The 57,671-nt window shown below is 36.5% G+C and carries 59 protein-coding genes and 5 tRNA genes (1 of these 64 only partly in view); 31 read left to right on the top strand and 33 right to left on the bottom strand.

Going from position 1 to position 57,671, the window contains the following annotated elements:
* Positions 1–117 precede the first annotated feature (117 nt).
* From NMAR_RS08290 to NMAR_RS08265, 6 genes are all read left to right on the top strand, one after another.
* Entirely contained in the window at positions 118–5,322 is a 5,205-nt protein-coding gene (locus tag NMAR_RS08290; RefSeq protein WP_012215930.1) for a hypothetical protein, read from the top strand.
* A gap of 111 nt (positions 5,323–5,433) precedes the next feature.
* Positions 5,434–6,438, top strand: coding sequence for a polyhedron envelope protein domain-containing protein (locus tag NMAR_RS08285; protein WP_012215929.1), 1,005 nt, complete (start codon positions 5,434–5,436; stop codon positions 6,436–6,438).
* A gap of 31 nt (positions 6,439–6,469) precedes the next feature.
* Positions 6,470–10,279 carry a S8 family serine peptidase gene (locus tag NMAR_RS08280; RefSeq protein ID WP_012215928.1) on the top strand — a complete coding sequence of 1,270 codons (3,810 nt, stop codon included), beginning with the start codon at positions 6,470–6,472 and terminating at the stop codon, positions 10,277–10,279.
* A gap of 43 nt (positions 10,280–10,322) precedes the next feature.
* Positions 10,323–10,928, top strand: coding sequence for a Rieske (2Fe-2S) protein (locus tag NMAR_RS08275; protein WP_012215927.1), 606 nt, complete (start codon positions 10,323–10,325; stop codon positions 10,926–10,928).
* Positions 10,912–12,507, top strand: a complete 1,596-nt coding sequence (locus tag NMAR_RS08270) for a cytochrome b (protein ID WP_012215926.1) — start codon at positions 10,912–10,914, stop codon at positions 12,505–12,507. Before NMAR_RS08275 ends, NMAR_RS08270 begins: the two co-directional genes overlap by 17 nt.
* 52 nt (positions 12,508–12,559) lie before the next feature.
* Positions 12,560–13,024 (top strand): cupredoxin domain-containing protein, encoded by a 465-nt coding sequence (locus tag NMAR_RS08265; protein WP_012215925.1) that lies wholly within the window; start codon positions 12,560–12,562, stop codon positions 13,022–13,024.
* Here the strand turns inward: NMAR_RS08265 and NMAR_RS08260 are convergent.
* The 4 genes from NMAR_RS08260 to NMAR_RS08245 form a co-directional block, all read right to left on the bottom strand.
* Positions 13,021–13,371 carry a hypothetical protein gene (locus NMAR_RS08260; protein ID WP_012215924.1) on the bottom strand — a complete coding sequence of 117 codons (351 nt, stop codon included), beginning with the start codon at positions 13,369–13,371 and terminating at the stop codon, positions 13,021–13,023. The genes NMAR_RS08265 and NMAR_RS08260 overlap by 4 nt on opposite strands.
* Positions 13,372–13,411: 40 nt before the next feature.
* A tRNA-Arg gene (locus NMAR_RS08255) sits at positions 13,412–13,486 on the bottom strand.
* A gap of 33 nt (positions 13,487–13,519) precedes the next feature.
* Entirely contained in the window at positions 13,520–14,362 is an 843-nt protein-coding gene (locus tag NMAR_RS08250) for a DNA-3-methyladenine glycosylase family protein (RefSeq protein WP_238523172.1), read from the bottom strand.
* Position 14,363: 1 nt separating this feature from the next.
* Positions 14,364–15,629: an MBL fold metallo-hydrolase gene (locus NMAR_RS08245; RefSeq protein WP_012215922.1), complete on the bottom strand. Its 1,266-nt coding sequence runs from the start codon at positions 15,627–15,629 to the stop codon at positions 14,364–14,366.
* A gap of 113 nt (positions 15,630–15,742) precedes the next feature.
* Between NMAR_RS08245 and NMAR_RS08240 the strand changes: the two genes are divergently transcribed.
* Positions 15,743–15,955, top strand: coding sequence for a hypothetical protein (locus tag NMAR_RS08240; protein WP_012215921.1), 213 nt, complete (start codon positions 15,743–15,745; stop codon positions 15,953–15,955).
* A gap of 140 nt (positions 15,956–16,095) precedes the next feature.
* Entirely contained in the window at positions 16,096–16,398 is a 303-nt protein-coding gene (locus NMAR_RS08235; RefSeq protein ID WP_012215920.1) for an ATP-binding protein, read from the top strand.
* A gap of 40 nt (positions 16,399–16,438) precedes the next feature.
* Here the strand turns inward: NMAR_RS08235 and tgtA are convergent, their stop codons facing one another.
* Positions 16,439–17,950, bottom strand: a complete 1,512-nt coding sequence (gene tgtA, locus NMAR_RS08230) for a tRNA guanosine(15) transglycosylase TgtA (RefSeq protein WP_148680226.1) — start codon at positions 17,948–17,950, stop codon at positions 16,439–16,441.
* 31 nt (positions 17,951–17,981) lie between these two features.
* Positions 17,982–18,530: an adenylate kinase family protein gene (locus NMAR_RS08225; protein ID WP_012215918.1), complete on the bottom strand. Its 549-nt coding sequence runs from the start codon at positions 18,528–18,530 to the stop codon at positions 17,982–17,984.
* 72 nt (positions 18,531–18,602) lie between these two features.
* Between NMAR_RS08225 and NMAR_RS08220 the strand changes: the two genes are divergently transcribed.
* Together NMAR_RS08220 and kae1 are read left to right on the top strand one after the other, a co-directional pair.
* Positions 18,603–19,790 (top strand): redox-regulated ATPase YchF, encoded by a 1,188-nt coding sequence (locus NMAR_RS08220; protein WP_148680225.1) that lies wholly within the window; start codon positions 18,603–18,605, stop codon positions 19,788–19,790.
* Between the two features lies 1 nt (position 19,791).
* Positions 19,792–20,775: a KEOPS complex N(6)-L-threonylcarbamoyladenine synthase Kae1 gene (gene kae1 / locus NMAR_RS08215; RefSeq protein WP_012215916.1), complete on the top strand. Its 984-nt coding sequence runs from the start codon at positions 19,792–19,794 to the stop codon at positions 20,773–20,775.
* On the opposite strand, the gene NMAR_RS08210 is transcribed toward kae1, so the two are convergent.
* Positions 20,772–21,095 (bottom strand): hypothetical protein, encoded by a 324-nt coding sequence (locus tag NMAR_RS08210; RefSeq protein ID WP_012215915.1) that lies wholly within the window; start codon positions 21,093–21,095, stop codon positions 20,772–20,774. The two genes, kae1 and NMAR_RS08210, sit on opposite strands and share 4 nt — an antisense overlap.
* Before the next feature lie 37 nt (positions 21,096–21,132).
* Between NMAR_RS08210 and NMAR_RS08205 the strand changes: the two genes are divergently transcribed.
* Positions 21,133–21,753 carry a KEOPS complex kinase/ATPase Bud32 gene (locus NMAR_RS08205; protein ID WP_012215914.1) on the top strand — a complete coding sequence of 207 codons (621 nt, stop codon included), beginning with the start codon at positions 21,133–21,135 and terminating at the stop codon, positions 21,751–21,753.
* Positions 21,737–22,303: an RdgB/HAM1 family non-canonical purine NTP pyrophosphatase gene (gene rdgB / locus NMAR_RS08200; protein WP_012215913.1), complete on the top strand. Its 567-nt coding sequence runs from the start codon at positions 21,737–21,739 to the stop codon at positions 22,301–22,303. The genes NMAR_RS08205 and rdgB overlap by 17 nt, the downstream gene beginning before the upstream one ends.
* Here rdgB and twy1 read toward each other — a convergent pair.
* On the bottom strand, positions 22,263–23,288 hold the full coding sequence (twy1, locus tag NMAR_RS08195) for a 4-demethylwyosine synthase TYW1 (protein WP_012215912.1): 1,026 nt from the start codon (positions 23,286–23,288) through the stop codon (positions 22,263–22,265). The two genes, rdgB and twy1, sit on opposite strands and share 41 nt — an antisense overlap.
* A 195-nt stretch (positions 23,289–23,483) precedes the next feature.
* Between twy1 and NMAR_RS08190 the strand changes: the two genes are divergently transcribed.
* The 5 genes from NMAR_RS08190 to NMAR_RS08170 all read left to right on the top strand — a co-directional run bounded on the left by NMAR_RS08190 (position 23,484) and on the right by NMAR_RS08170 (position 31,677).
* Positions 23,484–25,862, top strand: coding sequence for a thrombospondin type 3 repeat-containing protein (locus NMAR_RS08190; protein WP_012215911.1), 2,379 nt, complete (start codon positions 23,484–23,486; stop codon positions 25,860–25,862).
* An 11-nt stretch (positions 25,863–25,873) separates the two neighbouring features.
* Positions 25,874–28,042, top strand: coding sequence for a thrombospondin type 3 repeat-containing protein (locus NMAR_RS08185; protein ID WP_012215910.1), 2,169 nt, complete (start codon positions 25,874–25,876; stop codon positions 28,040–28,042).
* Positions 28,043–28,124: 82 nt separating this feature from the next.
* Positions 28,125–30,293 (top strand): thrombospondin type 3 repeat-containing protein, encoded by a 2,169-nt coding sequence (locus NMAR_RS08180; protein ID WP_012215909.1) that lies wholly within the window; start codon positions 28,125–28,127, stop codon positions 30,291–30,293.
* 41 nt (positions 30,294–30,334) lie between these two features.
* Positions 30,335–31,297, top strand: coding sequence for a tRNA dihydrouridine synthase DusB (gene dusB / locus NMAR_RS08175; protein WP_012215908.1), 963 nt, complete (start codon positions 30,335–30,337; stop codon positions 31,295–31,297).
* Between the two features lie 140 nt (positions 31,298–31,437).
* On the top strand, positions 31,438–31,677 hold the full coding sequence (locus tag NMAR_RS08170; protein WP_012215907.1) for an Lrp/AsnC family transcriptional regulator: 240 nt from the start codon (positions 31,438–31,440) through the stop codon (positions 31,675–31,677).
* 132 nt (positions 31,678–31,809) lie between these two features.
* Here NMAR_RS08170 and NMAR_RS08165 read toward each other — a convergent pair whose 3' ends face one another.
* On the bottom strand, positions 31,810–32,151 hold the full coding sequence (locus NMAR_RS08165) for a P-II family nitrogen regulator (RefSeq protein WP_148680224.1): 342 nt from the start codon (positions 32,149–32,151) through the stop codon (positions 31,810–31,812).
* Positions 32,152–32,270: 119 nt separating this feature from the next.
* On the opposite strand from NMAR_RS08165, the gene NMAR_RS09855 reads away from it, so the two are divergent.
* Together NMAR_RS09855 and NMAR_RS08160 are read left to right on the top strand one after the other, a co-directional pair.
* A complete protein-coding gene (locus NMAR_RS09855; RefSeq protein ID WP_187146536.1) occupies positions 32,271–32,447 on the top strand; it encodes a hypothetical protein in 177 nt (58 codons plus the stop codon).
* 82 nt (positions 32,448–32,529) lie between these two features.
* A complete protein-coding gene (locus NMAR_RS08160; RefSeq protein ID WP_012215905.1) occupies positions 32,530–33,240 on the top strand; it encodes a hypothetical protein in 711 nt (236 codons plus the stop codon).
* Here NMAR_RS08160 and NMAR_RS08155 read toward each other — a convergent pair.
* From NMAR_RS08155 to NMAR_RS08090, 14 genes are all read right to left on the bottom strand, one after another.
* Positions 33,233–33,814, bottom strand: coding sequence for a hypothetical protein (locus tag NMAR_RS08155; protein WP_012215904.1), 582 nt, complete (start codon positions 33,812–33,814; stop codon positions 33,233–33,235). The genes NMAR_RS08160 and NMAR_RS08155 overlap by 8 nt on opposite strands.
* 71 nt (positions 33,815–33,885) lie before the next feature.
* Positions 33,886–34,107: a hypothetical protein gene (locus NMAR_RS08150; RefSeq protein ID WP_148680223.1), complete on the bottom strand. Its 222-nt coding sequence runs from the start codon at positions 34,105–34,107 to the stop codon at positions 33,886–33,888.
* Position 34,108: 1 nt separating this feature from the next.
* Positions 34,109–34,672: a TATA-box-binding protein gene (locus tag NMAR_RS08145; RefSeq protein WP_012215902.1), complete on the bottom strand. Its 564-nt coding sequence runs from the start codon at positions 34,670–34,672 to the stop codon at positions 34,109–34,111.
* Between the two features lie 64 nt (positions 34,673–34,736).
* Positions 34,737–35,192 (bottom strand): ASCH domain-containing protein, encoded by a 456-nt coding sequence (locus NMAR_RS08140; protein WP_012215901.1) that lies wholly within the window; start codon positions 35,190–35,192, stop codon positions 34,737–34,739.
* A gap of 1 nt (position 35,193) precedes the next feature.
* Positions 35,194–36,738 carry a pyridoxal-phosphate dependent enzyme gene (locus NMAR_RS08135; protein WP_012215900.1) on the bottom strand — a complete coding sequence of 515 codons (1,545 nt, stop codon included), beginning with the start codon at positions 36,736–36,738 and terminating at the stop codon, positions 35,194–35,196.
* Between the two features lie 65 nt (positions 36,739–36,803).
* Positions 36,804–38,366: a vWA domain-containing protein gene (locus NMAR_RS08130; RefSeq protein WP_012215899.1), complete on the bottom strand. Its 1,563-nt coding sequence runs from the start codon at positions 38,364–38,366 to the stop codon at positions 36,804–36,806.
* Complete coding sequence (locus tag NMAR_RS08125) at positions 38,367–39,161, bottom strand: AAA family ATPase (protein ID WP_012215898.1); 795 nt, start codon at positions 39,159–39,161, stop codon at positions 38,367–38,369.
* Between the two features lie 40 nt (positions 39,162–39,201).
* Positions 39,202–40,659 (bottom strand): NAD(P)/FAD-dependent oxidoreductase, encoded by a 1,458-nt coding sequence (locus NMAR_RS08120; RefSeq protein WP_012215897.1) that lies wholly within the window; start codon positions 40,657–40,659, stop codon positions 39,202–39,204.
* Positions 40,660–40,849: 190 nt separating this feature from the next.
* On the bottom strand, positions 40,850–41,275 hold the full coding sequence (locus tag NMAR_RS08115; RefSeq protein WP_012215896.1) for an RNA-binding domain-containing protein: 426 nt from the start codon (positions 41,273–41,275) through the stop codon (positions 40,850–40,852).
* A gap of 26 nt (positions 41,276–41,301) precedes the next feature.
* Positions 41,302–41,913: a 30S ribosomal protein S3ae gene (locus tag NMAR_RS08110; protein WP_012215895.1), complete on the bottom strand. Its 612-nt coding sequence runs from the start codon at positions 41,911–41,913 to the stop codon at positions 41,302–41,304.
* 40 nt (positions 41,914–41,953) lie between these two features.
* Positions 41,954–43,219 carry a serine--tRNA ligase gene (gene serS / locus NMAR_RS08105; protein WP_012215894.1) on the bottom strand — a complete coding sequence of 422 codons (1,266 nt, stop codon included), beginning with the start codon at positions 43,217–43,219 and terminating at the stop codon, positions 41,954–41,956.
* Positions 43,219–43,461 (bottom strand): KEOPS complex subunit Pcc1, encoded by a 243-nt coding sequence (locus tag NMAR_RS08100; protein ID WP_012215893.1) that lies wholly within the window; start codon positions 43,459–43,461, stop codon positions 43,219–43,221. Before NMAR_RS08100 ends, serS begins: the two co-directional genes overlap by 1 nt.
* Complete coding sequence (gene recJ, locus NMAR_RS08095; protein WP_012215892.1) at positions 43,424–44,845, bottom strand: RecJ family nuclease; 1,422 nt, start codon at positions 44,843–44,845, stop codon at positions 43,424–43,426. The genes NMAR_RS08100 and recJ overlap by 38 nt, the downstream gene beginning before the upstream one ends.
* Positions 44,845–45,294, bottom strand: a complete 450-nt coding sequence (locus NMAR_RS08090) for a 30S ribosomal protein S15 (RefSeq protein ID WP_012215891.1) — start codon at positions 45,292–45,294, stop codon at positions 44,845–44,847. Before NMAR_RS08090 ends, recJ begins: the two co-directional genes overlap by 1 nt.
* A 124-nt stretch (positions 45,295–45,418) precedes the next feature.
* Here NMAR_RS08090 and NMAR_RS08085 point away from each other — a divergent pair, with 124 nt between their 5' ends.
* Complete coding sequence (locus NMAR_RS08085; RefSeq protein WP_012215890.1) at positions 45,419–45,751, top strand: hypothetical protein; 333 nt, start codon at positions 45,419–45,421, stop codon at positions 45,749–45,751.
* Positions 45,752–45,860: 109 nt separating this feature from the next.
* Complete coding sequence (locus NMAR_RS08080; protein ID WP_012215889.1) at positions 45,861–46,130, top strand: hypothetical protein; 270 nt, start codon at positions 45,861–45,863, stop codon at positions 46,128–46,130.
* A 102-nt stretch (positions 46,131–46,232) separates the two neighbouring features.
* Here the strand turns inward: NMAR_RS08080 and NMAR_RS08075 are convergent, their stop codons facing one another.
* The 3 genes from NMAR_RS08075 to NMAR_RS08065 form a co-directional block, all read right to left on the bottom strand.
* Positions 46,233–46,751, bottom strand: coding sequence for a hypothetical protein (locus NMAR_RS08075; protein ID WP_012215888.1), 519 nt, complete (start codon positions 46,749–46,751; stop codon positions 46,233–46,235).
* Positions 46,752–46,791: 40 nt separating this feature from the next.
* The gene (locus NMAR_RS08070; protein WP_012215887.1) at positions 46,792–47,106 is read right to left on the bottom strand and encodes a hypothetical protein; all 315 of its coding nucleotides are present in this window, start codon (positions 47,104–47,106) and stop codon (positions 46,792–46,794) included.
* A 95-nt stretch (positions 47,107–47,201) separates the two neighbouring features.
* Positions 47,202–47,771: a methane monooxygenase/ammonia monooxygenase subunit B gene (locus NMAR_RS08065; protein WP_012215886.1), complete on the bottom strand. Its 570-nt coding sequence runs from the start codon at positions 47,769–47,771 to the stop codon at positions 47,202–47,204.
* Positions 47,772–48,026: 255 nt separating this feature from the next.
* Between NMAR_RS08065 and NMAR_RS08060 the strand changes: the two genes are divergently transcribed.
* The 3 genes from NMAR_RS08060 to NMAR_RS08050 all read left to right on the top strand — a co-directional run bounded on the left by NMAR_RS08060 (position 48,027) and on the right by NMAR_RS08050 (position 49,857).
* Positions 48,027–48,590, top strand: coding sequence for a methane monooxygenase/ammonia monooxygenase subunit C (locus NMAR_RS08060; RefSeq protein WP_016939485.1), 564 nt, complete (start codon positions 48,027–48,029; stop codon positions 48,588–48,590).
* Between the two features lie 119 nt (positions 48,591–48,709).
* Positions 48,710–49,072, top strand: coding sequence for a hypothetical protein (locus NMAR_RS08055; RefSeq protein ID WP_012215884.1), 363 nt, complete (start codon positions 48,710–48,712; stop codon positions 49,070–49,072).
* 134 nt (positions 49,073–49,206) lie between these two features.
* Positions 49,207–49,857: an ammonia monooxygenase family protein gene (locus tag NMAR_RS08050; RefSeq protein WP_012215883.1), complete on the top strand. Its 651-nt coding sequence runs from the start codon at positions 49,207–49,209 to the stop codon at positions 49,855–49,857.
* A 75-nt stretch (positions 49,858–49,932) separates the two neighbouring features.
* Here NMAR_RS08050 and NMAR_RS08045 read toward each other — a convergent pair whose 3' ends face one another.
* Positions 49,933–50,796: a Dam family site-specific DNA-(adenine-N6)-methyltransferase gene (locus NMAR_RS08045; protein ID WP_148680222.1), complete on the bottom strand. Its 864-nt coding sequence runs from the start codon at positions 50,794–50,796 to the stop codon at positions 49,933–49,935.
* A gap of 148 nt (positions 50,797–50,944) precedes the next feature.
* Positions 50,945–51,018 (bottom strand) — tRNA-Thr (locus tag NMAR_RS08040).
* A gap of 91 nt (positions 51,019–51,109) precedes the next feature.
* Between NMAR_RS08040 and NMAR_RS08035 the strand changes: the two genes are divergently transcribed.
* Positions 51,110–51,233 (top strand) — tRNA-Leu (locus NMAR_RS08035).
* Positions 51,234–51,240: 7 nt separating this feature from the next.
* On the opposite strand, the gene NMAR_RS08030 is transcribed toward NMAR_RS08035, so the two are convergent.
* On the bottom strand, positions 51,241–51,624 hold the full coding sequence (locus tag NMAR_RS08030; protein ID WP_012215881.1) for a hypothetical protein: 384 nt from the start codon (positions 51,622–51,624) through the stop codon (positions 51,241–51,243).
* 118 nt (positions 51,625–51,742) lie between these two features.
* Here NMAR_RS08030 and NMAR_RS08025 point away from each other — a divergent pair, with 118 nt between their 5' ends.
* Positions 51,743–52,630, top strand: coding sequence for a B12-binding domain-containing protein (locus NMAR_RS08025; protein WP_012215880.1), 888 nt, complete (start codon positions 51,743–51,745; stop codon positions 52,628–52,630).
* Here the strand turns inward: NMAR_RS08025 and NMAR_RS08020 are convergent.
* Positions 52,631–52,705: transfer RNA gene (locus tag NMAR_RS08020), tRNA-Ile, on the bottom strand.
* A gap of 33 nt (positions 52,706–52,738) precedes the next feature.
* Positions 52,739–53,293, bottom strand: a complete 555-nt coding sequence (locus NMAR_RS08015; RefSeq protein ID WP_012215879.1) for a thioredoxin family protein — start codon at positions 53,291–53,293, stop codon at positions 52,739–52,741.
* Positions 53,294–53,373: 80 nt separating this feature from the next.
* On the opposite strand from NMAR_RS08015, the gene NMAR_RS08010 reads away from it, so the two are divergent.
* From NMAR_RS08010 to NMAR_RS07990, 5 genes are all read left to right on the top strand, one after another.
* A tRNA-Ala gene (locus tag NMAR_RS08010) sits at positions 53,374–53,447 on the top strand.
* Between the two features lie 301 nt (positions 53,448–53,748).
* Positions 53,749–54,813, top strand: a complete 1,065-nt coding sequence (locus NMAR_RS08005) for a hypothetical protein (RefSeq protein ID WP_012215878.1) — start codon at positions 53,749–53,751, stop codon at positions 54,811–54,813.
* 33 nt (positions 54,814–54,846) lie between these two features.
* A complete protein-coding gene (locus NMAR_RS08000) occupies positions 54,847–55,323 on the top strand; it encodes a phosphopantetheine adenylyltransferase (protein WP_012215877.1) in 477 nt (158 codons plus the stop codon).
* A 52-nt stretch (positions 55,324–55,375) separates the two neighbouring features.
* Positions 55,376–55,705: a hypothetical protein gene (locus NMAR_RS07995; RefSeq protein ID WP_012215876.1), complete on the top strand. Its 330-nt coding sequence runs from the start codon at positions 55,376–55,378 to the stop codon at positions 55,703–55,705.
* Between the two features lie 72 nt (positions 55,706–55,777).
* Positions 55,778–56,788, top strand: a complete 1,011-nt coding sequence (locus NMAR_RS07990; protein WP_012215875.1) for a CxxC-x17-CxxC domain-containing protein — start codon at positions 55,778–55,780, stop codon at positions 56,786–56,788.
* Between the two features lie 146 nt (positions 56,789–56,934).
* On the opposite strand, the gene NMAR_RS07985 is transcribed toward NMAR_RS07990, so the two are convergent.
* The gene (locus NMAR_RS07985) at positions 56,935–57,216 is read right to left on the bottom strand and encodes a hypothetical protein (RefSeq protein WP_012215874.1); all 282 of its coding nucleotides are present in this window, start codon (positions 57,214–57,216) and stop codon (positions 56,935–56,937) included.
* On the bottom strand, positions 57,213–57,671 hold the 3' end of the coding sequence (locus tag NMAR_RS07980; RefSeq protein ID WP_012215873.1) for a tryptophan--tRNA ligase. Its footprint extends 654 nt past the window's final position; only the last 459 of its 1,113 coding nucleotides appear in the window; its start codon lies beyond the right edge, outside the window; the stop codon is at positions 57,213–57,215. Before NMAR_RS07980 ends, NMAR_RS07985 begins: the two co-directional genes overlap by 4 nt.

Genomic DNA, 57,671 nt, shown 5'->3' with positions numbered 1-57,671 from the left:
ATATAGAAATTATACCAATAATCAAAAATCAATAAAATAATTTCAATTTTTTGGAAAATTGTGGACAATTCGTCCATTACGGTTAAATACTAACTTTGAAGAAAAAATTACAATAACATGAATAACGAAATAGGACGTAAAATAACTAGTCTTACATTAATGACAATTATGGTTGCAGGTGGACTTACCTTTGCAATTCCAGGTGTAATGCCTGAAGCAATGGCCGCCAACGCCAACCTATTTGTTTCCGCAGAAAACTCACAGTTTGATAACTACATGTCAGGACCTCAAGTAATTGAGGTCGTCGTAATTGATAGTGACATCAATGATACAGATGAGGCAAAAGGTGAACCAGACGTAACCGTTAACGGTAAGGTCCTGAGAATGGTCCAAGCAGTTGATGGTAACTGGTATGGTTACTTTGCAGACAGAGACCAAGCCCAAATTGCAGACTCTACTGCTACAACAGCAGATTCTGGATTGGACTTTGGTGTCTTTTGTGCATCATCATCTGGTACAGCAGCCTTAGGATTCTCAACAACTGAAACAGATGGTATCGCAATTCCAATTACTATTGCAAATGCAACAGCAACTGGTAACGGTACACAAACCGGTAGCAGCAGTGGTGGTGCAATTACTACCACATGTGCAGCAAATACACTTGATGCATCAACTGCTAATGGTACAATTAACGTTGTAAGAGAAGCCAAAGATCCTGTAGCAGCATCTGGTAGTGTCAGTGTAGGCCAAATCGGTCTAAAAAATGGTACAGCTAATAGCGGTCCAAACTGGCCTTTCATTCAGCTCTATGAATTAAACCCAACAGGTAACGTTGTCGTACAGTACAACAAAGGTGGTGGTGTTCAATCAACAACACTTACTTTTGATACTGTTGATCAATTTGCCGAATTGAGTTTAGATAGAACTGTATTCCCAAGAGTATCACAAGTTCACGCAACAATTACTGACTTATGGTTAAACATTGACCCAACTGATGAAGACTCTTGGACATTTGCTACCAACACGAAGAATACTACATCATCCTTCAACGTTGATACATTTTACCAAGTATTCGATGAAAACGGTGCTTCCGGTGGAAGCGCATTAACCCTGAGAACAACATTGTCCAGCTTGATGTGTGAGGACAATTGTGTATTAACATTAGATGTCGATGCACAAAGCTCTGGCACACCAGTTGTGACAATTCAGGATAACGGCGATTCAATCCTTACCCAACTTAATGCCTCTTCAAATACTAATGCAAATAATGCATCTGCATTTGGTATTTCAACAGAGACAGCCAAGTTAGGTACAGGTTCCATCCCAGTTACCATCACCGAACAAGGTCCAAACAGTGGTGTCTTTGGTACTTATGACGAGTCTGACAAGTCAGTACTAAAGATTACAGATAATGCAAAGAGGGGAACCTCTGCATCACTCGATTACAATGAAACACCTCAAACTATCCTTGTAGGATTCTCCTTTGCTAGTATTGATATTCAGCCAGTGACTGATGAATGGACCTCTGGACAAGAGATTCCAGTAGTCATCGTTGATGCTGATCAAAACAAAAACAGCAGAGCAGATGAAGACTTAGACTTAAACAACCCAGACGTAACCCTGATTCCAGCACTCCGTACTGGTGATCCATTTACTATCGATGAGGGTGGAACCCCTAGCTTGATCTTTACCAATGGTACAAATGGTGATGATAGCATCTTTGATACAGGTGCAATAAACAACACCTCAGCAGGTCAAGTAGGTAACTTTACACTCAACATCAATGTAACTAGATTTTCCAGCGCAACCAACATCACTTCAACTGAATCTATTGATACATTCAGTAAGAGATTAATCTCTGCACAGACTGCCAATAGTTCAGCAAACTTTGATGTTGACTTTGCAATCATTGATCTCGGTAGTGCAACATTGGAAACCCTAAAAGAAACTGTAGTTGATGAAGATAACACCGCAGTCGGTTTTAACTTCTTTAACTATGATGTTAGATCATTAGGTGCAGATACAGTAAGTATCGCATTGCTTAACACCACAGGAAATATTCTCCCATGGGTTAACAACGATACAAGAAATGTTGACAAAAACAATGCAATATTGTTAGTCAGCAATTCAACTAATTCACAGGCTTACGTTGATTTGACCAATGCAGTATCTGATGCAGTTTACGGATCTACCAATACTGATAGTAACGTAAACATCGGATTTGCAATGTACTTCACAGGTGTCGGCGACCTCGCCGCCAAAGAAGTAATCGTCATGGACTTCTTCTCATTTGGTTTCACTGATGATGGTGTGCAATCTTCTGAAAGATTTGCAAACCAAATAATCAGAATTGAAGCTGAAGAAACAGGTGATAACACAAGTACCTTTGAAGGTTCACTTGAGTATGTCATGGTTAACCAAATTAACATACAGGATGCTGGTACCTTTAGTGGTATCACACCAATCGCAGATGATCCATCATTCATTGTAATTGAGGATCTTACTGACGAAGATGCACCAAGAGTCAACTATAATGACTTAGGTGCAGATGGTGTAACAACTCCTGTATCTGACCAAGAAGAGGCTCCAAGCCACTCTGGTGTTGTATCTCTAAACGCTGATTCATACAAGATTGCTGACACTGTAGTAATAACTGTAGAAGACTTAGATCTTAACGTAGATTCTGATCTTATTGACATCTTTACTGTTGTTTCTGATAATTCAAAAGCAACAGATGACGCCGTTGGTTCTGCCACAACTCAATCTTTGAGCTTTGGTGAACTCGGTAGATTATTAGATGTTACATTTGATGATGTTATCTGGTCAACTCCTGACGGTGCAAACAATACTGCAACTGGTAATGACAGTGACACATGTTCCACTGAACTTAGCAATGCAGGAATTACTGATACCGGACTTGGAGCAACTGGATTCACTCTAGTTGAAACCGGCGCAGCAACTGGTGTATTTGTTGGTGATTTCCAAATCCCATCATTTTGGTGTAGAGTCTCTGACACTACAACAACACCATATACCTACGCAGGTGACGAAGAAACAACAACCGGACTCGATATCGAAGTTAACTATGTTGACTTCAGAGATGCATCTGGTGAAATCGTCGAAGTCGGCGACTCAGCAGGTGTTAGAGCAAACACCGGTTCCGTTAGCCTTGATAGAACTGTCTATCCAGTACCATTTGGTACAATAGCAGATTCTTCAAAAGCCGCTAACGCAGCACCAAATGGAAGATCAGTATTCCCAATTCACGCAACTGGAATCACTAGTACTATTGATTCCACTGAAGAATTACCTACAGGAGATCTAACTATCCACGTCAGAATTAACGATCCAGACTTTGATGAAAACCCAGCTGGTGAAGATGCAATGGACCAAGATAATGCACTCAAAATCTCTGTTATCAGAGGTTCTGATAGTGTAGTTCTCGGCTATGCAGGCGCTTCTGAAAGAACCGGAAAGATTGATGTTGGTGGTAACAATGGAACCATCTCAAACATCAGAAGCTTCGGTGAAATGGACGAAATCGCACCAGATGCAGGTATTTTCGAACTGGATGTAAACATCAAATTCACTGACGGTCCAGCATCAGCACAATGTAACAGCCATGACACCCTCTATACCGCATTAGACGGTACTACTGGTAAGGCTGACACTAACAGATTTGACGACGGTGCAGCATCTGGTCAAGAATACTGTATCTTACAAGGAGATATTCTCCAAGTAGAATACACTGATCCAGCTGACGCATCTGGTGATGCAAATACTGTTACTGATTCTGCAACATTTGACCTAAGAAACGGTGTATTACAATCTGACAAATCCGTATACATTATCGGTTCAGACATGATCTTAACACTCATTGAGCCAGACTTTGATCTTGACAATGACAGTGCTGAGACCTATGACTTGGACTTGATCGAATGGGACTCTGATGCCGCCACCACTACCATGGGTAACAAAGGTGTAACCGGCGCAGCAGCTGCATTTGACCCAGAACCAACTGACTTTAGAGAAACAGGTGACTCTACTGGTATCTTCCAGATCGTCATCGAAATTCCAGAATCACTTTCTAATGACAAATTAGAAAGAGGTGAGGAAATCATCCTAGAGTATACTGACTGGGGTCCATCCGGATCTGATTATGTAGGAGATGAAGATGAAGATGTCAACTTGACAATCTACACTTCAAACTTCGGAGCAACTGTAGAACTTGACCAAAAAGTATACTCTTGGACTGACAAAGTATACATCACTATTGTCGCACCAGATCACAACTTTGACAGTGACCTAGTTGACGAAATCGGAGAAACTGACAGTGACCCAATTAAGGTCTCTACCAGAGGATTTGATCTTGACAACTACAAACTCGTCGAGACTGGTACTGACACAGGTATCTTTACTGGTGAAGTAATCCTCACAGGATTTACTGCCCATGATGCTGATGGTGATGGAAATACTGGCGATGCAACCGGTACCACTTCTGGTAGCGGTCCAACAGATGGTCTCTTGGCCACTGACGATGATGACGGACTTACTGTCTCCTTCGAATTCTCTGAAGATGAGACAATTGTAGGTTCTGCCCTCATTAGATGGAACATCGGTGAAGTCCAATGGCTTGAGGCAAGCTATCCAGCTAGCGGAACAGGTGTTGTAAGAGTAATTGATCCAGACATGAACTTAGATCCAGAAGCAGTCGACAACTTCGAAGTCGACGTATGGTCTGACTCCGATGCCGGAGGTATTGATCTTACTGTAACTGAGACTAATGAGGCAACCGGAATCTTTGAGGGAACTGTGTTCTTCACAACCCTTGATGAATCATCTGGTCACAGACTCAGAGTTTCAGAAGGTGACACAGTCACTGCAGAATATGAGGACAATACACTACCTGATCCATACACAACTGCAGATGAACTTGATATTACTGCCACTTCACTAATTGGCACTGTAGTACCACCTCTCGAGAGAGCACCAGCTGCTAACTTGAGAACCGTTGACGCATTCGGTAACAGCTTAGATTCTGTTTCCGTTGACCAACAGGTACAAATCAGCGCTGACTTAGCAAATGGTCAGGATAGAGAGCAATCATTTGCATACTTGGTACAGATTCAGGATGCAAACGGTGTTACAGTCTCACTAGCATGGATTACAGGTTCACTATCTAGCGGTCAATCATTCAGCCCAGCTTTATCATGGATTCCAACTGAAGCAGGAACATACACTGCTACTGCATTCGTTTGGGAGTCTGTTGATAATCCTACGGCATTATCACCACCAGTTAGTACAACTGTCAACGTAAGTTAGAAAAACTAGTTCACACTATCCTTTTTTTCTTTTTTTTGAATCCCTCTTAACGAAAGTTATAGACAATTTTTCCAGAAGTAATATCTAGGAGAAGTTCTGCAATTAATTAAAATGAAATTAAATATTTTGTTTCTATTTTTTACTATATTACTAATAATTCAAATTCCTAATTCTTATGCCCAATTTGATACAACAGATGATGAATTTGTAGGGCTAAGTTTGTATACAAATAGTAAAGTCTATGCACCATCTCACAATCTTCAAATATATGGAACTGGTTTGCCTGAAGAAAATTTAATTTTAAGATTATTTGCACCTGATGAAACAATTGCAAAATTTGATCAATTAACTACTAATGCTGATGGTTCTTACAATCATTCTTTATTGACATGGCCGCAACCTTCATCCAACTTACCTTACGGCACATACACTGTTGAAGTAATTAGTACTGCACAAAATGGAATTTCCAAAACAATTGATGTAAAATTTTCGTCCACCACTGATCTTGTTGATGTCCCTGTTGAAAGACATGTCAATACACTAGTTTTTGCACCTGAAACTGCTGCAATAAACCAGCCAATTCGAGTATTTGTACAAACAACAAGCGATGGATTGTTGATAGGAAATGAAGCAGGAATCAAAGAATTATTGGGAAACACACATGTTCATTTACCTTCAGGTATGACTGTAACATTAACTAGTTCATTCAAAGCTCTCCATCAAGGATTATACTATGTAGATTACACTCCGATTGAAGAAGGTACTCATGTCTTTCACGTTATAGCATTTAGCCAGGGAACTACATCTCACGGTTCTGCTGCAACAAATGTCTTAAGTCAGGATTTGGGTGGAATATCTGAACAAATAATTCGTCTAAATACAATTTTAGATGATACATCAAAAGAACTGGATGTTTTAAAATCTGAAATTGAAGGATTTGATAACACTCTGGAAACTGCAAGTAGTAAAATTGATGAAAGTACTGGTACCATTTCTACCTCTGTAGAATTTATCAGTGAGGCCTCATCACAATTAAACTCATTATTGTTTCCAATCATAGCATCTATTGGAATCATAGTTGCATTACAGATTGCAATTTTGGCACGAAGAAGATAGTTATAATAATGTTAGATGCAAAAATTATTTGATGCCCAAGGCGGCTATTTTCTTTTCAATCCTTCTTTTATCTAGTTTTTTGGCAAATTCGTATGCATTTACTGGTGATGATGTATACCTACAAGATAATTCCCAAACGATTGAATTTACTTCTCAAATAATTGATGTTGATTCAAATTTTTTTGTAGAAAATCATTTTAAACGTTATTTGATTTTTGGAACAAACACTCAAAATTATGATTACTTAGAAAATAATTCAATATATGGAATAAAATCTGATCATGGATTTTTTTATGTTTCACTTTTATCTGAAAAATCAGCTTCATTATTGGCAAGCCAAGGAATTCACATAATTGAAGATTCTAAATTAGATTTTCATTCATCTGATAATGAAATAGTTGATGCTACACGAATTGGCGAAATCACTGGATCAAAAAATGCACAACTCAATTACAATGCATCAGGAAATGGAACTGTAATTGCAATTATAGACACTGGAGTTGATTTTTCAAACCCCGACATACAACATTCTCTTGCTAGAGATGAACTTAATCATCCTCTTATGCTTGATCCTGATGGACAAGGAATTATTCTAACCAATTCAACTTTTTTTGCATATATTGACGAAAATGAAATTATACGAAATTATACAAAACCCATTCCAGAACATATGATTTCTTCTGCATATGTTACTAGGGAAGGAATATTTCTTGATCTTTCTCAAGGAGGAAAAGGAAGTGATATTCAAATTTACAATTCCTTTTTTCCACAAATTGGTTCATCTCCAATTTTTAAAGGAACTTTAGATAAAGATATGAAAATAGGACAAGATAATAGAAATTACATAAAATCAAAAAGTGGAGAATACCGTCTTGGTGTAATTTATCAAGGAGGATTAAGTGGACCTCTTGCCAAAGTTCAAGTCGTACCTGTTCTTGTAGTTGATTCTTTTATTCCTGGAGTATATGATACAATTATTCCTGATATGAGTACTTCTTGGGAAGACTATACTCGATTTAGCTTACCTTCTGGGCAACAACCAAATTATGATTTTGATTTTACTGATGAAAAACCAATTGTTTTGGGAAGTGGTAACGAATTTCTTGTTTATGATTCAAACAACGATGGAAAAACTGATTACAGTGCTGGAACAATTGGTGCACAAGTTTTAGATGTTTATGGTGTTATTAGAAACAATTCCACTGAAATTGATGATAAACTAAATGCAATTAATGGCACTCTTTTACCTGCATTAGATCCTAATGGTGAATTTTTTGGTATAATGACTGATTTTATGGGGCATGGTACTTCAAGTACTGCATCAATTGTTTCTCGCGGACAAGAAACATACGATATTTACAATGACACTAAAAAATATTCAATAACTGGTGTTGCACCTGGTGCAAAAATTTTGCCTGTAAAGGCATTATGGTTCGGTGATACTGTTTATGCATGGTTATGGTCTGCAGGATTTGAAAATGGAGATAATATTTGGGAATTTTCTGGAAAACCTAGAGTAGATATAATTTCCAACAGCTGGGGCATTTCAAATTTCCCATCATTCAAATCTGCACCGGGAATGGATGTCTTATCATTAATCCAAAGTATTCTTTCAACCCCTCATTCACTTGATGATGATTATCCTGGAGTTGTAATGGTATCTAGTGCTGGGAACTCTGGTCATGGATATGGAACAATTGGACTACCTAATGCATCTCCCTTTGGAATAACTGTTGGGGCTACTACTAACAATGTTTTTGTTGGATATGGTCCATTCAAAGACCAACCAAGATTTGGTAATTCAACTAATCACTATAATCATGTAGTTGATTTCTCAAGTCGAGGACCAACTGCAATTGGTGATCCAAAACCTGATGTGATGAGTCTTGGTGCTCATGGATTTGTTCCCTCAAATATGATAAAAACTACAAAAGATTCCAAGGATGAATCCTTTTCATTATTTGGAGGGACTAGCATGGCTGCCCCATTAGTTTCTGGAAGTGCTGCCATTTTGATTGAAGAGATGACAAAACAATCTCAAGACTATGATTCATTTATGATAAAAAATATCTTAATGTCTACTGCAGTAGATATGAATAATGACCCTTTTACCCAAGGTTCCGGTTTGACAAATGTTAACTCTGCTTTAGATTATGTTCATGGAAAAAATGGTGTGTTTATGGTAACTAATGAAAATTCTTATGAAAACCTCAAAAAAATTCTTGAGCCTTCGATTGAAAACTTTAATCACACTGCAATAGGTTTTCAGCAATTCAAACTTCCTTCACACTCTCTTCCTATGGCTAGTTGGTTTGGAGGACAATTGATTGCCGGGGATAGAACTACTGCAACTTTTACTATCTCAAATCCTACAGAAAATGAAATTATTGTTGATGTAAAACCAGAAACATTGGCTCTGATTAAACATACTCAATTTAACGGAACAACAACTCCTCGTCAACACGATTCCATTTTGAATAAAACTGATACATTTATTCCAAATTATGTAAAATTATCTGATGTAAAACCTCATGAAGACCTAGAGGATTTCTTTGATGAAAAAAATCCCATCCCTGATGAATCTTCTTTAATGATCTTAAACGTAAATTTTCCTTTTGATCAATTTATGAATAGTACTTCTGATGTTTATGCTGATGATCTTAAAATTTCTTCATTATACTTGTATGATTGGCTTGATAACAATAATGATACAAAAATTACCAGTGATGAAATATCTCTAGTTAATAGAGGCGGATCTTGGGGAACTGTTCAAGAAATTCGAGTGTCAGAACCAAATGAAAAATTTGATGGTGTTCCATTAGTTGGTGTTTATCCAGTTCCTACACGATACTCTTACTGGTTAGGAAACACAAATCAAAATTCAACATCAATGGATTATACCATATCTGCAAGTTATTATCAAAATACTAAATGGTCTATGTTGTGGCCTAAATCTGAAACAATAACTGTTCCTTCTAATGGCGTTTCAACAGTAGATGTAACTCTGGTTACTCCAACTGATTTAGAAACAGGTGTGTATCAGGGATTTTTGAATTTTCAAAGTAAAATGCATGAAGTAAACACACCAGTATCATTTGTAATTAAAGAACCAATAACCGAAAATGATTCAACGATAATAATTCATGGAAAACAAAATGATGACGTCCTTTATGGAAATGGATATACCAAAGGAGCATTTGATATGACAAATCGTTACATGGCAGGTGATTGGCGACAATATTACTTTGATGTACAAAATGAATTTGTAAATTCTGCAGCTATAGAACTTTCCTGGACTAGTGATGATACAAACCTATCTGTATTTGTTATGGATCCTCTAGGACAAATCATTCAAACTAATGTTCCTTCTGGAGTGTTTGGACATTTTCTTGGATGGCCATCACTTGATTGGTTGGGAAATTCTCTATTTAGTCAGGGTGGTGGATTTTTCCCAGTAAAAAACAAGGATGATACATCAACTGTATTGTATGTGCCAATTAATCAAACTGGTACTTACACATTGTTGACACACTCTACATTGTTTGGAGGAAATTCTACAACTGAACCTATTACATTAGCTGCAAAATTTACAAACATCTCTACTGAATTAGTATCTCAGAATTCAGAAATCATAATTGAAGATGAAACGTCTTCAGACTTGGAGAAAACCACTAAAAATGAAACTATTTCCATTGAAAAAGAAACTATTGTAAAAGAAACCATAATTTCATCTAATGACTCTGATTCTTTGCTTTTAGTAGGGATTGGAATAGGAATAGCTATTGGAATTGCGATCGGAATTGTTTCTATTATTGTAATTAGACAAAAACCTGCAAAGTAACTGAACAAGGTTTATAAGCAATTTGGCGAGTACGTCAGCTTGAATGTCAGAGGTGGGGACGAAAAAGTCTACCGGATTATCCCGAAGAGACTTTCTAAAGTTAATGGGTGCAGCAGGAACTGGTTTAGCTTTTGCTCCATTTGTCCCATTTGGTAATTTCATGCCAAACCCAAATCAGGCTTCTCTTGAGAAAGTACCTGTAATTCTACCTGATGGCACTCAAGCTAACGTTAACACTTACCCAATAAATCACGCTGAAGTCATTACATATCCTGCAACCGGTGATGCAGCACTTGATGCTGAAGCATTTCGTAAATGGCAATTCATTAGATTACCTGAAGAATTAGGTGGAGCAAAAAATGATCCTTCTGCATTTAGAGCTTTCAGTATGATTTGCCTTCATCTTTGGTGTTTGTGGAAATATTGGCCTGATGAGGGACGAAAAAGAGGTGAATGCCCATGTCATGGAAGTATGTATGATCCAGTTTCTGGAACTGCATATGTTGGTCCTGCATCAGTACAAGCTTCACCATCAAACACTTTACCTAAACTAACTTTGGAAGTTGATTCAGATGGATTAGTATTCATCTTGCCCCCAAAGTTTAACGCGCAAGAAAATGGAGTAATTGGATATGGCCGTTTCGCTTGAGCCAAGAAGAAATGGTGTAGTTGAATTTCTCTATTGGTTATGGGAAGGTGTAGATAGAACTATCTTTACTGCAATCAAGTTTTCATTTCCTGCAAGATTTGTAAGTCCATTTGGATTTTTGGGAATGTTAACATTCATTGTGTTTATCATTCTAGGAATTTCAGGAGCTCTGCTCATGTTTTACTATCAACCGATATTGGATAGAGCATGGGATAGTGTTCAATTCATTAACGATGAAGTTCCATTTGGATTCCACATTAGAAACATACACTATCATGGTTCTAATGCAATGGTTCTCTTAGCTGTTCTTCACATGTATTATCAATACTTTAGTGGAAGATACAAAATTAGAAATGAAGTTTTATGGATGACTGGTGTTATCTTAGGCGTTGTTACTATCTTAGAAGCATTTACTGGATATGATGTTATATTCTCTGAAAGAGCGCAACTTGCAATTAGTATTGCAGCGTCGTTAACCACTTCAATTCCAGTGGCCGGATCTGTCATACGTGACGCGGCGTTGGGTAGTGGGTTCTCGGACTTTGTATTGAGATTCTATGCTCAACATGTGTTCTTGTTGCCAATAGTTATGCTTGGATTGATGGCAGTTCACTTCCCAAGATTCTTGGTATTTGATGTACCAATGGTTATGGCAATTGCTGGTGCAATTTTGATTACTGGTGGTGTTTTCCCAATTGATTTGGGATTCAAGTTTGAGCCGACCGTACCGCCTGGTGTAACCGTACCTGAATGGTATTTGACTGGAATTTATGCATTCATGAGAACTCAGTATGATAAGTTTGTAACAGGGTTGCTGTGGCCTTTGATATTCATTATATCGTTTGTATTGATTCCATTTATTGATAGATACAAGAAATTCTCTTGGAGAGATAGACCAATTATTACTGCATTTGGAATTACCAGCCTTGCACAGATTATGGTAACAACTTATTGGGGATTCTATATCTCACCTGACATCTCAATTCCATTAGTTGAGCGTTTGGTAATTGATCCTGTGTTCTTTTACAGTGTGATGATATTGTTAGTTCCTATGAGTTTTGGATTTACATACATGATGATCAAACTTGCAAATGAAGCAGAGAGAAAATCAAAACTAGCAAAAAATACTGGTCCGCAGAAAGTTGCAACCTTAGATCTATCTGAAAAATGGATTAACTGGTTACTTGTTGCATTACTAGCATTCCAAGTATTCCTTAACATTGCAGCATACAATGCAGCTTTGACTGGCATGAACAACATGTCTTTGTTCTTTGTTGGATTGATACTGATGGTATTTGCTGGTTTCTTCCATATCTACAGATATGGTATGAGTCAGCAAAAGAATGCTCCTCCAGCTCCTCCAGCTCCTGTATCTGATGAGAAACCAAAACTAGCTGAACCAGAAGAATCTTCACAACCCGAAGAATCTGCAAAACTTCCTGAAGGTGAAACTGCAGCAGAAAAACCTGAAGAGAAACCTATTGCTCCAGAAGTTTCTGCACCAAAAACTCAAGCTGACTTGGGAGTTGGTGCAGACAATAATCCAAATCTTGGTACCGGTGATCTCAACAAACCATGATCTCAAAAATTTCAAACAAGCTTTATAAGAACTTGAGAGGCGAAAAAAAATTATGAGTAGTCCAACATCTAGTCATGCCTATGGTATTGGACTTATTGCATTACTTGTTGGACTATCTGCATCTGTAGTCTTTTACACTTCGTTTTATCTTCCTGAATCTTTAGCAAAACCATCAGTTTCTCATGCAATTCTAGAACCTGCAGAAGAATTTTTCCTAATTGAAATTGTTCCAGGTGCAGTTAATGATGACGGTAATGACTATCTTCCACAAAAGGCTGAAGCGCTGCTGACATTTACAAACAATGTCCGGTGGATAAACAATGATGATACTGCTCATACTGTAACCCCTGATCACCGATATACTGATGGGTATAGTGGTGACTTTGGTTCTCCCGGAGTAATTAAACCTGGGGATACCTATGAGTTCTTATTTACAGAAGAAACTGTAATTCATTATTTCTGTCAGCCTCATCCTTGGATGAAAGGTGAAATTACAATCGCAAAGAGCAGATTCTAGACAGAATATTTTGCAAAAATTATTTGGCTCTCAATTTCTTTGTGTTGTTCGATAATTGATGCTCTAAATTTTACTTCGTATTCTTGAGTTGGCTCAAATTTTATTACTGCAGTAAATTCTGCTTTATTTTCTGACATTACATCTTTGTTGATAAATAATCTTGCAACATTATTTGAAATGGTCTTTCCGTTGTATGATTTGTAAGTGATATGTTCGTTCGAATCCAAAATTTGTGTATTAATAACTACTCCATCATATCTGCCTGGATAAGAGACTGTAATCTCTCCTTTGATCTCAGAATTTGGATGGATATCAGTTGAATTTAGCTTGAATTCTATATCTTTCACAAAAACACACCTTCTGATTAGAATAAATAATTTTGTTAAGCGGGCCCAAAGGGCTTCGATCCCTTGACCATTGGATTAGAAGTCCAACACTCTATCCATGCTGAGCTATGGGCCCAAAAACCTAGCAATTAATTACCATTTTAAGGGTTTACAGCCACTTTTTTTGATAATTTTCTCTTTCCATTTTGAAGAGAAACTGTTGTGCATATCCTGCATATAGCCCAAAATAATCTACAATCTTTTCATGTAGAATATCATATTGTTTTTCTGTAATTGTTTTGGTATCTATTTGAAATTTTTTTGAATAATATTTCTCTAAAATTCTAATCATCCATCTATCTAATGGAAATGATTCTAACTTATCAAGAGAAAATAATAAAATACAATCTGCAACTTTGTTTCCTATGCCTGGAATGATGCGAATCTTCTTTTTTGCATCAAAATAATCACTTGATTTCAAATCATCAATCATAATTTTTTCAGAAGCAAAAATTTTTGAGGCTTCTTTGATGAATTTTGCACGATATCCAACTCCACAATTTTTAATTTCAGTTATTGATGCTTTGGAAAGCGTTTTTGCATTAGGAAATAAAAAAAACTCTTGATCTTTGTATTCCACTCTTTCTCCAAATTTTTGTGATATGTTTTCTAGATTTGTTTTAATTTTTTGGATGTTAGAGTTTGATGATACGATAAATGAAATCAAACATTGGAATGGATCTTGTTTTATGATTCTAAGCCCTGGATATTTTTTTACAGCATTTTTTACTATCTTGTCTTTTGAAATCGATTTGATAATTTCATCAAAATTATCATTATTTCTAAAAAAATCTGTTTTGTAATTTTGTAATGACTTTATTTTTCCATTTTTGTTTACTTCTAGTATGTCTTGTCCGTTTACTCCGTACCAAAATTCTTTATTCTTTCTCCAAAGAAAAACTTGACCGCTGTTTATTGAATTTTCAACATCTATTGGTTGCTTTATTTGCATTTTAGATTGGAATCTCTTCATTAACTGCAGGAGAATGTGTCTCTAATCCAAATTTCTCATGAATTTCTTGTGCAAACAAATCACAAGATTCTGAATCCCCGTGTACAGTCAAAACCTTTGGATTTCCTTTGATTTTTTTAATCATATCAAATAATTCATTTCTGTCTGCATGGCCTGAAAATTCAAACTGTTTTACTTGTGCAGTCACATTGATGTCTTTTCCTCTTGATGATACTTTTCCTGTTTCTAGCAATTTTCTACCTGGTGTGCCATCTCCTTGGTAGGAAACAAGCGCAATTCCATTTCTGTCATCAAATGCTAGATGTTGTAAATAGAAAACTGCATTTCCTCCAACTAACATACCTGCAGGTGAAATAACAACACATGGTTCCTCCATTGCACGTTTTCTTTCAGAATGTTCTGTAATTGAAGTTGCTCTGTTAATTGCATCAGAGAAAATTTTTGGATCTCGCAAATATTCTGGATGCTTAAACATAATTTCATTTACTTTTAGTGCCATGCCGTCCATGATAATTCTATGTTTGAAATTTGCGTTTCTTAGAATGCATGCAATCTCTTGAGAACGTTCAACTGAAAATGATGGGATAAACAAAATTCCTTTTCTATCCATTACTTCGTTTGCAAATTCTATTAGTTCTGCTTCAGATTCTTTTCTTGGTTTTTGTTCTGTCATGGCATAGGTGCTTTCAGTAATTAACAAGTCAATTTCTCCTATATCCAAATCCATTTCTCGAAGCATTCTTGAACCGTTTGTCTTGATATCTCCTGTATAGAACAGTCGTTTATTTTCAGATTCTACTAAAACTGTACTGCCCCCAATCACATGTCCTGATTCTCTTAACTCAAATGTTGCATTACCTTTAGTAATTTTTTGTTTGAATCCAATTTCTTTGGCATTTCTCATCATGTTGTTTAATTCTGGTAGGTCAAATGGATGCGAATTCTTTTCAATTTTTAGCATATCTTCAATCAATAGTTTTGATAAATCAAAAGTTGGTGGAGTTGCATAAACATCTGTATTTCCACTTACAAATAGAGATGGAACGTTTCCAGAATGATCCAGGTGGGCATGGGTGATAATTATTGCATCTAAATCCTTGGGTTTTACATGAAGTGGATATTGTGGAGGTGTACCTCTTCTGCCAAATAATACTCCATAATCAAGTAAGAGATTTGTTCCATTACAATTTACTAAAAAACCTGATCTGCCTACCTCGTTGGCAGCTCCTAAAACTTTAACATTCAAGAATTAACATGATTTTTCATCTACGTTAAAACCTTCTTGAGATGTACCCGATCATTATGTCTAGTGTATAATCTTCAAAAGCTTTAATTAGTGCAAGCTAAGATCCGATCCTCATGGGAAGAAGCTTCCAAGAATGGTTAGGACAACAAGACCAAGCTGTAGTCGCTAAAACACGTGCAGGTGACGAAGCAAACAAACCTCTTCTTAACCAAATTAACTGGATTTGGGTTAACAATCTGATGAATCAGAAAGCAGACCTTAATCCTTCTTCTGCAGAACTACTTGACTGGGTTACTTCTGGTCAAATCGATGCAATGAGAAAATAAACGTGATACTCACGTTATCTTTTTGTTTTTTAAATTTTCAATCTGGTTCCTGCGCATAATTTTCCGCCGATCAAATTTCATAACAGAGTTATGGATATCAATCATGGTTTAAATAGTAACCAAGCATTGTTTATTTTGTAATGCCAATAGCAATACTTCCAGACATCGATGAACAAAGATGTATCGGATGTGCACTATGTGTAGAAATCTGTACAACTCTTGGTCCTGATGTCCTTAGAGTAAAACCAGTTGAAGGCTGGAAGAGAGGTAAAGCATTTGTATTTTATCCAGAGAGATGTATTTCTGACGGTGCATGCATCGGTGTATGCCCAACAAAATCAATCTTTTGGATGAGACCAATGAATTACACTGCTGGACAACCAGTACCTCTTCACAAAAACGGTATCTTCATCAACGGTTGGGCAGAAGACGCAGCACTATAAGGCTGAATCTTTTAGCACATTCTTTTTTCTTATTTTTAATTTACAAAAAAGATTTCTTCTTGATGTTTTTTGGTAATGTTTTTACAAAATATTTTAGAAATTCATCATCTTTGTTGTATCGAATTTCTGAAAATTTATTGTTCTCAAAAAATATTTTCCATGTTTTTTCAAACTCAGTAAATTCTTTAGGATCAAAATTCATTCTTGATGTTTCGTGATGTGCAGCAGGGAAAATATCTGAAATCTCAATTGGAATTAATCCTAGTTGAGGGTTGTATTGGCAAATTTGAACTTCTTCGAAATCTTTGAGTTTTTTTGACAAATTTACAAATTGATGAGATAGATAGCCTGGTTTTGTTGATGATTCGTTTGTAATCAATATTTTTTCTTTCTTTGATTTGAATCCCCTTACAATTTCATGAAATACTTGAACTTCCGGTCTAAATTGATCTTCCTTATCAAATAGAAAAATTGCTCTTTCCTTGAATTTTGGTGTTCCAATCTTCAAAAATTCTGAATTTTCTGTCATTACTTCTACCATCTCAAATAATTTAGGATGTGCTCTTGCTTTTTTGATAACATATTCCCATAACCTTCCTTCATGAATTGCTTGTTTGACCTTGTCTACTTCTAATTTTATTGCATGGAGATTATGAATAGCAATCTGGTTTATTTTCTCAATAGATTCTAACTGTCGTAGTTCATCTGGGGTGTATTTTGTACATATTTCACAATTACATGGGAAAACAACAATGTCTGATAAATCACGTGTGCCGTCCTCTGTAATGTACCTGTTTTGTTTTGCATATAGCATGTATGATGCTGAATCAAATGTATCACAACCCAATGCAACTGCAAATGGAATAGTTAATGGATGTCCTGCTCCAAAAAGATGTAGTGGTATGTTATGTGGAATCTGTTTTTTTGCTGCAATTATCATTTGAGCTAACAGTCTATATTCGTATGACTCCATAAATTCAACTGGACTACCCAGTGCTAACATCTTGTATCCCATTTTGATCAACCCTTTTGTTGATTTTGCTACAAGATCAAAATGCTCTCCCCCTTGAATTGGACCAATCCAAATTTGTCCATTGTCTTTACTGTCTTCAATAGTTTGCTTGCAAACCTTGAGAGTATGTTTTACATATGCTTCTGCTTTTTTTATCGGTAATCCAAACCCTGTTGGTTTGTCTAATGGTATTGCAAAATCTGTCATTATACCTTGTTCAAATTCTGCCATCTCTGTTGGTGCTACTGGAACATCTCCATATTCTAAAACTTGATATCCTCCAGAATCTGTCATTATTCCTCTATCGTAATCAATAATTTTATGAATTCCTTTCTTTACTGCTTTATCTCCATAGTTGTTTCTTGTAATGTATGCATTTGTAATTACTAGATCAAAACCAATCTCTTTGATCTTTTTTGAAGGAATTGTTTGTTTTACTGGATGAATAACTGGAACATATGCTGGTGTTTCAATTTTCCCATGGTTAGTATCTATTGTTCCTATACGGCCTGCCAAATCTGTTTTTGATATTTCAAACAAGTATATTTTCAAATTAAAAGGCGTTATTTAATCAATCAACAAAAAATTTTTTCAAATCATTATTTTTTGTAACTAATTCAAGCCAATCTACTTCTTCAGTATCAATATTGCCTGAAATTGCTGAGTTTACTTTCTCCAAAACCTCTTGTACCTTTCCTCCCGTCACATTAATCTGAACAACTTTGTCTTGGAATTGGTTTATGACATCATATGTAATGACACCTAAAATTTCACTACTTGCATTTTCTCTACTTTTCTTATCTGAATAACCTCTTTCATCATATACTTGAATCAAATCATATGGATTTCGTCTCAAAACAATAACTCTATTGACTTTTTCATTATCTAAAACGTAAGGTGCTAAATGCCCAATGATGATATGTCTATCAGAAATTTTTTCTCTAAGAATTACTTTGAGTTTTTCTGTATCCACATCATTTGATTCGTCATTTTCCTCAAATAATCCTGAATTTTTTGCAATCTCGTTAATATCTACTATTTCTAATTTTAATTTCTGTGCTAACTCTTTCCCAATAGTGTGTTTTCCAACACCTGGCGTTCCTGTAATTACTATTGACATATAATTAATTGAATGGATGATGATTAAACGATTTCTGCAATACTAATAAGTAGAAATGAATTTTTGAGATCATTGCAAATTGGTCTTTTAGGTAAAGCAAATGTAGGAAAATCCACCTTTTTCTCAGCTGCCACTGAAACTCCTGTTGCTTCCGGAAATTTTCCATTTACTACAATTGAACCAAATGTTGGTGTTGCATATGTTAAAGCTGATTGTGCTTGCAAACATTTCAAAATTGAACATCAAACTGATCTTTGCGTCAATGGAACTCGTTTTATTCCTGTGAAACTTATTGATATTGCTGGATTAGTTCCAGGAGCTCATGAAGGAAAAGGATTGGGAAATCAGTTTCTTGATGATGCAAGACAAGCTGAAGTTTTGATTCATGTTGTTGATATTGCTGGAACTACTGATATTCAAGGACAACCTGTTCCACCTGGAACTCATAATCCATTAGAAGACGTAGAGTTTGTTCAAGACGAATTTGATTTGTGGTTTGCTGATATTTTAAAACGTGATTGGGATAAAATCACTAGAGAGATTCATCAAAAGAGAGCAAAACTTACAGATGGAATTGCAAACCGATTTACAGGTTTAGGCATAAAAGATTTTCAAGTACAAGATGTACTCCAAAAACTTGGTTTTATCTCAAGAGATCCCAAAGAATGGAGTGAAGATGATATTGTTGAATTTGCACGTGAACTGAGAAAAAACACAAAACCAATGATCATTGCTGCAAACAAAGCTGATTTGTGTCCTGATCTTGATATCATAAAAAAAATTAACGATAATGTTATTCCTTGTAGTGCAGAAACTGAATTATTACTAAGAAAAGCATCAAAGGCCGGAATTGTAAATTATTCGTCTGGTGATGAAGGATTTTCAATTGCAGAAGGTAAAGAGATTGCTCCTCCACAACAAAAGGCACTTGATTTGGTGAAATCTGTATTTGAAAAAATCCCTTCTACTGGAATTCAGAAAATTCTTAATACTGCAGTTTTTGATTCATTGAATTTCATTGTAGTCTATCCTGTTGAAGATGAAACTAAACTTACTAACAAAGATGGTGTGATTCTTCCAGATACAAAATTATTGCCTCAAGATTCTACTGCAAAAGATTTGGCTGGATTAATTCATGCAGATATTGCTAAAGGATTTTTGCATGCAATTGACTGTAAAACAAAACAAAGAATCAGCGGTGATCAAAAACTAAAAAATGGCGATGTGATCAAAATCGTATCAACTCTAAGTAGGGGATGATTTGTTAGGTTTAGGAATAGAAAGTACTGCTCATACCTTCTCATGTGCAGTTATAGAAATGAAGGGAAAGAAAGGAAAAATTTTATCTGATGTTCGTAAAATTTATCGTCCTGCTGATGGAGAGGGAATTCATCCACGAGAGGCTTCAAGACACCACATTGAAAATAGTTCTCTAGTATTGTCTGAATGTCTTGATGAGGCAAATATCAAAGTAAATGACTTGGATATTGTATCTTATGCTGGTGGTCCTGGTTTAGGACCTTGTTTACGTGTTGGCGCTGTAGTGGCAAGATCATTGGCATCTTTTTACAAAATTCCAATTTATCCTGTCAATCATGCATTGGGTCATATAGAATTAGGAAAGTTGCTAACTGGTGCAACCAATCCTTTAGTCCTCTTAGTCTCTGGAGGTCACACAATGCTTTTGGCATTTTTAAATAAACAATGGAGAGTGTTTGGTGAAACTTTGGATATTACTTTGGGGCAACTACTTGATCAGTTTGGAAGATCAATTGGTTTTGCTTCTCCTTGTGGAAAAAATATTGAGGAATTGGCAACAACATCTTCTAACTATGTTACATTGCCATATTCTGTAAAGGGAAATGATGTCTCATTTTCTGGATTGCTATCTGCAACAAAATCAGTAGCAAAAAAAAGTAAAGTTGATGCATGCTATTCTCTTCAAGAAACTGCTTTTGCAATGATAGCAGAAGCTGTAGAACGTGCCTTGTCTTTTACGAGAAAAAAAGAACTGATGATTGTAGGTGGTGTTGCAGCTAACAAACGATTATCTGAAATGCTACAAGATGTCTGTAAACGACATGGTGCAAAATTCTTTGTTGTCCCTTTGAAATATGCTGGGGATTGCGGTAGCCAAATATGTTGGACTGGACTTTTAGAATCTCAAATCAAGAAAGGCGTGTCATTAAAAGATACTTTTGTTACTCAGTCTTGGAGATTAGATACTGTTAAAGTGAATTACTAATTCTTGTAATTTGCAACTGCTTCATCAATACTTTTGAGCCAGCTTTTTGTGTTAAACACACCAAACTTGTAGATTTTTTCACCATCATCTGTTTTTACAATAAAACACACTTTTTTCATTAGTAGACCCTCTTTCCATGTTTTGGTTACATTGTCTAATGTAATGTCTAGTATTGTATCTCCCATATGTTTTGAAAAATCCATCATTCTTGCTCTAGTTTTATCAAAAGCTAATCTCTTGTTAGTTAACGTGAGAATTCCTGAACCTAATACATCTTCACTACAATCTTCTTGCTTTAGTCTTTTTTCTCCTTCCTCCATGATTAATTTTTATTGAATTCATTTGAATATAACGTTAATGAAATTGATCAAAAAAGGTGCAGAAGCTGATATTTACCAAACTATGTGGCAAAATTCTAATGCAATTCTGAAAATTAGAAAGACAAAAAATTATAGAAATTCTTCTCTTGACTCAAAAATTCGAAAACAACGAACTATCAAAGAATCTCAAATAATCTCACAAGTAAAATCATTTGGTATTCCTGCACCTCTGATTTATTTTGTAAATCTAAAAAACACATCAATTATCATGCAAGAAATTCCTGGAAAACCAGTTCATGATTTATCAGAATCAAAAATAATTCAATTATCTAAAACAATTGGAAAATTAGTTGGAATGCTTCACAAAAATGGCATTATGCATGGGGATTTAACCACTTCAAATTTTATTTTCTTCAAAAATAATGTCTATGTTATTGATTTTGGCTTGTCACAAAATACAATAAAACCTGAAGATCATGCAGTTGATTTACGATTAATCAAGGAAATCTTGAACAGTGCCCATGCAAAAATCATGATTCCTGCTTGGAAAAATTTCCTACTTGGATACAAATATGTAGTTGGTAATACCAATTATGTGAAAATTACTAAATTGGTATCTGATATAGAAAGTCGTGGTAGATATGCACAAGTCGTTTGATCTATACTTTGTATCCTCAAACTCTCACAAATACAAAGAGGCAAAAAATATTCTAGATTCCTTTGGAATAAAATTAGGTTTTCTCAAATTAACTTTGGAAGAAATCCAATCCAATTCTCTAAAAGAGATTGCAGAAAACAAAGCTAAAGATGCATTTTCTAAATGTAAAAAACCAATAATTATTGAAGATGATGGTTTATTCATTGATTCTTTGAATGGGTTTCCAGGTCCTTATTCATCATATGTGTTCAGAACAATTGGCAACAATGGAATTCTAAAGCTACTTTCATCAAAAAGAAATGCAAAGTTTGTTTCTCTTATTACTTATTGTGATAAAAAAAATCTCAAAACTTTTGACGCAAAATTAGATGGTACTATTTCAAAATCTCAAAAGGGTAAGGGTTGGGGATATGATCCAATATTCATTCCAAAAAATTCTAGAAAAACTTTTGCAGAAATTAATCACAAAAATGAATTATCACACAGATTCAAAGCATTAAAAAAATTCTCTAATTGGTATTTACATAAGCTGGAATCCAACGATCGATAAACCTTTCATTATTTTGTAAAATTGAAATTCGTGAAACAAAACTTTCATCCATTACTGAAAATATTTGACTTTGCTTTGCAATTTGTTCACTAAATCTTTTCACTTCTTCCATCTCTAACATGTTTGAATGTTCTAATCTGTTGGTAGAACGTCCAATATGCATGTATGATTTTATTTCTATAAAATGTGGGCTTGCTTCTTTGAACATTTTTGCAAATGCTGGAATCATAGATTTCTGATCATTATAATTTCTAATCAAGGTTATTCGTAGAACCGTTCGTGTGTTGAGATGCTTTAACATCCCAAGTGTTCTATTCCATCTTTCCCATGAGTCATCATATTTTGGTTTGTTAATTTTCAAAAATGATTCATAGTCTGCTGCATTAGTTGATAAATACAATTGTGTTGGAAGTGCATCTTCGTCTTGTAGTTTTTGAATCATATCTGGTTCCTGACCATTTGTAACAAGAAAAATTGATTTTGTTGCTTCAAGTGAATTTAGATACTTTATCAACTCTGGTAATTTTGGATACATTGTTGGTTCACCTGAAAGTGAAATTGCATAGTGACTAGGAAGTAATGACTCATCTAATCTTTGTTTATCATTTCTTGAATCACCATAATACCCATTGATCAATTTTTTTCTTTCAGCCATCAGTTTAGTTAAAATTTCTTCAGGTTCGGCAACTTGTTCTGGTTTCATTTCTAATGAATCATAAAACTCCATTGGTCTCCAACAATACACACAACGATTTTCACAATGCATCCCAGCTGGCGAAAATTCCATACACCTGTGAGTTGAAATTCCATAAAACTTGTGTTTATAGCAACTACCTTCATGCTTGAATGATTTTTTTGTCCAATGACATAGTTCTACAGTAGAATGATCTGAAACCCCATACTTTGCTTTTTTTAATTGCTCAGAAATTGCAGGCTTGATCTGAATTAGTTGCTCTTCTTCAACTACCTCTCCAGAACAACTCATAAGTCCAGATCTTGTTTTGGTTTACTTAAATTGATCGAGTTTTTTTGTAAAGGATTGAAATTTTCCCAAAACCATTGATATTTTTGGTCGAATTTAGAGTGAGGTTTAATAACTGGATCCTCAGGAATATTTTAGGCATTGAAGAAAATACACACTTTACCATTCCTATTGTTACTGTTAACGACTCTAACTAGTATGCCTATGAATCCTGCATTTGCAGCAACTGACTTAGATAATGACGGTGTTGATGATACTGTTGATGCATGTCCTAATTTACGTGAAGATAATGAAGGTGCCATAGATGGTTGTCCATCAAATTTTGTTCCATGGTATGATGAAGATTATGATGGAATAGAAGATCATATTGATCAATGTCCAAATCTTAGAGAAAAATACAATAAATTCCAAGATGAAGATGGTTGTCCAGATATTTCTCCTCAAGGAGGACCTGGTGGATTGCCTGACTCTGACGGTGATGGATTTGTAGATACTGTAGATAAATGTCCTAATCAACCAGAAACATTCAATGGCATTTTAGATAGAGATGGTTGTCCAGATGACTTTGGTTCTGGTGACCGTGATAGAGATGGAGTTCCTGATGCAATTGATGCATGTCCACTAAGTCCAGAAACTTACAATAGATTCCAAGATGCAGATGGTTGCCCTGATGCACAAAATGATTTAGCTTTTATTGATACCGATAATGATGGCATAAAAGATTCACTAGATTTGTGTCCAACAGAACCTGAAGTGTATAATGATTATTTAGACACTGACGGTTGTCCAGATGTTACATTAGATTCTGATTTCATTGATACTGATGGTGATGGAATTGCAAATCAATTTGATATTTGTCCTACTGATCCTGAAACTTTTAATCGCTTTGCTGATTATGACGGTTGCCCAGATTCTATTCCATCCTTTATTGGTTCTTTAAATGATGCAGATGGTGATAGAATAATGGATACTGATGATGCATGTCCACTAGAACCTGAAAGATACAATGGATTCCAAGATGATGACGGTTGCCCAGATATTCCACCTTATACAAGTGATAGTGATTCAGACATGGATGGAATTCCAAATAGTATTGATCAATGTCCTACTGTGAAAGAAACTTACAATAAATTCCAAGACCTTGATGGCTGTCCAGACTTTGTTGCAGACAACAGAGGTGCAATTGATTCAGATGGTGATGGCATAATTGACAACCGAGACTTGTGCCCAAATCAACCAGAAATTCATAATGGATTCCAAGACCGAGATGGTTGTCCTGACTCTTATGGTACTGGTGACCGTGATAGAGATGGTATTATTGATGGATTAGATCAGTGTCCTACTGCAAAAGAAACTTACAACAAGTTCCAAGATTCTGATGGTTGTCCTGATTCTGTGTCTGGACTTTCAGCATTGGACTTTGATGGTGATGGAATTTCTGACTTGAATGATCAATGTCCACTAAGACCTGAAACATTCAACGGATATCAAGATAAAGATGGATGTCCAGATGAATCTGTTATGGATTCAGATGGTGATGGAATTAGAGATAGTTTAGATCAATGTCCATCAGAACCTGAAACATGGAATAGATACAACGACGATGACGGATGTCCAGATACTCCTGGTGAAGGAGATTCAGACTTTGATGGTATTTTAGACTCTGTAGATGAATGTCCACTAGATAGAGAAAGATACAATGGATTCCAAGATGAAGATGGCTGTCCTGACTATCCTGACTTCCTTACTAGCATGGATTCAGACTTTGATGGAATAGTTGACTTGGAAGATCAATGTCCTCTTGTTCCAGAAACTTACAACAGATTCCAAGACTTGGATGGTTGTCCTGATTCTGTTGCAGATAACAAAGGTTCTCCAGATTCAGATAATGATGGAATAAATGATTACAATGATCATTGCCCAAATCAACCAGAAACCTATAATGGAATTCTTGATCTTGATGGCTGTCCTGATGATTACATCCTAGGTTATGACAGAGATCAAGATGGTATTCCTGATGCAATTGATGCATGTCCAACTGCAAAAGAAACTTGGAATAAATTCCAAGACGATGACGGATGTCCAGATACAATATCTGAATCATTTGTAGTTGATTCAGACAATGATGGAATTCTTGATGTTGATGATGATTGTCCACTAGTTGCAGAAAATTACAACGGCTTCCAAGATGAAGATGGTTGCCCTGATGTTGATAATGTCCAACCAGATACCGATGGTGATGGTGTACCTGATGTAATGGATATGTGCCCAACTCAAAATGAAACCTGGAATAATTATGTTGACTATGACGGATGTCCAGATACTCTTCCAATTGGAAATGTTGTAATTGATAGTGATGGCGATGGAATTAATGATAATGTTGATTTGTGTCCAAATCTTAAAGAATCTTGGAACAAATACAACGATGCTGATGGTTGCCCTGATATTGCTCCAGAACAATCAAGATACAAACACGATGCTGATTTAGATGATATCATCAATGAACATGATCTCTGCCCACTTGAACCAGAGGACTATGACGGTGACAATGACACTGACGGTTGTCCAGACTCTTAGGTGCTTGTAACATGAAACAATATCTTTTAGGATTTTTAATTTTACTTACCATAACTATTGGAATGACACCAAACAGTGTTTTTGCAAATACTACAATTGACACTGATGGTGATGGTGTTCCAAATGCTGTTGATCAATGTCCTCATCTCTTAGAGGACTATGATCCTGAATACGGTAACAACATTGACGGTTGTCCTGCAGACTTTGTTCCATGGTATGATGCTGATTATGATGGTATTCAAGATCATGTTGATAACTGTCCAACCGTAAAAGAAACCTACAATCGTTTCCAAGACACTGACGGTTGTCCTGATTTGTCCCCTGATGGTCCAAAAAATGTTGCTGATACCGATGGCGATGGCTTTCCTGATTATCTAGACTTGTGTCCAAATAGACCTGAAACATTTAATGGAATTGATGACACTGACGGTTGTCCTGATGATGATCGTTCTATAATGGATCGTGATCAAGATGGAATTTCTGACGGTAAAGATACTTGTCCACTAGAACCTGAGACTTACAACAAATACCAAGACACTGATGGTTGTCCTGATTCAGTTGATGGTGCACTATCTGGATATACATTCCCTGACACTGACGGTGATGGAATTGAAGATAGATGGGATGCTTGTATTCATGAGCCAGAAAATTATAATAATAATCTAGATTGGGACGGTTGTCCTGATATTCCTGGAGTGACGAATCCTACAGCTCCTGATGCTGACTTTGATGGCATTCCTGATGATGTTGATGCTTGTCCATTAGATCGTGAAAATTATAATAAATTTGAAGACACTGACGGTTGCCCAGATGTTGTCAAACATGTAATCTTTGGTGATTCTGATGGAGATGGAATACTTGATCAAAATGATTCGTGTCCATTTAGTCCTGAGACTTATAACAAATACTTAGACACTGACGGTTGCCCTGATTGGGTTGCTGATAACAAACTATCTGCTGACACTGATGGTGATGGAATTATTGATAATCTAGACTTGTGTCCTACTAGACCTGAAACTTACAATAAATTCCAAGATACTGATGGTTGTCCTGATGATTCACTTTATAGATTTGATGCAGACATGGATGGAATTTTAGACATTAATGATGCATGCCCACTAGAACCTGAGACTTACAATAAATACCAAGACACTGATGGTTGTCCTGATTCAGTTGATGGTGCACTATCTGGATATACATTCCCTGACACTGACGGTGATGGAATTGAAGATAGATGGGATGCTTGTATTCATGAGCCAGAAAACTATAATGGATTTTTAGATGACGACGGTTGCCCTGAAATTGTAGGTACTTCTGGAACTGATATGATTGATTCTGATTATGATGGTATTGCAGACCACTTGGATGAATGTCCAACTATTGCTGAAAGATATAATAAATTCCAAGATGAAGATGGATGCCCTGACAGTGTTGTTCATCAAACAGTAGGTGACTATGATGGAGATGGAATATTTGATGATGTGGATCAATGTCCTACTGCAAAAGAAACTTACAATAAATTCCAAGACACTGACGGTTGCCCTGATTGGGTTGCTGATAACAAACTATCTGCTGACACTGATGGTGATGGAATATTTGATTATCTAGACTTGTGTCCTACTAGACCTGAAACTTACAATGGATTCCAAGACACTGATGGTTGTCCAGATGATTCTATTTCTAAACTTGATTCAGATATGGATGGAATTTTAGACATTAATGATGCATGCCCACTAGAACCTGAGACTTACAATAAATACCAAGACACTGATGGTTGTCCTGATTCAGTTGATGGTGCACTATCTGGATATACATTCCCTGACACTGACGGTGATGGAATTGAAGATAGATGGGATGCTTGTATTTATGAGCCAGAAAACTATAATGATTATCTAGATTGGGACGGTTGTCCTGATGTCCTAGGTGCAGAATCCACTGCCCCTGTATATGCTGACTCTGATGGTGACGGCTATCCTGATTCAATTGATTCTTGTCCATCAAAACCCGAAACCTGGAACAAATATCTCGATAAAGATGGCTGTCCTGATATTGCTCCAGAACAACAGAGATTTGTCCATGATGATGATCTAGATGACATCATTAATGATGAAGACTTGTGTCCACTTGATCCTGAAGACTATGATGGTGACAGAGACACTGACGGTTGTCCTGATCCATAATCAATACTGATTTCTAGTATTTCGAAAAAATCTATTTAACGTGAGACTTAATAAATACTTGATAATAGCGAAATCAGGGATTATGAAACAATATATTTTAGGATTTTTAATTTTACTTACCATAACTATTGGAATGACACCAAACATTGTTTTTGCAAATACTACAATTGACACTGATGGTGATGGTGTTCCAAATGCTGTTGATTTTTGTCCTCATCTCTTAGAGGACTATGATCCTGAATACGGTAACAACATTGACGGCTGTCCTGCAGACTTTGTTCCTTGGTATGATGCTGATTATGATGGTATCCAAGATCATATCGATAGATGTCCGACCGTAAAAGAAACTTACAACAAGTTCCAAGACACTGACGGTTGTCCTGATTTGTCCCCTGATGGTGATACTGGAATTGCTGACTCTGATGGTGACGGCTTTCCTGATTATCTAGACTTGTGTCCAAATAGACCTGAAACATTTAATGGAATTGATGACACTGACGGTTGTCCTGATGATGATCATTCTCTACTGGATCGTGATCAAGATGGAATTTCTGACGGTAAAGATGCTTGTCCACTAGAGCCTGAAACTTACAACTTTTATCAAGATTCTGACGGCTGTCCTGACTCTGTTGACACTACAACTTCTCTTTATCAATTTCCAGATACTGATGGTGATGGAATAGACGATAGATGGGATCAATGTCTAAACGAACCTGAAAACTATAACAATTTCCAGGATCAAGATGGTTGTATTGATATTCCAGGTGTAGATTCAGAAGGCTTTATCGATTCTGATTTTGATAGTATTGGTGATGATGTTGATGCTTGTCCATTAGAACGTGAAAATTACAACAAGTTCCAAGATTCTGACGGCTGTCCAGATGTCTTACAATTGCCAATTTCTGGTGATGCAGATGGTGATGGTTTGTTAAATGCAAATGATGCATGTCCATACAGTCCTGAAACTTACAACAAGCTCCAAGATTCTGACGGTTGCCCTGATTCTCTTACAGATGGCTTTACTGCCTATGACTCTGATGGTGATGGCATTATTGATAATTTAGATTGGTGTCCAAATCAACCTGAAACATTTAATGGATTCCAAGATTCTGACGGTTGCCCAGATTATTCTATTTCCACACTTGACTCTGATAGAGATGGTGTTCCAAATGTCTCAGACTCTTGTCCACTAGAGCCTGAAACTTACAACTTTTATCAAGATTCTGACGGCTGTCCAGACTCTGTTGACGGTGTTTTGTTTTCTTATACATTCCCAGATGCAGATGGTGATGGAATAGATGATAGATGGGATGCATGTCTTGATGAACAAGAGAACTTTAACGGATTTTTAGATTCTGACGGCTGTCCAGATACTCCAGGAATTTCAAAATCTTCATTACTTGATACTGATTATGATCATATCCCTGACGTTCGTGATTCATGTCCTACTATTGCAGAAAATTACAACAAATTCCAAGATGAAGATGGATGCCCTGATACAATAGAACATGATTCATTTGGAGATTCTGATGGAGATGGAATAATTGATAAAATGGATCAATGTCCTACCGCAAAAGAAACTTACAATAAATTCCAAGATACTGACGGTTGTCCTGATTCTCTTACAGATGGCTTTACTGCCTATGACTCTGATGGTGATGGCATTATTGATAATTTAGATCTCTGTCCAACACAACCTGAAACTTACAATAAATTCCAAGATACTGACGGTTGTCCTGATGATTCTCGATCTACACTTGATTCAGACATGGATGGAATTCCAAATGTTTTAGACTCTTGCCCACTAGAGCCTGAAACTTATAATTTTTATCAAGATACTGACGGTTGCCCTGATTCTACTGGTACTGTGACTTCATCCTATTCTTTCCCAGATGCTGATGGTGATGGAATAGATGATAGATGGGATGCATGTCTTGATGAACAAGAGAACTTTAACGGATACTTGGATTGGGATGGCTGCCCAGATATATTGGCTGCAGCACCAACAGCACCAACAAAATTTGACTCTGATGGTGACGGATTCTATGATTCAATTGATTCTTGTCCATCAAAACCAGAAACCTGGAATAAATACAACGATGATGATGGTTGTCCAGATATTGCCCCAGAACAACAAAGATTTGTCCATGATGATGATCTAGATGACATCATTAATGATGAAGACTTGTGTCCACTTGATCCTGAAGACTATGATGGTGACAGAGACACTGACGGTTGTCCAGATAACTGATTTTTGAAATAGTAAATATATTCAAATTATTTAGTTTGTTTATGCTTCCAAAATTTTCTAGTAGGGCATTTTTAGCTCCTATGGCAGGAGTTAGTGATCCTGCATTGAGATTACAATGCAAAAAAATGGGAGCTGGATTGGTAGTAACAGAATTTACCAGTATTCATAGCATTATTGCAAAAGAAGAACAACTCAAAGAAAATATGAAAACAATTCAAGAATTCATTGAATTTTCAGAACAAGAAAGACCTATTTCTGTTCAATTGTTTGGTTCTGATCTTTATGCATTAGAAAAAGCTGCAACTATTGTGGAACCATATTTTGATATTATTGATTACAACATGGGTTGTCCTGCTCCACACATTACACAACAAATGGCCGGTGGAGCTCTTTTGCAAGAGGTAAATCTTACACAACAAATTTTCGAAACCCTTGTGAATGCTGTAAAAAAACCTGTAACTCTAAAGATTCGTTCTGGTGTAACTGATGCAAGTAAATTTCTCTTTAGAGATATTGCAGAAATTGCAGAAGATCAAGGAATTCAAATGATAACTTTTCATCCTAGAACTGTCAGTCAAGGATATTCTGGAAGTGCAGATTGGAAATTAATCAAGGAATTAAAAGAGATCTCCAATATTCCTGTAGTTGGAAATGGTGATATTACTACTCCTGAAGATGCCAAAATGATGCTTGATGAGACTGGTTGTGATTATGTTATGATTGGCCGTGGTGCCATGGGAAACCCTTTCTTATTTGAACAGATTAATGATTATCTTAAAACTGGTTCATACAAAGAATATTCTTTCAAAGATAGATTGGATTCTTTCTTTGATTATCTTCATCTTACAAATCAATACAAAATCAAATTCTCTAATATCAAAAGTCAAGCTATGAGATTTACAAAAGGATTGAAGGGTGGTTCCAAACTACGTTCTAAAATCACATTTTCAAAAAATCTTGAAGACCTAGAAAAAATTATGCGTGAAGCATATTCTATATCTTAAATTTATTTTCAAATTTAGTTATTTTCTTTACAAATGTTAATGGTTCTATCCAAAATAATATTGAATTTTTAAGTAAATCGGACTATTCTTATATATTTCAAGATGGCATTTTAGTTATGAAAGTAGGAGTTGAATCATAATTGGCAACAGCTTATGTTCTCATAAACTGTGAGCTTGGTTCTGAAGAAGCTGTAATTTCAGAACTAAAATCTATTGAAGGTGTTGTTGAAGTTCATGGCACATTTGGTGCATATGATATTTTAGCAAAAGTGGAATCTTCTCAAGTAGAAGCATTACGTGAAACTATTACTTGGAAGATTAGAAAGATCCCAAAAATTAGATCGACACTAACTCTGATGGGTATTGAAGGACAACAGTGACTTCAAAATCCTTTGCTTTTATACTTAGTTTGCAATAAGAATCATCCCTTCAAAAAACATGTCCTCCAAAAGGATACCTCCTGAGAGGAAAAATTTCCTCTCAGCAGCTTATTTTAAAATAAAATAAAATGATTAGAGGGCTTCAGAACCCGTCTTTTTAGATGCTATATTTAGAGCACTTTCTACACTAGAGACTGTAATAATTCCATCTCCACCCTTTCCTGTAAAAGCTGCATCTGCAATTGCTGAAGATACTTTCTCTACTTCAGAGTCATCTACCACTGTTATCACTGTTGCAACTTTGTTGTATTCTGCTGTGAATGAACCTGTACCTCTTCCTGATCTGATCTCTTGTCTTTTTCCAGAGCCTCTACCCTTTCCCTCTGTGATGGTAAATCCTCCAACAATGTCTTTAATTGCATCAGAAACTGCACCGGCCTTGTCCACTTGAACAGTTGCCTCAATTCGTTTCATTTGCATTTGTTTTTTGCTATTGTTTAAAAAAGATCATATGTATTTTTTAGAGTTTTATGATACATTGCTGGTTATTTCATAATCCTCTGAGCTTTTTAGTATATGTGAGATAGGACATTATGAAAAGTGATGAAAAGAGATCTCACAGACTAAACTATCTTCTAAAATGCTATCTGAGTAATCCTCAAGAAAATGTCCTATATCAGAGAGCAAAACAGATGGGAGTCTCTGATTCTACTGCAAAAGACTACATCAGAACTGTCATTATACAAGCACAAAAGATCTACTCAAAATAGTCTCAAATTCTTTGATTATGTAGAAATTATTCGAAATATTAAACAAGGAATTCATAAATAATCATTATAGGAGAAAGTACTCGTGGATTCCTTACTTGATGATGTAAAGGCACTTTTGGAAAAAGATTTTGGTGATGATAGAATCCTAAAACAAATTCGTCGAGCTTGTGAAAATAATGAGGTTATTAGTAATTTTGAAAGAAACTATGTAAAAAAATTAGCAGAAAAACATCTTGGAAGAAAACCAGAAACTCCTAATGTTGAAAAAACTGAAATTCCTGTTGAAAAACCCGTGGTTCCAGATGTAGTGATACCTGAAACACCATCAATTCAAAAAACTCAAACAATCCATAAAACACAACCAAAAATTTCCTCTTCTTCCTCAAAGAACAAGTTAATGATAGGAATTGGTGTTGTTGCATTGGTAGTAATTATTGCAGCTGCTGTATCTCTTGGTGGAATTTCTAATGTGACTCCTAAGACGGTTCCTCCTATTGTAAATACTCCTACAGGAACAGAATCACTAATGATTCAAACTGACTTTTCATCATACAACAATAAAGACATCATATCAATAAATGGTATTTCAGATACCACTGGTTCAGTAAATCTATCCATAGAAAACCAGAAAGGTGAACTTGTTTGGACAGAACAACTCTCTCTAAAAAGTGATGGAAGATATTCCACACTTGCAATTGCTGGTGGCCCTGGATGGGAGAGTTCTGGCACTTACACTATCAAAGTAGATAATGGTGCTGAGACAAAGTCTAGCACATTTTCATTTACTACATAATTCTTTCAAACTCTTTCCAGTGTGAGTCAATAATGTCTCTTAATTTTTCTACACTAATCTCTTCCATGTATTCACGATAAACTATGTACTTGTTTTGTCGATTGGATTCGTCTCCGTAAATATCGCTGGTATTTTTTGGAATTGCATTTGATTTCCAATGATTCATCTCAAAGACCCATACTGTTGCATCAGGATTTGAAAAATCAATGTCATCACACCCTACAACATACAAATAGCATTTTGCTGACTGGTTTAATTTTTCATGTAATTTTTCATATGCAATCATCTGGCCTTTTGCAATGTTTATCTTATCATTATGAAATCCCTTGAATTCCAGTATGACAAATCCTCCTTTATGTTCAATTAACCAGTCAATATCCGTGCCTCCGGAGGCTATCATTCCATGTACAATGAGATCCCCTAATACTTCTCTGCCACGAGTAAATTCTGACTCGTCAAAAATCTGATACTTTGCCTTTTGGCTTTTGCGACTCACTTGAGGCTTGAAATCATTTCGTGCAGGCTCATTTTTTTCATAAAGATTATCAATCAAATCACTAGTTTCATTGGCCATAAAGTTTTCAATTTAAAACCTAATGATAAGAGAGTTTGTAAAATATAGTAAAGTTGTTCTATTTTTCTGGCTTATCTGCAGAAAAATTCTCCGCCAGCACCTTTGTACAAAATAAAATATTCTTCAGGATTCTTTCTTTCTTTTTTTGCATTTAGTACATCTTGATACATTTCAAAATGTTCTACTAGATACAATTGGTTTCCTGGCTCTGAAAAATAATCAATTCCAATCAAATCAAATCCTTTGTCTGGAGTTAGTTTTTTCTTTTCTTCTTCAAAATTATTTTCAGTCAATCTATTCGTCATAGATCATTAGATTTTTTTCTTCTAAGACTGAATGTAGGTTGTGAACAGAGCGATAAACATCTGATTCTTTTTTAGCTCCAGTACATACTAATTTTCCTGATGCAAATAACAAGATTACGGTTTTTGGATCAAGCATTCTGTGAATTAGTCCTGGAAATTGCTCAGGTTCGTACATGCTTCTTGGTAATGTCCTTGCTGCTTTTTCTAGATGTATTTTTCCACCTAGATTAATTGCTGCAACAATATTTTGTACAGTAATAACTGCATCATTTTTTATTTTGATTTTTCCTTTTCTTAATTTTTGAACTACAGTGTTTACAGCTTTGATTGCCATTTCTTCAGATTTTGCACCAGTACAAACCATTTTTCCTGTTCTGAAGATCAATGTTGCAGTTCTTGGAGTACTTAATCTGAAAACTAATCCTGGAAATTGTTCTGGATGATATTCAGTATCTGGAAATTTTTCTGTAATCTCATTCAAGTCAATTTTTTGATCAACTGATGCAGATGCAACAACATTTTCAACACTCACAATAGGCTTTGTTTGAGGCATGACGAGGGTCTTTAAATATGCCCTTTATATATACTAGTCAAATTTTTTGGAAAAAATCCGAGTCTTAATGGTGTCCGATCCATTGGTATCGATATTCTTCATCAATAATGTCAGACACTATCTCTTTGTTTTTGATTTTTGTTTTAGGAAGTTTGACTTCAAACAATCCTAATTGCCCTTTGTATGGAATTGGAACTCGAAATGTTTTTGCGTTCTTTAGCAAAAATCCGTAGGTTCTATCATGGAAATTTTTTGATGCAAAATGAAATTTTTGATCTGACTTTACTTGTTTTTGTGAATCGTATTTTTTTACATCATAGATTTCCACTTTCCCAACAATTGCACCTGTGACAAATTTTTTGTCAATCTTTAATCGCTTTGCATCTTCTTTTCTAATTTTTAGTGGTGAATGAATCAGTAATTCTCCACGATAGTTTGTATTCCATTTGCGTAACTCTATTGTTTTTTTTCCTAAAATGATTAATTCAGCAAATGGTTGAGATACTGAAAGGCATTTCAAATTATTCTCTAGCTACCTGAATGTATTCACCAGGATTTTTACCTCTTCCTTCAGGCAAATTGGTTATTCCGCCATTCAAACTCTGGGTAACTATTCCTTTGCTTGCTAAAACTTGTGCAGTCATAAGTGATGTGTTTCCTGCCATACACACTAACAATGATTTTCCCTTAGAGCCATCTAGTTCTTTGCTAAGTTCTTCAGGAACTTGTTGTGTTGATAATAGGTTGTTGATAGTAGATGCTTTTGGTATAGTAATTTTTGATTTATCAACACCTAATGACTTTGCAATAATCTCGATTCCTTCTTCTTTAGGTGTGTACTGTGTGTGAACCCAAATAATATTATCATAATCTCCTGCAACAGCTGCTGCATCTTCTAGTGACACTCTCATTGGAACATCACTGCCCTTTCCAATCATCTCAAAATTCTTCCTGTATTTGTCAATTCCATCTGCAATCATTACTACTGCCTTTTTGATTTCACCCTTGTATGCCATCTCTAGTGCTGCAAACAATTCCAATGCACTGCTCTCACCAATGTCATGTCCCTTATCTACCATATACTTGAGAATCAATTTTGCATTCTCAAAGTCAATCTCGTGTTCTGTGTATGATTCAGGATTGTATAGTGTGAGTCCTTCAGCCTTTGATTTTGTTCTGATTCCTGCAACATCTTGACCTAGTGGGGGAAATACTACATGAACTGCCTTTTTGTTGTATTTTTCAGTCATGTATTTGCTCAAACCACCTGATGTGCCGCCTGTTCCAAATGAACAATACAATGCATAATCTTCTAGGGAATCACCAAGTTCGTGTAATTGCTGATCAATTTCAGGTGCAGTTACTGTATTGTGAATGTCAATGTTTAGTTCATTGTCGTATTGCTTTGGGCAAAACAAATCGTAAATGTCTGCAAGGTATCTTGCCAAATTAATGATGTCTTGTTTTGCTAACAGTGCTTCAATCTCTGTAAGGTTGTTGTCAAAGATTTGAGGATCAAATCCCATCTCAGTTAACTGTGAGCGAATATTTCCTGCAGTTGCTTTAGCAGCCATCTCGTCTGCTTTGTTCTCCATTCCAGGAGCTGGACAAATATCCATATCCAAATCCATAATTTTGATATTCTCGTTTCTTAATTCTTTGAAGACGCCCTCTTGTAATTTTCTTGAAACAAGTGCAACTACAGTTACACCAAGTTTTGATAATAATCCTAATGCAATTCCAAAGTTCCCTGATGTGGCTTCAATTACTACTCTCTTTCCATTACATTTTCCTTCTTTGATTGCCTCGTGAATGATGTGTGATGCTGCTCTTACTTTGATGGAGCCGCTAAGTAATTCTGAATCAAACTTTCCGTAAATTTTGAAATCCTTGTCATCAAGGTTTAGTTTAAAGACACTCTTTGCACATTCTTTCAAATCTGCAGTCAAGTCAACTAGTGGTGTTGCGTTAACTATCTTGTCTCCTTCTACATGTGGAATCTTGTTCCATATCTCTTGCTCAAACTTTTCAAGCAATGCAGGATCGTAATTTTGATTTTCTGACAATTTCTGATTTGGCTAATTTTTTCTCAATAAAATATCTATAGAAAATTAGTTCAGCCTATTTTGGACTAGATATCTAAAATCTTGATTACCTTGTTTGGAATATCTCTTAGACGGCTTACTGCCATTGTTTTTTCATACCCCAAATGTCTTAGATTGTTTGCAATAGTTGTTGCCCTTACAGTATTTGGTCCCAGGCCTAAGGCGACCATACTTATGCCTAGACTTTTGAGTGATTTTGTCATGTTTCTGACTGCATCAGGGTCTGATGGCTCACCATCAGTCAATGTCAAGAGGATGTCTGGTCTCTTTGATTGTAAGATTGGAAACATCTTGTCATACACTTCAGCTAGTGGTGTAGAACCGTTTGCAACTATTTGTGCCAATCTTTTTGCAGTAACGTTATTCCATTTCATGTTGTCTGGTTTTATGGACCAACAAACAACTGATCTGTTTTCTGTACTAAACGCATAGACTGCAAATTTTACTTTGAGATATGCCAAGACTTCGCAAAGTGCAAGCGTTGCTTTTTTGTATTCAATTGCATCCGACGAAATACTAGATGAATGATCTAACAGTATGACAATTTTTGTTTTGATTGATTTTTTAATATCTGTAAAGAATGGTTCATTTCCTTCAATGTAGTTTTCCTCATCAAACTCTTCTCCTGATCTGACATGTTGTTCCTTCCAACCTGTCTTCCATTCTTTGAATTTTGTTTTTAGTCCATTAATCAAACTCATGTCATAGATTACAGTCTCATCTACATTTCTTGTAGTTGGGATTTGGATTCCTATTGCTTCAGGCATCAGTCCCTTGTTCTCTGTTTTCTTGTCTTCATCAAGTAAAACATTATACTCATCAATTACATCTTCTCCCTTCAATATTGCAGAAGGATCTACTTTGCCAAAGTCTCCTTCTTTGTTTTTGGAAACTATCTTCAAGACTCTTAGCAGTTCTTCTTCAGAAAGTGGCATTCCTGCTTTCATAAATGGTAGTGATACTGGAATTGTTAGTAGAGAATCAATCTCTAGAATTTTTATGATTTCACTGACATTTTTTTCAAGCCAATCTGTGTCGTGATTTTCTTCAATTGCTTTGCTTACCATTTTTTTTGCAAATGCATCTGCCTTTCTAATTTTTTCAAAATGACTAGACTGAACTTCTCCCTTGACTGCTCCAAACATGAAATATTGATAGAATGCCTCAACAATCCTTGCTTTTCCATAAACTGTGTGCAATTGAGGTCTGGCCACAAGCATGTAGGCGTAATTGAAGATGATTTCATCATCCATTCCTTTCCAAATCTTTCTTCCTAGTTCCTCTACACGTCTTGTCTCCATTGTGTTTAGGATGAATCCAAATGCATGATCATTGCTGAGAATTTTCTTGCAGAACTTTATTCTCATTGCCTCATACCATAGTGATGTTCTAAACTGTCTGTACTTTTGAAAATCGTTTCCTACTCTTTTCTCTAGCGGTGTAAGAATTACCTTGTTTTCTTTTAGTCTTGTTTTTGTTTCAGTTTTGTCTGAGATTTCTACAACAATGTTGTCTCTTTCAGACCATCGTCTTACAAGAAATGTGGCAATCTCTACTAGTGATTCGTTTTGAAGCTTAACTGATTGCATTTAGTTTCCAAACATTGAGGTAATGATGTCACTTACTTTTTGATATTCTATGTCTCCCCATTGTGTGTACACATTTCCAAAAACAAAATTGGCAGCTTCTTTTGCAGCCATTCCTTTATCTAGTAACTTTGCAAAAGCAATTGTCTCTCTCATACTAGGAGAGTAAAACAACTCTTCAACTGCTGCTGCTTGTCGTAACGTATTTGCTAGTTTGATTGCTTGAACAATTTCTGAATCATGTTCTCCTGACACGTGCTTTTTTACAATCTCTAATTCTACTTCTTCAGGTGGATACTCTAGTCTGATTCGTACTGGGAATCTGCTTAAGAGTTGTGGAGGCAGTTCCTTTGTTCCACTGTGAGTTAACGGATTGATTGTTGCAACAACAAACCAGTTTTCTTTTGCCTTTACAACTTCACCTGTAGATTCTTTTAATGCGATTTGTCGTCTGTCATCTAGTGCTTCATCTAATCTAAGTAAAACATCAGCTTCAGCTGAATTGATTTCATCCAAGTATAACATGCTGCCTTCCCTCATTGATTTTATCAAGAGACCTTCATCAAAACTCACGGTTCCATCTGTGAGGGTTTTGGTTCCAACCAAGTGACTCTCCCTTGTTCTGAGGCTGAAATTTATTGATTCTAGATTGATTCCCTTGCCTTTTGCAAAATCTCTAACTAGTGATGTCTTTCCTGTACCTTTTGGTCCTATAATGAGCACAAAAAGGCCAGTCTCGTATGCCTTGTTTAGAGTCTGAATTGAGTTATTCCAATCTAGATACTGTACTTCTTCCAAAGTACGTTTTCATTAATATCGACAATATTTATTGTTAGATCTATTTTCCAAATGCTTCTACTTTTGCAAAAGCTGCATCCATTCTTCCATGAAGTGTTTTGTTCCACTCATCAAAACCAGATGGGTCTTTTGGATAATTATTGTAATGTTCTACTAACCATTGATTTTCTTTTGATGTGTATCTCAAACCATCTGCAACTGTTTTGTTCATTGCACCTCTAATTATCATTCCAAGTTTTCCTAGTCCTGAAAAGTCTGGATGTTCACCTTTGCTGATCGACTCTACATCCATGTTTCCCAAAAAGTGTTTCATACCGTAACTGATTTGCTCGTTTGTCATTTGTTGAACTAGTCTTCTAAACAATTCAAGACCTGCAGTCTTGTAACCGTACTCTTTGATGAAATCTAAATTGTATTGCCACAAGCCAGCTTCTGAAACATCATTTGCTTCTAATGCTTGTGCAACATTGTTTCCAAGAATAGTTCCTGCAATTAGTGCCGGACCGATTCCCCCTGCATCAATTGGTTTTGGCATCCATGCAGAATCTCCAACCATCATGTAACCAGCTGAAACCATACAATCATTTTGTCTTCTAACTGAAACTTGGAATATTCCTGTGTTGTTGTTAATGTCTTCAGGATCTTGTGATAGTGTTGGATTTTTAATTACAGTATTTCTTTCCAAATATTCTTTCATTAGAGATTCGACATTGTCTTTTTTGCCTAATCTTTTGTTTCTTCTTTCTAAAAGTGATTTTTCAACTCCAAGACCAATGTTTACTTTGTTGTCTGCTTTTGGAAATACCCATCCATATCCACCTGGAGCAATATCTTGGTCTAAGTGAATAATACAATAATCTGGATCAAACTCTGAAAGTTCTTTTTGTCCTGGCTCAAAATACATGATGTATCTGCCAGTTGATTCCAAGTCTCGTCTGTCGATTCTTTTTTCTACTTTGGTAGAGTTCTTTAGTCCATTTCTGAGCATGGATGCAACACCTGTAGCATCAATGACAAGCTTTGCTGTCTTTTTGAATGGCTCACTTGTTTTGGCATCTGTTCCCTGGACACCGACAACTTGTTGACCTTCGTAAATTAGACCTGAAAGATTTTTTTCAAATTCAAAATCGATTCCCATCTTTTGACATCTTTCATTTTGAATCTCTGGTAGTTTTTGACGATTCAACATGTAACCTGCACCATCAAATGGAATTGCAGTTTCTTTGTCTGGAGAAAATGCCATGACACCTTTTACGTCATGTTCGATTTCTGGTCTGGTCCATTCCACCTTGATTCTTTCTGTCATGAAATCCACTGCTTCTTTGGAGCATGCGTCTCCGCAGACCCAACCAGACAATGACTTTCTACCTGGTAGCATTGCAGAGTTTCTGTCAACTACCAAGATCTTTGCGTTTTGATTTGTGTAATGAGAAATAGCTTGAGCTGTAATTGTTCCTGCAAGTCCTCCACCTGCAATTATAACATCATAATCTGCCACGATAACAGGTTCGTCTGTCCGTATTTAAAATAATACCATGAAAATGTCTAAGGAATAGTGTTTTTTTGAGTAATTGATCGATTCAAAATTTGGGGTCGGTTCGTCGCGGCGTCTTCAATGCTTTCGCTCAGACTGGAGCGGCTGTTATTTCCTCATTCCCAATTGATAATGTGATTTTATTCTATTTAATCTAGTTGGCAATCTGAAAAATTTCTGTAAATGTTTTGACGGTATCTTTTTTGTTGTAGATGGGCGTGTGAATTTTTAATTTTATTGTGTCCTTTTCACTGATTGTAACGTTGCCCTTTACCAACTCTTGCTTGTCTAGTCTCATGTGAAATCTAGAGTCAACTGTTCTCTCTTCAATCTCATCTATCAACTCGTCAATCTGCTCTTGTGGGAGTAATTCTATCAATCTTTTTAGAAAGTTTAGAGCCTGTTTTTTGACAATCTTTGCATTTAGCATGACTATGGGATTATCAAAATGCCCTGTTGTTTCGTTAATGGTAAAATCATCTTCTTGCAATTCTAAAATTTCAAAGGCTTGAAAAATTTTTGAGATATCTTCAGTTGCATGAACTATGGCATCAACTGTAATCTCTATCTTATCATTCATTATTCTACTAGGATATGATTGACTGTTTATGCTTCAAGCAAAACTGTTTCTTTCTCAGCAGTTCTGATGAGTTTGACTTTTTCAAGACCAACATGTCTTACTCTGATGACTTTTTTGAATGCAGCCATAATGTCTGAATTGATTTTACTGTAACATGTTGCTTGAACAAATTGCTCAATTGTCATGTCTGGAACTTGTTTGTTGATAACATCTCTTGCAATTAATCTAAGTGCATGTTTTCTAGATGTGTTGAGTTGTCTGTGAGTTAATGCAATTACTTTGATTCTAAAGATGTAACCATCTTTTGTTTTTACATCAATAATGAAATTAATCTTTGATGAACCACGTCTAACAAGACTGCGCAAAAATTCTTTTGAATATTCGAATCTCTTGAAGATTGTTGATGCATTGTCTCCATCAACTTTGTTAATTTGGAAATAGATCTTGTATTGGTGTTGTGAAGGATCTCCTTTTAGGATATCGTAAAGTGTAACTTCTAAAACTCTGCCAGCTGCATTCTCATCATCTGTAATTGGAACATATCCAATTGGTACATTGTTAAATGAATCTGGAGCATTTACAGTAACCCAGCGTTTTTCACGCCACTTGTCCTTTACTCTACCTTTTCTACGTGCCAATTATTATCGACCTTTGAACCCAAAATATAAGGGTATGTCACTAGATCTCTTTCTGATTTCCCATGTAACTCTGTAAAACTTGAGGAATTTTGATATGGCCATCCTTTGTCTGGAAATTCTCCATAATTGATACCAGTACTCTGGTTGTGGCTACCAGTGTGCTGTTTAATGTGTGGATGTACTGTGTGTCTTCATTTGTCTTGTCTCTGAATCTGATTTTGAGTCTCCTTGCTTGGTAATCAAGGCAGTTTGAACACGATACTATTTCCCTATAGGAATTTTGTCCTGCCATCCATGCTTCAATATCGTATGTCTTGGCAGAAATCTTTCCCATGTCTCCAGTTGACAATAACATGACTCTGTGTGGAATCTCTAGTTTCTGGTAAAACTCTTCAGCTACTGCCAACATCTTTTCATGTTCTTTCCAAGAGTCTTCAGGTCTTGCATAGACAAACTGTTCAATCTTGTCAAACTGGTGGACTCTAAAGATTCCTTTCTGGTCTCTGCCATGTGCTCCTGCTTCTTTTCTAAAACATGGACTTACTCCGGCATATCTTATTGGAAGATCTTTTCCTTCAATAATCTCTTTAGAGTGCATTGCTGCCATTGCATGCTCTGATGTACCAATCATGTAGAGATCCTCTTCTTCAACTTTGTAGATTACTTCCTCAAAGTCATCTGCAATTACTGCGCCTTCCATTGATGAGCGATTAATCATGTATGGCGGTTGTACTAGCGAATACTCTTTTTCTGCTAAAAAGTCTAATGCAAAGTGAATTAGTGATTGGTTTAGTCTTACCAAATCATTTTTGAGATAATAGAATCTGGCACCTGCAACTTTGGCTGCTCTCTCTAAATCTACCAAATCCAAATTCTCAGACATGTCAATGTGATCATTTATCTTAAAATCAAACTGTGGAATCTCTCCCCACTTTCTCATCTCTTTGTTTGCAGTATCATCAGGTCCTACTGGAACTGATTCGTGAACCAAGTTTGGAACTGTAAATGCTAATTTTGCATATTTACTTTCAATCTCTTCTTGTTGTGATTCTAGTTTTGCAAGTTCTGCTGAGACATTTTTCATCTCATCTAGAATTGTCGATGTGTCTTCTCCTGCCTTTTTCTTTTGAGCGATTTCATTTCCAATCTCATTTCTTCTCTTTTTGAACTCGTCAGTTTTTATGATAAACTCTCGTCTTTTTTGGTCAGACTCTATCAATCCATCCAAATCAAAATCTACTGCTCTTGCCTTGAGCATGTCTCTGATCACCTGTGGTTTTTCTTTGAGTAGTTTTGGGTCTAGCATTACTCTATCACCTTTAGTGCCACCTGGATGTGGTCCATCACTTCATCTATGGTTCCAATTAGCTGTTTCATGTTCTTCTTACTTTCAAAATTAAAAACTAGTTTGTTATCAACATTTTCAACATCAAGACTCAATCCTTCTGGAAAATCTACATTATCTGGCTCTAGTGCTTTTTTGACAGTCTCTGCCTTTTCTTTTGTAATGTTACTGAGGACTATCTGCACTTGACACGTTAACGACATTTACTTCTAAATAATTGAGAAACTCATCTAATTTGTCTTTAGTTATTTTTGCTCCAGCTGCTGCATCATGACCTCCTCCAATACCATCAAACTTCTCAGCACCAGCTCTCATCAGATCACTTAGGTTGATGTCTGATTTGCAACCAAATGACTTTCTTGATGAAAACTTGATAGTGTTCTCTTCTCCCTTTGTTCTGAGAATTACAATTTTACCAGAATTCTTTGGAGAGCCTGCAATTAGTGATGAGATGGTTCCAGTCATTGTTTCAGGGACAATGTCTTCTCCATTTACCATAACACATGTCTCACTTTCAGAAATCCTCCATCTCTCATTTGATAGAATGTTCATGTATTCTCTGATCATCTTTCTATAGTCTGTCAGGATTGTCTCCCCTTCTCTTAGAATCTTGTTTCTGTCTCCCATGCAGATTGCCATTCCGACTCCGGAGCGGTTTATTCTTCCACAAGAGTTTAGCATAGTTGAAAACTCTCTACCATCCCTCAAGAAACTCCTCTTGTCTTCTCTAGGAAATGTGTAAGTGTATCCGATTAATTCAGACATTATCTCTGTGGCATTTTTGCCAGCTGTAAATTTGGTGATTGACTCGATTACCTGTCTTTTTTCTTCCTCGTCTAGCTCTGCTGGAACCCTCCATCTGCCCTCGTCTTTAAGCTGGATTCCTGATGAATTTAGTAGTGAAAGGCAGGCATCTCTGTTCCAGGTAAGTCCCTCAATAAATGGCTGGGATGTAAATGCCAAGGCATCTGGAAGTGGTCTTGTCTCTCTTCCAACCAATAATAGGTCCAAGTCAATCTCAACTAGTCCTTGTTCTTTTGCAGTGTTTGCGATTTCAAAATTCTTTCCAGTAAATGACTTTCTTTCTCCTTGGTCCTGTCTGTCTCCAAGAGCAGATACTACTGCAATTGATGACAAGTCAGAGTTTTTCTCATCAAGTGCCATGGATGCTAGATATGCCATTCCGCCGGCACAAATTTCAAGGCCTCCATCGATTCCATACTTCCATGCATTAATCACATTTGGATTCTCTATCTCCTCATCTGGGATTTGGTGATGATCCAAGACAATCCAGTTATCTCCAAGTGTCTCATTGAGGTCCTTTCCAAAACCTCCTCCAAGATCAGTAACTATGTGAAAATCTCTAGAATCTGTTTTGAAAGAGTCTACAACATTTTTGCTAAATTCTTTTGATGTCCTAACAGTACAATTTGCCCCAGCTCTTATCAGAGCTTTGGTAATGATACTTCCAGATGTCAACCCGTCACAATCAATGTGGGTTGTAACAAAAATTGATTTTTTAGATCTTATGCAATCTGTAACTTTATCTTTGAAAAACGAAAGTGACTCATCAAGTGATTTTGTCATTACTCTAATTGAGCTACTACTGATTTATATTTCCAAGTTGCTGGGATTCTGCCGATCTTTTTGTAATAGACTGATAGTCTGTGAACTTTGGCTTCGATTAATTCCAAAGATCTGACATTTCTTCTGTCTCCCTTGTTTTCTTTGAGATGTCTTTGAAGACCTACTGCCTTTTTGACAATGTTTTCCAAGTCTTCTGGCATCTCTGCTTTCAAATCATTTTCTTCTAAAATCTCACCAATTGTCTTTTTTGTAATTGGCTTGATTAGTGGGATTGAATGTTGGTCTCTAAGTTTAATTCCAATTTGACTAGGAGTTAGTCCGTCTTTGGAGTATTTTATTACCAATTCTTCAATTTCTGCAGGACTTTGTGTGATCCATGAAGGTGCACGTAGTGTAGCTGGTCTAATGGAATGTGACTTTCCGTGTCTGTGTGTGTGCATTCGTCCCATAATTTGGCTCACTTGAGTAGAGAATTAAACGTTACTTATACTGATCTCGTACATTATTCGAAATTTGAGGCTCAGAATAAAGTTTTAAATAAGTACTGTTCGTCCAAACGATTAGGTAAACGGTATGAATACAAAAGTACTCTTAACAGCAACCATGCTATCTGTATTTTTCTTCGGTGCCATCGGTGCAGCTTCTGTTGCATTTGCCCAGTACATGGGTAACGTTGGTGATGCAGGAGAAACCGGATCATACACATTAGAAGAGGCACTTGAGATTCAAAGAAGAAGAATCGAAGCTGCTGAAGCAAACCCATCTTCTGGTTCAGGAACTCCATATCTTGATGCTAGTGGTGTCGTTGGTGCAGCAGTTATTGCAGGTGCAGTCTTTGGTGGTATTGCAGGAGCCTTCTTAATTAGAGGAAGATCTGGCAAATACGCAGCAATGGGTAGAGGATAAAATACCTCACTTTTCTCTTATTTTATTATCAAGCCTTAGTGAATACTGATCTCGTACTTTATGATAATAAAAGAAATGTATATATCGCAGAAATTGAGCCAAAATATACATGACTCCTATCGTAGGAACTTTCCTAAGCATCCTGTCATCACTAACAGGACAACTAGGACCAAACTATGATCCATTATTCTATGATGTAATGATTTACATCTTCGGAACCATGATGTTCACTGTATTCCTTCTTGGAATTATCTCATTCTGGTTACGTGTTCACGGATGGGCATACAAAGACAACCGTGAGAGATGGGTCGACGAATTGGACAGACACTTTGAAAGAGAAGGTATCGGTCTTATTCCAGACAACGGAAAATACTGGTAGAATTACTACCTTTTTCATTTTCATTATTTTTAATTCCCTAGAGAAATCTATGTACAAATCGTTTTAGAAAATATTCTTAATTTTTACAAAGTCTGCAATTGTCTAATTGTCTGGTAGGAAGTCTCTGTCCTTTGATTCGTCATATCCCTTTGATATGAATACTGCCTTGTAGTGATACCCATCTTGTATTGGGGTTTTGAGGCCATGCTCTGATGGTTTGTCATTTACAAAAATCTCAGTTTTTGACTCTTCCATATCTCTAATCTGAAAACCTGAAATGTAGAGGAAATGCCCTATCTCAAAATTGGGATTTTCTGTCCATTCTGCATATACTGTACCGTCATTAGATAGTGTGTATATTGCCCTTTGACACTCTTCTGTGATTCCAATATTTGGCTGAACTTCAGCTTTCAAACCATCCTTGACCATTTCAAATGTAAATGATATTTTCCAAGGAGTGTCCAAATCGTCAATACAAGCATTATGTGGTTGATTGCCAATTGCTGGATTCACTATCATGGTGGTCATTAATACTGCTGCTGCACCAATACCTGCACTTATTATGAGAAATCTGATTGTCTTGTTTCTCTTGTATGGGTCTGTTGCACCTGGCCACTTCATGATAGGATAATTCTAGTCAGATTCCTTAAAGTCCTTTCTCTTAGTCGTACACAATCTCAATTGTGTCTAGTTGGTCTTGGTGGTCTGCAATATAGTATGTAATTTCGTCTGAATCTACCTCTAACCACTCTGATTCTCCTTTGTATGGGAGGTAATCCTCTACAAACAATTCTCCAGGTCCTGAAAATCTCACCAAGACATTTTCTCTTTTTGGATTTATCTCAAAAGGTAATTTGAGGACTTTGCCTCTTCTTTGATTTTGGATGTTTACTTTGTATGGGTCTTCTCTGAATTCGACTTCGCCAAAAAAGTAACTCTGAAAAATATCAAGTTTTTTAATTTTGAAATTTAGCATATGTTTTACTTGCTTTGTTATTGCAGATAAGACTTGGTTTCTGACTTACGTTAATCGTAGAGTGTTTAAAATGAAAAGGAAAAGGTTGGGGTGGTTTAGATTACTTGCCAGGGTCGTGTTGCAAACGTAATGACATATCCAACACCAATCATAATTGACTGATATGCAATGTTGGTATATGGGATTGGTTTGATAATTGGTTCTCCTTCAACGACAACTGTTTGACCTGGACCGAGTCCTGGACCAACTTGGGCTACATTGAGTTGGGTGTGTACGTGGTATACACCTGCTTCAAGTGCTTTTGCAGATAGTTGATAATCTACAACAGAGTTTCCTGGAATGTCAAAGACGTTTCCTGGTGGATCTCTTGAGAGCATCTCCCATCTGTTACCTGCGTTAGTTGACTCTGAGAAAATGGATATCCATCCTCTAAGGTCTCTTTCTACAAGACTGACTAATGTTCCTTGAAGTACCAAGGTCTCGCCAGTTTGCAGGGATTGTCTGTTAAAGGTCTCGTCTTCAATTCTGACGAAACGACTCTGGAGTTGTGCTTGGACACCGTGTGCATCTGCAGTTGGAAGAATAGACTCAACCCAGTTGAAACCTAAAGTTCCTAGTGCAAGTACGACAGCTAGTCCGAATACGAAAATCTTTTTTTCGACCATAGTTATCCCTAATATTGTGAAAGATAATACACGTCGTTATATGTTTTACCTTCATTGCGAGGATCGATACTAATAGTGATGTTAATCATCGATGTTAAACATTGAAAATAACAAAAAACAGTTATTATTCTTACAATGAAAAAAATAGAAAATGAAATAATTTCACAAATCATTTGAAAAATAGTTAGAAATTGGAAGAAAAACAACCTGATTTCAATCTCTTACTTTATATTCTCAATATACACCATGATTACCATGGCACAGATGCCCGCATTAATCCCAAAAGAAGTTGAGATTCAGAGACTTAAGAAAATCTGGCTCATCGTTATTGCTATGGGATCTACCGCAGCATCAGTCGAAGTAGATAACTTCGTTGATGGTTCTCTACATCAGACATCTATCAGAGATAGTGCATTTACTCCAGCTCACTGGTGGTTATATTCCCACTTTGTAGCACTTCCACTCGGATGGGGTTCAGCAGCAATCTATGATAGAAAAGTTCCAGTTCTCAGAGGTCCAAATAATTCAATGAACACAGGTTTGAAAATGACCATTCTTGGTTACTTAGCAACTATGTTTACAATTGGAGTCAATGAGATGTGGCACTTCTGGTTTGTAGAGGAAATCTTTGCAGTTCCAAACCATTGGATGTTTAACATGGGTGTTGTAGTAGCATTCATGGGTGCACTTGCATACGTAGTCAGAGTATATGCTAGACTCGTAGAACTAGGTGCTGAGACTCCAGGTGAGAACCCATATGTCGCAGAGATGTACAAGATGGCCTTAGAAGGCAAATTGTACAGTAGATCAATTCCATAGACAAAATGTGCAATCGCACAATTTTTTCTTATTTTATATTTTTAAAAAAGACGTAGATCGTACCCTCTTCAGCAGTTTAAGAAAGACTTAAAAGGATTCTGAATTAGAATAATTCCAGAATGACTCTTCCAAAAGGATTCGGTTCAGGCGGTGGCGGTGGATCATCCAGTGCTGACGTAGAACGAATGATTGGACGACGCGTTGAAAATATGACTGGTATGATCACAGCATCATATTGGGCAGCATTAATTGCTACTTTTGCTGGTACTGCAGCAGGATACTTCTATTATCCATGGGCATATCCAACAGCAAGTGGCCACTTTGCATTCATCGTACTTGCAATCATTGAGGCAATCGGTTACATCTTCTGTGTTAAAGTCATGGAAGAAGGCTCCAACAAGAATAGTAATGGTATCGTAGGTGCCAGTATAGCTGGAACAGTAGCATTTGTGCTATTTGTATCATTATTCGTCGGTTGGTAATCAGAAGGTAAATCCTTCAGAACACTTCTTTTTCATTTTAATTTTTGACAAATACCTGTGTGTATTTGCCGAATAAAGCGACGATCTCCATCACACTCTAAAATTTTATATACTGACCGTTTCTTCAACTTGATATGGTCTGGTTAAGACGATGTACACACTACTTGTTCATAGTAGTGGTTGCAGTTAACTCTACACTGTTAACAATTAATGCAGGAGACTACATCTTCTACACTGACTGGGCTTGGACTTCGTACACGGTATTCTCAATATCGCAAACGTTGATGCTTATTGTAGGTGCAACATATTACCTAACATTTACAGGCGTTCCAGGCACAGCAACGTACTACGCTCTGATTATGACAGTTTACACATGGATTGCAAAGGCAGCCTGGTTCTCACTAGGTTATCCATATGACTTCATTGTAACACCAGTTTGGTTACCATCAGCAATGCTGTTGGACTTAGTCTACTGGGCAACAAAGAAGAACAAGCACTCCTTGATACTGTTCGGCGGTGTACTGGTAGGAATGTCATTACCATTGTTCAACATGGTAAACCTGATAACAGTAGCAGACCCACTAGAAACGGCATTCAAGTATCCAAGACCAACATTGCCACCATACATGACACCGATAGAACCCCAAGTAGGTAAGTTCTATAACAGCCCAGTTGCTCTCGGTGCAGGTGCAGGTGCAGTTTTGGGATGTACATTTGCAGCGTTAGGTTGTAAATTGAATACATGGACTTACAGATGGATGGCCGCTTGGTCAAAGTGGGACTAAAAACCCAACCTTTTCCTTTTCATTTTATTATCTACAACTAGTGTTAACTCTAGAAATTTTTTTGAAAAAAATAATCTAATAATTTTTGATTAGTAATTCAAAGTGACCTGTTCTCTTTTTTGAATTGGAATTGATAGAACGGTTTGCTTGAACCTTGTTTACTTTCCAGGATTTTCCTGAGAACATATCTGAAACTTGTTTTGAATCAGAATTTGATAATAACACTTTGCATCCCTTAGAATCTAGTTTGTTACACAGGTCTGCTAGTCTCTCAAGGTCCTTGTCTGTAAAGTCCTTGTTTGTGTAACTTGTAAAGTTGGCAGTATCGCTGACTGGTTGGTATGGTGGGTCAAAATATACGAGGTCTCCTTTTTTGGCATCTCGTAATACTGCCCCGAAATCTCTACATTTGATTGAGACTTTGCTTGATTGTAATATGGCACTGACAGAGCGGAGGTTCTCCTCATTTACGATATTGGGATTTGTGTAACGTCCCAGTGGGACATTGAATTTTCCTTTACTGTTGACACGGTACAATCCGTTAAAACAGGTCCTGTTCAAAAAGAGCAATCTTGAGGTTTTCTCAATCTCGCTTCTTGGGTTTGATTCTCTAACAGAGTAATAGTATGATTTTGAATCTTTGTGATAATTTTTTTCGTGATTTTTGAGAGATGAGATTAGGTCATCAATTCTGTTTCGAATAGTGGTATAAGCTAAAACCAGATCAGAGTTCAAATCAGAGATACTACATTTTTGGTTATTTCTCTCAGTGAGTATATGGAAGAGCAAAGCACCTCCTCCGATAAATGGCTCATAATATGTCCCAAATGTCTTTGGCAAATTCTCATTTAGAATTGGAATTAGCTGACGTTTTCCACCGGCCCACTTTACAAAGGGTTTTGGAGTGACAGTTGACACTTGGGAGTATACTTGTTTCAATAGTTAGTATTGCAGAATTTTTTAACAGTTCAGAAGATAAAAAAAATTGATCTCGGACTAGGTTTTTCCTAGTTGAGTAAGAGGTTAAATACAAACTTCGTAAATTTGCCAAAAATCCGTTTTTTGAGATATCTTGAAAATTGAAAAAAGCTTCGAACGGGATCCGAACCCGCGACCTTTACCTTACCAAGGTAACGCTCTACCAGGCTGAGCTATCGAAGCACAAACTCACCCTGTAGAAAATCCTTATAATTCTTCATTATCGCTGCAAAATCTGTAAACTGTTAAATTTCACACAGATTTTTACCATTTTGGAGGAGTAATCAAGCCTGGCCAAAGTAAGTACACTTTGTGCTTTTGGACATGCAGGACTTAAGATCAAATAATGGGTGATCCTGTCTCTCAGGAGTTCGTGGGTTCAAATCCCACCTCCTCCATACACAACTATTTTTGTCTAATTCCTCTAGCGTTTAGAACTTCATAGACTTCTGGTATGGACCAGACATAACCAACATGGACACAATCTTTCTCATCACAGAGCTGACAGTACAACTCTCCTTTCTGAACTGCAACTTCGGCAATTCTGTTTTTGATATTGTCCTTTAGAATAATTCTATCATCATCAACTGAAATCTTTTCAATCTTTGGAGCATATCTTGCAAAGGTCTTGTCCTTTTGCATCATCTCCTCTAACATGTAAGTAACATAACCTGAGAAACTGTTGACACCTTTCATTGCTAGGTCGTCTTTACTCTTTTGATAAACTTCTTGGAATTTATCGTAGACAGTTTCTGAAACGGTGATTGATTTGAATCCGGCTTTTGGCAATTTACTTTTCCCTTACCGTACTTTAAGGTACCTTCTATATAAGATTTTATTTTAAAAAACAGGTCATGTAAGTCAGTGAAAATTAGTCTTTATACAATACCATACTCCAAGAGCAATAATGGGAAAAGGATATTCTGAAGAAGAGATTCGCGAAAAACTAATTTCAGTTTTGAAGGATTCTGAATCCGGAATGTCTGGTGTGGAGATTTCAGAGCAAATGAAAGTAAACCGCATCACCATGACAAAGTATCTCAAAGTTTTTGCAGCTGAAGGACTGGTTCGTCAAAAAAATATCGGAAACATTACACTTTGGTTTTTAGAACCAGGACAAGAATCATTTCATTTTCCTGATGATTATTTCAAAGTGGCCCCCAAGTTTCTTGATTACCTGATAAAGGGAAACGAGGACCAGGTCTATTCTCTGATTCGAAATTCTCTGCATTCTGGAGCCACTGTTAATCGCTTGATAATTGAGGTAATTTTGCCTGCAATAGATTCGATAAAGAATCTCTTTGATGAGGGAAAGATTGGTACTGCTGAGAAAAACCTACTGAGGACTATTATCTCAAAATCCCTTCAGATACTAGACCAGATTCCTATAGTTTCTGAATCTAAAAAAAATGTGATTGTGATTTCAGCTGACTTTCAAAGTAGTTTGATTGCCGAAGCAGCTTCTGCTGCATTTCATTCAGATGGATGGAGGGTCTCTCATCTTGGGGACATGTCATCAGCTATCGATGTGCTCTTTGATCTTGATTTTCAGAAACTGATTGGTAAAGTATGGAAGCAAAAACCTGGAGTCTTGATTGTAGTTGTTTTTTCTGAAACCGATGAGGGTCTGAATTTCTTTGCTGATTCCATTAATCCAATAAAATCAAAATCTGGAAAACGGATGAAACTAGTCCTTTGCGGAAATACTTTCAAAAAAGCAGAGTCAGACCTTGTAACAGACAAACTAGATGAAATTATCCAGTGGTCTCAAACAGTATATCAGAATCAAAAGTAATGGGCCCGATGAGATTCGAACTCATGACCTTTCGATTATCAGTCGAACGCTCCAGCCAAGCTGAGCTACGAGCCCACGAACAAATCTCTAGGTCAGACTCATTTAAGTCTAATTTTCTTTCCACTTGATAGAACAGCCAATAGATGGGTCAAAGTCTTTTTCGATTTTTTGACCTGTTACTAGTTTATCGATATTGTTGATCATTGTCTTCTCAGTTGCAGTATCATCAGGCTTCATGGCATTGTCAATTCTTCCATGAAATACTAGCTGTTTTTGGCCATCAAACAAGTATGGGTCTGGAGTACACATTGCGCCATACTTTTTGGCAATCTCTTGTGTCTCATCAACTAGATAATCAAATTTGAATCCCTTCTCTTTTGCAGTCTCTTTCATTGCATCAAAACTGTCTTCAGGATAATCAGTAGAGTCATTGCTGTTAATTGCAATCATGGCAACATCGCTGCCACATTTTTCATACAATTCGTTTAGTGCATCAACCTTGGCTTTGACGTAAGGACAGTGATTGCACATGAAGATTACGAGATATCCCTTGTAATCCTTGTAGTCGCCTAGTGCATGTTTCTTGTCATCAATTCCTAAAAGATCAAAGTCTGGTGCTGTATCTCCAGTCTTTAGTTTGACTTGGGATTCTAAAAGTACCATGAGTAGTCGTTCTTACTTTCAAATAAAATCCTTGCCAAGAAGACAACAATTAAAATCTGCAGATAAACCAAGTCTCGTGTGGGCCGGTAGTATAGCCTGGTAGTATACCCGCCTTGCACGCGGGGGGTCACGGATTCAAATTCCGTCCGGTCCACTCTTTGCTTTTATACGCGATCCATGCTGAATATCGAACTGCTAAATGGATTTAAATAGGACAAGTTTCCGTTTTTTCTCATGGCAAGCGCAGTAGACGGATGGCCGGTATTCATTCCGCTAATTGTTGGTTTAGCTCCAGGATTAATTTACTGGTTAGCAATTACCGCAAAGAGAAACTAAACTTACATCTCTTTTTATTATTTCATTTCTCTAGTGTAAACTAGGTTAAACGATGTTACCTTTCTTGTTCACTATATGTTATGTCGTAGAAAATTAATCTCCAAATCCAAGAAATTTTGATGTTAAAATTTGCCCTTGCTGCATTTTTGGTATTTCTACTAATTCCATTTTCACAATCATTTGCTCAAGAGTATTCTGATACTGCTCCAACTCTTGCCGTATCCATAACCAGTGAGGCTCCGTATGTCTATCAGGATTCTGATGGTTATACCGTTGTAGTTGGTACTGTGAAAAACAACAACTCTCTATCCTCTGTTACAAATGTCATGATTCAAGTGAATTTCTTTGATGACTTTGATCCTAATCCTCTGGAGGTTGTCTCAGAAAGGTCAACACTTGAGGTAATTCCACCAAACGGCGAGTCTACATTTTCTATCAAATCCCAAACCCCAAACCCTGACATAACTGATGCATCAATCTCTTTGCTTGGATTTGATTCGTCTTCTGCAAAAGAAAAAGGCCTGACAGTTTATTCTAGTGAAATTACAGTTGATAATCGTCTTAACTTTAAGGGAGTAATAGAAAACGGTGGGGCTCCAAGCTCTAACACCAATGTCTACATGGCATTGTATGATGCATTTGAGCCTCCTAGAATTCTTGAAGTGATAACTCTGGAACTTGATGATGTGGAACTTGACAGTGAGGTTTCATTTAATGTCAATAGGGAAATTGATGCAAGGGCAGTAGGATTCTTGTTGTTTGCAGAATCTGATGTATTCTCTTCTAATTTCATTGATGTAGAAATTCCTGAACCTCAATCCTTGTCTAAACTAGTTTCAATCTCTAGTGTCTATGTAAGAGATTCAGAAGGAAAGCAACTATCTGAAATTCCAGTTGGTACCATTGTAAATGTGCAAAGTAAACTCTGGATACAATTTGCTGCAGACCAAAGTACAAACGAAACCCCATACACATACTATATCCAAGTCAAAGAATCTACAACCGGAGCAGTAGAGTACATTGGAAAAGATGACGGACGCTTTATTGGAACAGGTAATCAGTATCCTGCAATAGACTGGATGCCACAAAAGAGTGGACTCTACTTCCTTGAGACATTTGTCTGGGATAGGAACAATATTCCAATAGCAGAGCGCGGTCCATTTGCCCTGCTCCATATCCAATAGTAAGTTTATTTTCAAAGAGACACAATAACTGACATGTCTCAATTCTCTCTAGTTGCAATGGGTGGGACATTTGATATTATTCACAGAGGACACATTACATTGCTCTCAAGTGCATTTGAGATTTCAGATAAAGTAATCATTGGATTGACTAGTGACGAGTTTGCAAAAAAACGCGGAAAGACACTTTCAAACAACTATGAGAAACGCCTTGCAAATCTAACTGAGACAATCTTTAAGGAATTTCCAAAATCTTCATTTCAAATCAGTAAACTCGATAATGACTTTGGTCCTGCTGTCCTAGAACCAGAAGTACAAGCACTAGTTGTAAGTGATGAGACAAGCAGTCAGGGAGATGTGCTAAATGACTTGAGGGCAAAAAAGAATCTCTCCCCAGTAGAAGTCATAACAGTTCCAATGCATTTGGCAAAAGACGGTTCTCGAATATCTACTACTAGAATCAAAAACTCTGAAATTGATTCAGAGGGAAACTTGTTATCAGTTGACAAGTAGCTTGCACAACTTTGAGTAATTGCAATAAAACAAAATTCCAAGATTGAGGCTAATGGCAATCATCAAACACATGATGAATAAGATAGACACAGACGTTGCTAATCTAAAGCAAGGACTGCATCCTCAAAACTTGTCATACTGGTATGATAAAATTATCAAAGAGACAATAGAGATGGCACCACCTTGGCTCCAAGACAAGATCAAAGTTCATCAAGACCCAATACTATTAATGAAATTTAATCTAGATATCTCAAAACGTGCAGTTAGATATTTCATGATTGCAGTTGACAATAATTTGGATGACATGCCATATTCAACAAGATTGTATTTTCTCAAAGTTCAAGAGATAATGTCTACTGAGATGGACAAGTCTCTAGTTTGATGTGGTTTTTTTCTTCTAGGCACAAATCAGACCTCTAAGTATCTATATCCAATAAATTTCTCATAATCATCCATGGAACTTTACAGATCAAAGTACTCTGATAAGAAAAAGTCTGGCGGAGGACGCAGAAGAGATGATACACGTCGCTCTTTTAGAAATTCCAGAAATGACAGACGAGACTCTAGAGATGACAGATACTCTGGAGGAAGAAGAGAATCTGCAACTGTAACTTGTGCTGATTGCGGAGATGAATGTCAAGTTCCATTTGTTCCAAGAAGTAACAAACCAGTTTACTGTGATGATTGTTTTAGAGAAAGCAGACACGAAAATTTGGGTGATGACAGATATTCTCGAAATGACAGAAGAGAATCTTATCGTGATGACAGAAGAGAGTCTCGCAGAGACGACAGATTCTCTAGAAAAAGAAAAGAATCTGCATTTGTAACTTGTGCTGATTGCGGAACTGAATGTGAGATTCCATTTGTTCCAAAAACTGACAGACCTGTTTACTGTAGTGATTGTTTCAAACAAAACAAACCTCAAGACAATGAATATGAGAAATTTTCCAGAGATGACAGAAGGGAATCTCGCAGAGATGACCGCAGAGAATCAAGACGAGATGACAGAAGAGAGTCTCGCCGTGATGACAGATACTCTAGAGACAGAAGAGAATCTAGCAGAGACAACAGAAGAGAATCAGGTAGAGATAAACCTCGAAAACTAAGAAATGATAAACTCTCCAAAAAACGAGAGAGCTTTTTCAGTAATGGTTCAGATAAATTCTATGCAACAATAAAAGAAAAATTATTTGAAATCTTGGGAGGTAAAGCATGTTCTAGTTGTGGATTCAAAGATGAAAGAGCCTTGGGATTTAGCCCCATTTCTGATGACTCTTCTTTTGATGAAATTGGACGTGGTGGTTCTGCTTCGTCTTGGGGAAAATACATCTCAGATCCTGACTTGGCAAGAGAAGAACTCAAGGTATTGTGCTTGAATTGCAATGAGATCAGACAACCAATTGCAAAACCAAAAGAACAAAGTTCAAGACCTAAACGCAAAAAAAGTAAGTTCTTCCCACGATGATCTAAAATCATCCTTGAGAATGTATTAACACTTTAATTATAATAATTTAGAAATTATATCATGAATGGCGACTTTAAGGCATTAGGTCTTTCTCTAATCGCAGTAGTTGGAGTAATCGCACTCTGGACTGCATTTGGTGCATAGATTCAACCTTTAACAATCTCTACTTGGTTTCCGACAACCTTCGTTGAGATGATTTTGTGTTCTTTGTCAATTATTGATTGTGCAAAATCTGCAAACTTTTCTACATTAGATTCGTCTTCAAGCAAAATACTGTGAGCTGATTTGTCCTTGAGTGATACAACTAGCTCGTTTTTTATCACATTGAGAATTCCTGTGATAAAAGTCTCATTTCCGTCCTTGATGAAAATTAGACTGGCTAGTTTCTGAGCCTCGTACTTGTCCTCACAGGTAACTGTTATGTTCATTTGTTTTCAAAAAGAAATTCGTCTATCTTGTCTTTAGCTTTTTCTCTATTCTCTTGATGTACTGCTAGGAACTCGTTCATCTTTTCAATTAGAATTGCCTTTAGTTCTCCAGAAAGTAATTTTCCAGACTTGTAATCTTCATAGATTGATTTTAGCTTGTTGTCATCTGGCTCAAAGAATATTCTGAGATACTGGTATGACACATCAATGTCTGGATTTCCTCCAAGCTTTCTGTGTTGTTCCAAGTCTGGCTGTCCTCCAGAAAATGCATACTTGTTGATCTTTTTCTTTACAACATTTGGCGCATCTGTCGTGTAGACTGTACCGTTTTCATCAGATGCTGACATCTTTCCTCCAGGTCCTTCTAGTGCAGGAATCATTATGTTGTGGATTAATGCAGGTTTTTCTTTTCCAATCTTTGGTGCAATGTCTCTTGTTAGTCTAAAGTGAGGGTC

The sequence above is a fragment of the Nitrosopumilus maritimus SCM1 genome (assembly GCF_000018465.1).
Classification (GTDB): Archaea; Thermoproteota; Nitrososphaeria; order Nitrososphaerales; family Nitrosopumilaceae; genus Nitrosopumilus; species Nitrosopumilus maritimus.
Note: the sequence above shows the minus strand (reverse complement) of the source record. Positions and strands in the feature narration are given on the sequence as shown.

What these genes read in the sequence shown, in the direction of transcription:
- NMAR_RS08290 (WP_012215930.1), top strand. Translation starts at nt 118, where the DNA reads ATGAATAACGAAATAGGACGTAAAATAACTAGTCTTACATTAATGACA.
- NMAR_RS08285 (WP_012215929.1), top strand. Translation starts at nt 5,434, where the DNA reads ATGAAATTAAATATTTTGTTTCTATTTTTTACTATATTACTAATAATT.
- NMAR_RS08280 (WP_012215928.1), top strand. Translation starts at nt 6,470, where the DNA reads ATGCCCAAGGCGGCTATTTTCTTTTCAATCCTTCTTTTATCTAGTTTT.
- NMAR_RS08275 (WP_012215927.1), top strand. Translation starts at nt 10,323, where the DNA reads ATGTCAGAGGTGGGGACGAAAAAGTCTACCGGATTATCCCGAAGAGAC.
- NMAR_RS08270 (WP_012215926.1), top strand. Translation starts at nt 10,912, where the DNA reads ATGGCCGTTTCGCTTGAGCCAAGAAGAAATGGTGTAGTTGAATTTCTC.
- NMAR_RS08265 (WP_012215925.1), top strand. Translation starts at nt 12,560, where the DNA reads ATGAGTAGTCCAACATCTAGTCATGCCTATGGTATTGGACTTATTGCA.
- NMAR_RS08250 (WP_238523172.1), bottom strand. Translation starts at nt 14,362, where the DNA reads ATGCAAATAAAGCAACCAATAGATGTTGAAAATTCAATAAACAGCGGT.
- NMAR_RS08240 (WP_012215921.1), top strand. Translation starts at nt 15,743, where the DNA reads ATGGGAAGAAGCTTCCAAGAATGGTTAGGACAACAAGACCAAGCTGTA.
- NMAR_RS08235 (WP_012215920.1), top strand. Translation starts at nt 16,096, where the DNA reads ATGCCAATAGCAATACTTCCAGACATCGATGAACAAAGATGTATCGGA.
- NMAR_RS08225 (WP_012215918.1), bottom strand. Translation starts at nt 18,530, where the DNA reads ATGTCAATAGTAATTACAGGAACGCCAGGTGTTGGAAAACACACTATT.
- NMAR_RS08210 (WP_012215915.1), bottom strand. Translation starts at nt 21,095, where the DNA reads ATGGAGGAAGGAGAAAAAAGACTAAAGCAAGAAGATTGTAGTGAAGAT.
- NMAR_RS08205 (WP_012215914.1), top strand. Translation starts at nt 21,133, where the DNA reads ATGAAATTGATCAAAAAAGGTGCAGAAGCTGATATTTACCAAACTATG.
- rdgB (WP_012215913.1), top strand. Translation starts at nt 21,737, where the DNA reads ATGCACAAGTCGTTTGATCTATACTTTGTATCCTCAAACTCTCACAAA.
- twy1 (WP_012215912.1), bottom strand. Translation starts at nt 23,288, where the DNA reads ATGAGTTGTTCTGGAGAGGTAGTTGAAGAAGAGCAACTAATTCAGATC.
- NMAR_RS08190 (WP_012215911.1), top strand. Translation starts at nt 23,484, where the DNA reads ATGCCTATGAATCCTGCATTTGCAGCAACTGACTTAGATAATGACGGT.
- NMAR_RS08185 (WP_012215910.1), top strand. Translation starts at nt 25,874, where the DNA reads ATGAAACAATATCTTTTAGGATTTTTAATTTTACTTACCATAACTATT.
- NMAR_RS08180 (WP_012215909.1), top strand. Translation starts at nt 28,125, where the DNA reads ATGAAACAATATATTTTAGGATTTTTAATTTTACTTACCATAACTATT.
- dusB (WP_012215908.1), top strand. Translation starts at nt 30,335, where the DNA reads ATGCTTCCAAAATTTTCTAGTAGGGCATTTTTAGCTCCTATGGCAGGA.
- NMAR_RS08165 (WP_148680224.1), bottom strand. Translation starts at nt 32,151, where the DNA reads ATGAAACGAATTGAGGCAACTGTTCAAGTGGACAAGGCCGGTGCAGTT.
- NMAR_RS09855 (WP_187146536.1), top strand. Translation starts at nt 32,271, where the DNA reads ATGAAAAGTGATGAAAAGAGATCTCACAGACTAAACTATCTTCTAAAA.
- NMAR_RS08155 (WP_012215904.1), bottom strand. Translation starts at nt 33,814, where the DNA reads ATGGCCAATGAAACTAGTGATTTGATTGATAATCTTTATGAAAAAAAT.
- NMAR_RS08145 (WP_012215902.1), bottom strand. Translation starts at nt 34,672, where the DNA reads ATGCCTCAAACAAAGCCTATTGTGAGTGTTGAAAATGTTGTTGCATCT.
- NMAR_RS08130 (WP_012215899.1), bottom strand. Translation starts at nt 38,366, where the DNA reads ATGCAATCAGTTAAGCTTCAAAACGAATCACTAGTAGAGATTGCCACA.
- NMAR_RS08115 (WP_012215896.1), bottom strand. Translation starts at nt 41,275, where the DNA reads ATGAATGATAAGATAGAGATTACAGTTGATGCCATAGTTCATGCAACT.
- serS (WP_012215894.1), bottom strand. Translation starts at nt 43,219, where the DNA reads ATGCTAGACCCAAAACTACTCAAAGAAAAACCACAGGTGATCAGAGAC.
- NMAR_RS08100 (WP_012215893.1), bottom strand. Translation starts at nt 43,461, where the DNA reads ATGTCGTTAACGTGTCAAGTGCAGATAGTCCTCAGTAACATTACAAAA.
- recJ (WP_012215892.1), bottom strand. Translation starts at nt 44,845, where the DNA reads ATGACAAAATCACTTGATGAGTCACTTTCGTTTTTCAAAGATAAAGTT.
- NMAR_RS08090 (WP_012215891.1), bottom strand. Translation starts at nt 45,294, where the DNA reads ATGGGACGAATGCACACACACAGACACGGAAAGTCACATTCCATTAGA.
- NMAR_RS08085 (WP_012215890.1), top strand. Translation starts at nt 45,419, where the DNA reads ATGAATACAAAAGTACTCTTAACAGCAACCATGCTATCTGTATTTTTC.
- NMAR_RS08080 (WP_012215889.1), top strand. Translation starts at nt 45,861, where the DNA reads ATGACTCCTATCGTAGGAACTTTCCTAAGCATCCTGTCATCACTAACA.
- NMAR_RS08075 (WP_012215888.1), bottom strand. Translation starts at nt 46,751, where the DNA reads ATGAAGTGGCCAGGTGCAACAGACCCATACAAGAGAAACAAGACAATC.
- NMAR_RS08070 (WP_012215887.1), bottom strand. Translation starts at nt 47,106, where the DNA reads ATGCTAAATTTCAAAATTAAAAAACTTGATATTTTTCAGAGTTACTTT.
- NMAR_RS08065 (WP_012215886.1), bottom strand. Translation starts at nt 47,771, where the DNA reads ATGGTCGAAAAAAAGATTTTCGTATTCGGACTAGCTGTCGTACTTGCA.
- NMAR_RS08060 (WP_016939485.1), top strand. Translation starts at nt 48,027, where the DNA reads ATGGCACAGATGCCCGCATTAATCCCAAAAGAAGTTGAGATTCAGAGA.
- NMAR_RS08055 (WP_012215884.1), top strand. Translation starts at nt 48,710, where the DNA reads ATGACTCTTCCAAAAGGATTCGGTTCAGGCGGTGGCGGTGGATCATCC.
- NMAR_RS08050 (WP_012215883.1), top strand. Translation starts at nt 49,207, where the DNA reads ATGGTCTGGTTAAGACGATGTACACACTACTTGTTCATAGTAGTGGTT.
- NMAR_RS08025 (WP_012215880.1), top strand. Translation starts at nt 51,743, where the DNA reads ATGGGAAAAGGATATTCTGAAGAAGAGATTCGCGAAAAACTAATTTCA.
- NMAR_RS08015 (WP_012215879.1), bottom strand. Translation starts at nt 53,293, where the DNA reads ATGGTACTTTTAGAATCCCAAGTCAAACTAAAGACTGGAGATACAGCA.
- NMAR_RS08005 (WP_012215878.1), top strand. Translation starts at nt 53,749, where the DNA reads ATGTTAAAATTTGCCCTTGCTGCATTTTTGGTATTTCTACTAATTCCA.
- NMAR_RS08000 (WP_012215877.1), top strand. Translation starts at nt 54,847, where the DNA reads ATGTCTCAATTCTCTCTAGTTGCAATGGGTGGGACATTTGATATTATT.
- NMAR_RS07995 (WP_012215876.1), top strand. Translation starts at nt 55,376, where the DNA reads ATGGCAATCATCAAACACATGATGAATAAGATAGACACAGACGTTGCT.
- NMAR_RS07990 (WP_012215875.1), top strand. Translation starts at nt 55,778, where the DNA reads ATGGAACTTTACAGATCAAAGTACTCTGATAAGAAAAAGTCTGGCGGA.
- NMAR_RS07985 (WP_012215874.1), bottom strand. Translation starts at nt 57,216, where the DNA reads ATGAACATAACAGTTACCTGTGAGGACAAGTACGAGGCTCAGAAACTA.